The sequence below is a fragment of the Atlantibacter sp. MEI4A-1023 genome, assembly GCF_056155425.1.
Genome location: NZ_CM149568.1, coordinates 3849170 through 3905506, shown reverse-complemented (window position 1 = coordinate 3905506; position 56337 = coordinate 3849170). Strand labels below are relative to the sequence as shown.

Sequence of the window (56337 nt, the reverse complement as noted above, 5' to 3'; positions counted from 1 at the left end):
CTGGCCCCAGTATTGGGCTGCCTGTTTCGGCCCCGCGCCGTTCTTGCCGATGTCCCGTGAGGAAATGGATCAACTTGGCTGGGATAACTGCGACATCATTCTGGTTACCGGGGATGCCTACGTCGACCACCCGAGCTTTGGTATGGCGATTTGCGGGCGCATGCTGGAAGCCCAGGGCTTTCGCGTCGGCATCATCGCCCAGCCGGACTGGAACACCAAAGACGACTTTATGCGTCTGGGCAAACCGAACTTGTTCTTCGGCGTGACCGCAGGCAACATGGACTCGATGATCAACCGTTACACCGCTGACCGTAAGCTGCGCCATGACGATGCCTATACGCCGGATAACGTGGCGGGTAAACGTCCTGACCGCGCGACTCTCGTCTACACCCAACGCTGTAAAGAAGCGTGGAAAGACGTGCCGGTGATCCTCGGCGGCATCGAAGCCAGCCTGCGCCGTACCGCGCATTATGATTACTGGTCCGATACCGTGCGCCGTTCGGTGCTGGTGGATTCCAAAGCCGACATGCTGATTTTCGGCAACGGCGAGCGCCCGCTGGTGGAAGTGGCACACCGCCTGGCACAGGGTGAACCGGTGGGCCAGATCCGCGATGTACGTAACACGGCGATTATGGTGAAAGAGGCGCTGCCGGGCTGGAGCGGGGTGGATTCCCGTATCATTGATATGCCAGGCAAAATCGACCCGATCCCGCATCCTTACGGCGACGATCTGCCATGTGCGGATAACAAACCTGTCGAACCGAAGAAAGCCGAAGCGAAAGCCGTAGTGGTTCAGCCGCCGCGTCCCAAGCCGTGGGAAAAAACCTATGTGCTGCTGCCGTCGTTTGAAAAAGTCAAAGGCGACAAAGTGCTTTACGCACATGCATCGCGTATTTTGCACCACGAAACTAACCCAGGCTGCGCGCGTGCATTGATGCAAAAACACGGCGAGCGTTACATCTGGGTCAACCCGCCGGCGATACCTTTGTCGACCGAAGAGATGGACAGCGTATTTGCGCTACCGTACAAACGCGTGCCACACCCCGCGTACGGCAACAGCCGTATTCCGGCGTATGAGATGATTCGTTTCTCGATCAATATTATGCGCGGCTGCTTTGGCGGCTGCTCATTCTGCTCAATTACCGAGCACGAAGGCCGCATTATTCAGAGCCGTTCTGAAGACTCTATCGTTAACGAAATCGAAGCGATTCGCGACACGGTTCCCGGCTTTACCGGCGTGATCTCGGATTTGGGTGGGCCAACCGCCAATATGTACATGCTGCGCTGCAAGTCGCCGCGCGCTGAGCAAACCTGCCGTCGCCTGTCGTGCGTTTATCCGGACATTTGTCAGCACATGGATACCAACCACCAGCCGACCATCGATCTGTATCGCCGTGCGCGCGATCTGAAAGGCATCAAGAAGATCCTGATCGCCTCCGGTGTGCGTTACGACATCGCGGTGGAAGACCCGCGTTATATCAAAGAACTGGCGACGCACCACGTTGGCGGCTATCTGAAGATTGCACCGGAGCACACCGAAGAAGGCCCACTGTCGAAAATGATGAAGCCGGGCATGGGCAGCTACGATCGTTTTAAAGAGTTGTTCGATACCTACTCTAAGCAAGCCGGTAAAGAGCAGTACCTGATCCCCTACTTTATCTCCGCCCACCCCGGTACGCGCGATGAAGACATGGTGAACCTGGCGCTGTGGCTGAAACAGCGCCGCTTCCGTCTGGATCAGGTGCAGAACTTCTATCCGTCACCGCTCGCTAACTCGACCACCATGTATTACACCGGCAAAAACCCGCTGAGTAAGATTGGTTACAAGAGTGAAGATGTGGTGGTGCCGAAAGGGGATAAACAACGCCGCCTGCATAAAGCGCTGCTGCGTTATCACGACCCTGCCAACTGGCCGCTGATCCGTCAGGCGCTGGAGGCGATGGGTAAAAAGCACCTGATTGGCTCACGCCGCGATTGCCTGGTGCCCGCGCCGACGCTGGATGAAATGCGCGAAGCGCGCCGCCAGAATCGCCATACGCGTCCGGCATTAACCAAACATACGCCAGTAGAACATCAGCGTCAGACGCCCGCTGCGGGTCCACGTCGCAGTGGGAAAACGCCCGGAAAAGCGCCGTTAAAAGCGCGTCAGCGCTAATAAAAAAGGGGGAATGATTTCCCCCTTTTTTGTGCCTCAATGGGCTCAATACAGCCCCAACACCTTCCACCACGCCAGGCCAACGCTCATAAAAATGGCCTGGTTCACCAGGCTGACCACAAACCCGGTGCGCCACCACACGCCTGTCGGCACATAGCCGGCGCCGAACAGGATCGGGCCGCGCGCGTGGGTGTACTGGGTTAATGAGCAATACAGACTGCTGCTGAACGCCAGCATAAAGGCCAGCGGGACGATCGGCAGGCCGATATGGCTACCGACGCCCAGGAACACGGCATACAGCGCGGCGATTTGCGCGTTGCCGCTGGCGAAGAAGTAGTGGGTATAGAAATAGGCGGCGTTAAGCAGTAAAAGCACCACCACCCAACTGGTACCCTGCAACGAGCTTGCCAGGCTTTCGCCAATCACGTTGCCAAACCAGCTGGTAAAGCCGAGTTTCTTAAGCTGGTTAGCCATCATCAGCAGGGCCGCAAACCAAATCAGGGTGTCCCATGCGCCTTTCTCGCTTTTGACGTCTTCCCAGGATAACACGCCGCTTAACAGCAGCACCGACAGCCCCACAAAAGAGGCGGTAGTGGGGTCAACGCCCAGGGTATCGCCGAAAATCCACAGTACCAACAGCAGCACGATGGTTCCCAGCATCAGCCATTCACCTTTAGCGATCGGCCCCATTTTCTCCAGTTCGCTCATCGCCAGTTTTGGCGCATCGGGCGTGTGCGTGATGGTCGGGCGTACCAGCACATATACCAGCAGCGGCACCACGATCAGCGATACCAGGCAGGGCAGCAGGGCAGCCAAAAACCAGCCGCCCCAGGTGATGGTCACGCCCGCATTGGCCGCCAGTTTCACCGCCAGCAGGTTGCCGGTGTAACCGGTCATAAACAGCGCGGCGGTGACGTCATTGACGTTACCAATGCAGGCAATCAGGAAGGTGCCAATCTGGCTGCGCGATTCATCTTCCGGTCTGGAATCGAAGCTGCGGGAAAGCGCATCGGCAATAGGGTAGATCACGCCGCCGCAGCGCGCGGTGTTGCTGGGCATCGCTGGCGAAAGAATCAAATCGGCACATGCCAGGCCCCACGCCAGCCCAAGCGTGCGTTTACCCAGTAAGCGGATCATCTGGAGCGCAATACGCCGCCCAAGGCCGGTTTTGATAAACCCGCGGGCAATCATAAACGCCACGACGATCAGCCAGATCAGCGAGCTGTTAAGTTCACTCAACGCCGTGGTGATGGCATCGCTGGCTTTTACATCGCCCGCCGCACGGACCAGGGCAAACACAGTAATGCCGATAATCCCTACCGCGCCAATAGGCAGCACGTTCGCCACGATGCAGACGATGGTCGTGACGAAGATAACCGCGCTGTGCCAGGCGGGGAGGGTTAATCCGCTGGGCGGTGTTAATTGCCATAACAGCGCCGCCGGTATCAGAATCAGAATCAGTTTGAGCCAGTTAACGGCTCTTGAAGGAGACGTACCCACGATGAAATCCTTATCAAAAAATTATTGGAAATAGTGAATCATTCGAATTGTGAATAATTCATTGATAGATAAGAATTTTATCGGTGTGGCGAAAGGGGCTTACTGTTTAAGCGCAGAAATGAGGATTAAAAAATTCTGAAAAAAAAACCGGCGCCGGGCGCCGGGTTGATAAAGATTATCCGCCGAACTGGTCCGGGTCCGGCCCCAGCCGTTTACCCTGATCGAGTTTAGCGATATCGCCGAGTTCGTCTTTATCAAGACGGAAGTCCCAGACGTCAAAGTTTTCTACGATACGTGAAGGCGTGACCGATTTCGGGATCACCACCAGGCCGGAATCCAGATGCCAGCGGATCACGATCTGTGCCGGAGTTTTGCCATATTTATCCGCCAGTTCGCGGATCACTTTCTGGTCAAATACCCCTTCGCCGCCCTGAGCCAGCGGGCTCCAGGATTCAGTCTGGATCTTGTGCGTGGCGTTCCAGGCATGGAGCTGGCGCTGTTGCAGCAGAGGATGCAACTCGATCTGGTTGATCACCGGCGTGACGCCCGTTTCATCAATCAGCCGTTGCAGGTGGTTAATCTGGAAGTTGCACACCCCGATACTTTTGGCGAGCCCCTGTTTTTGCAGCTCAATCATCCCTTTCCAGGCATCAACAAAGTGATCGATAGCCGGGACCGGCCAGTGCATCAAATAGAGATCGACATGATCGAGCTTAAGCTTCTCAAGACTTTCTTCCAGGGCCTGCTGGGGGCGCTGCTGATCGTCGTTCCAGAGTTTGGTGGTGATAAACAATTCATCACGCGGGATGCCCGCGCTTTGAAGAGCTTGTCCCACGCCCTGTTCGTTTTTGTATGCCGCAGCGGTATCAATGGAGCGATACCCCACCTCAAGCGCTTTATGAATGGCGGGAACCACTTCGTCATTCCCTGCTTTCCATACGCCAAGGCCGAGCTGTGGCATAACATTACCGTCCTGAAGCTTAATTACGGTCGGATTTGCCATAAATTCCTCCTTTTGGAATACCCCGCAAGGTGCTGCGGGGTAAGTCGAGTGACTTAATTCTGGACGAAAAAGCCGAAAACGAAAGGTCGTGCGGTAAAAAGCTTAGCGTGCGGCTTCGTAAATTTTACGGCTCACATCCAGGGTAATGTCTTTGTGTTCGCCGAGTTTGGTCATGCCGTGTTCTTCCAGTTTCACCAGCAAACCGGGGATGGAGCTGCCGTCGAGACCGTAGCCGGAAAGGGTGGTCGGCACGCCCATTTGCTCGAAGAAATGGCGGGTTGCGGCGATGGCGGCATCAATACGCGCGTCTTCGCTGCCTTCGGTGATATTCCAGACGCGCTCCGCGTACTGAAGCAGCTTGGCGCGTTTTTCATTGCGCTTGATGTTCAGCAGCGATGGCAGCACTACCGCCAGGGTCTGCGCATGGTCGAGGCCGTGCATCGCAGTTAGTTCGTGGCCCAGCATATGGGTCGCCCAGTCCTGCGGCACGCCTGCGCCGATCAGACCGTTCAGCGCCATGGTCGCCGCCCACATCACGTTGGCGCGCACGTCATAGTTTTCCGGTTCTGACAGCGCTTTCGGGCCATCTTCCACCAGGGTCAGCAAAATGCCTTCCGCGAAACGGTCCTGCACTTTGGCGTTAACCGGGTAAGTGATGTACTGCTCAACGGTATGAACGAAGGCATCCACCACGCCGTTCGCTACCTGGCGCGGCGGCAGGGTGTAGGTATAAACCGGATCGAGAACCGCGAAAACCGGCTGTACGAACGGGGAATGGAACGCCTGTTTGTCACCGGTAGTACGGCGGGAAATCACCGCGCCTTTGTTGGATTCAGAACCGGTTGCCGGCAGGGTTAATACCGAGCCCATCGGGATGGCGCGGGTGATTTTGCTACCGGAAGTTTGCAGGATTTCCCACGGGTCGACGCCGTCCGGGTAGTGCGCGGCGGCGGCAATAAACTTGGTGCCATCCAGCACGGAACCGCCGCCGACGGCCAGCAGGAACGTCACATTCTCTTTACGGGCTACTTCAACCGCTTTCATCAGCGTTTCGTAGGACGGGTTCGGCTCAATGCCGCCGAACTCCAGCACGTCCAGGCCTTTCAGTGCGTCATACACTTGGTCCAGCACGCCGGTTTTCTTGACGCTGCCGCCGCCGTAAGTGATCAATACGCGGCTGCCTTCCGGGATTTGCGCCCGCAACTGGGCGATAGAATTTTTACCAAACAGGATTCGGGTAGGGGTATGCAGATCGAAATTATTCATGGGAACTCCCGTTAAGTGGGTGAACAGAGGGCCACAGCGTGGCGATGGGATATATTGTGGGCGTGGCTGCCGGTATGCTCAATGCTCATTTCTGCCGGAGTCTTGCCTGTTTCTCCAGAACGCTGGAGGATCCGCAATTTTTTGCGCACAATGTGAAGCGTGAATAATGGTCACTGTGTAGCGAATCATGAACCGTCAGCAAATCTGCCAGCACCTGGCAAAAAAAGTTAACATCCTGAAAAATAATGAAGATGAAATTAGCGTCTTGCTGCCGGAGATCCGCTTGCTGTACGGCACCCAGCCGCACCCGCGCACGCCGGTAATGTACCAGCCAGGCATCATATTTCTCTTTTCCGGGAATAAGACCGGTTATCTTAACGATCGGGTGTTTCGCTATGATGCGAACGAATACCTGCTGCTGACCGTCCCGTTGCCGTTTGAATGCGAAACCTTCGCCACGCCGGAAACGCCGCTGGCGGGCATCCGCATCAACGTGGATGTGCAACAACTGCAAACCCTGCTGATGGATATCGGCGAAGACGACGCGTTTCGCCCGGCGCAGTGCGCCAGCGGCATCAACTCCGCCGTGCTGTCTGATGAGATCCTCTGCGCCATTGAGCGGCTGATTGACGTACTGGATAAGCCGTTGGACGCGCGGATCCTCGGCAAATCAATTATTCGCGAGATCCTGTACCACGTACTGATGGGGCCGCGCGGCGGGGCGCTGCTGGCGCTGGTCAGCCGCCAGACGCATTTCAGCCTGATTAGCCGCGTGCTGAAGCGCATTGAAAACCAGTACACCGAGAACCTGACCGTGGACCAGCTGGCGCTGGACGCCAATATGAGCGTGTCGGCGTTTCACCATAACTTTAAATCGGTGACCAGCACATCGCCGTTGCAGTACATCAAAACATTCCGTCTGCATAAGGCCAGAATGTTGATTGTTCATGACGGGATGAAAGCCAGCGCGGCGGCGATGCGTGTCGGTTATGAGAGCGCATCGCAGTTTAGCCGGGAGTTTAAGCGCTATTTCGGCGTGACGCCGGGAGAGGACGCGGCGCGGATGCGCACCTTGCAGGGAATGTAGTCACCCCGCCTTGCAGCGAGGTGACATATCAGGCGAATTTCTTCTTCAGCACTACCGTCAGCGCGCCGATAAAGCCCGCCACCAGCAGCACGATAGGCAGCACCATCAGGAAAGTCATCACCTGGTCTTCATGGCGCTTCACGAACGGGATCATGCTGAGCGCATAGCCGAAGCTGGTCACCACGCCGACCCACAAAAACGCGCTGAGCCAGTTAAAGAACTGGAAGCGGCGGTTAGACAGGCCGGAAATACCCGCCATAGTCGGCAGCAGGGTGCGGATAAACGCGAGGAAGCGCCCTGCCAGCAGCGCCAGCAGGCCGTGCTGATCGAACATGCAGGTGGCGCGCTGGTGATATTTTTGCGGCAACTGCTTCAGCCAGCCTTTTACCGTTCGGGTATTGCCGAGCCAGCGGCCCTGCACGTAGCTCAGCCAACAGCCGAGGCTGGCTGCGGATGTCAAAATCACCATCGTCGGGACAAAATCCATCACGCCTTTCGCCACCAGCGCCCCTGCCAGCAGTAATAAACTATCGCCGGGTAAAAATGAGGCGGGTAACAGCCCATTTTCCAGAAACAGCGTGGCGAACATGACGCCGTAAACAATGCCGACCACATGCGGATCTGCCAGCGCGGCGAAATCATGCTGCCAGAGCGCGGAAACAATATTCTGAATAACAACCATGGGTAATCCTGACGAACAGCGTGTATAGGGTTATTGTAATCGCAAAACGCCCCGAGCGGTTTGATCCGGGGCCCAATAAATACAGACTATTCTGTCCTTATCGCTGTCCAGCGCTGGCAACTTCAGGCTATGCGCCCGAAACCGGCTTCCAGATCGGCAATCAAATCTTCGACATTCTCAAGGCCAATATGAACGCGAACCAGCGTACCGTCGAAATCGACACGGCTATCCGGGCGGATGGCGGCGATCTCTTCAGGTTGGTTGGCAAGAATAAGCGATTCGAAGCCGCCCCAGGAATAGGCCATCCCGAAATAATTAAAATTATCGAGATACGCCGCAAACTCAGTCTCGTTAAGGCGTTTTTTCAGGATAAAAGAGAATAAACCGCTGCTGCCGAGAAAATCGCGCTTCCAGAACTCGTGGCCTTTACTGCCGGGCAGCGCCGGGTGATTCACGCGTGCCACTTGGGGATGCGCCGCCAGCCATTCAGCGACTTTTAAACTGCTTTCATGGTGCTGACGCAAACGTACCGCCAGGGTACGTAAACCACGGCTGGTCATATAAGCGGTATCGGCATCCAGCATCTGGCCCATCAAATAGGCGTTTTCGCGCAGTTGCGCCCAGCAGCGTTCATTGGCGACCGCCGTGCCCACCATGCCGTCGGAATGGCCGATCAGGTATTTGGTGCCCGCCTGAATAGAAATATCAATGCCGAAATCCAGCGCTTTAAACAGCACGCCCGCCGCCCAGGTGTTATCGATCATAATGATCGCCTCAGGCGCGACGCGGCGTACCGCAGCGACAATCGCCGGAACATCGTGCACTTCCATGGTGATAGAGCCGGGTGACTCCAGAAACACGACTTTGGTGTTCGGCTGGATATGCCCTGCGATACCCGCGCCGATCAGCGGGTCGAACCAACTGGTGGTCACGCCAAGTTTGGCGAGAATTTTGGTACAGAAATCCTGCGTCGGTTCATAGGCGGTGTGGGTCACCAGCACATGATCGCCTTGTTCGACAAACGCCAGAATGGTATTCGCCACCGCCGCTGCGCCGCAGGGGAACAGGGCGCAACCCGCGCCGCCTTCCAGTTCGCACATCGCTTCCTGAAGCGAGAAGTGGGTTAGCGTGCCACGCCGCCCGTAAAACAGCTCGCCGGACGCACGCCCGGCAGTCGCCGCTTTTTTGGCGGCCACGCTGTCAAACACCAGTGATGACGCGCGTTGGATCACGCTATTCACTGAGCCCTGGGTATAACGTTTGCTGCGTCCGGCATTCACCAGCGCGGTTTCGATGTGCGGTTTTGTCATCTCGGCGAAATCCTGTTTATACGTCTGGATGTCCATACGTTACCACGGTTAATGGTCAGGTCTTCTTCAACGAAGGTTAAAAAGTTAAAAAATATTCGGCTGACTCGATTTACTGCGTAAGCGCAAGGAAAATTGCGGCTTTTTCCGACACTATGCAAATACTAATGAGAACTACTATCAATTCGGCGATGTTTTGATATTATTAGCGACAGTTTTGTGATTTTTGTCCTGGAGATACAGAGTGGGTAATGAGTTGATGCAGACGGATCTCTCCGTCTGGGGTATGTATCAGCACGCTGATATCGTGGTAAAGATGGTGATGATTGGCCTGATTCTGGCCTCCGTCGTGACCTGGGCGATCTTCTTTAGCAAAAGCGCTGAACTGCTGAGCCAGAAGCGCCGTCTTAAGCGCGAGCAGCAGCTATTGGCTAAAGCCCGTTCCCTGAACGACGCCAGCGAAATTTCCGCCTCCTTCCATGGCAAAAGTCTCAGCACCGCGTTGATTAACGAAGCCCAGAATGAGCTTGAGCTCTCCGAAGGCAGCGAGGACAACGAAGGGATTAAAGAGCGTACCGGTTTCCGCCTTGAGCGCCGTGTTGCGGCGATTGGCCGCCATATGGGCCGCGGCAACGGTTATCTCGCCACTATCGGCGCGATCTCCCCGTTCGTGGGCCTGTTCGGCACCGTGTGGGGCATCATGAACAGCTTTATCGGTATCGCCCAGACCCAAACCACTAACCTCGCGGTTGTCGCGCCAGGTATCGCAGAAGCGCTGCTGGCGACGGCGATTGGCCTGGTGGCGGCGATCCCGGCGGTCGTTATCTACAATATTTTTGCGCGTATGATCGGCAGCTATAAAGCGACGCTGGGCGATGTCGCTGCGCAGGTTCTGTTGCTGCAAAGCCGCGATCTGGATTTGAATGCTTCTTCCGCGCGCCCGGTGCGTACCGCTCAGAAATTACGTGTAGGTTAATGCCCTATGGCAATGCGTCTTAACGAGAATCTCGACGACAACGGCGAAATGCATGAAATCAACGTGACGCCGTTTATCGACGTGATGTTGGTTCTGCTGATTATCTTTATGGTGGCCGCGCCGCTGGCGACGGTTGACGTCAAAGTGAACTTGCCGGCCTCTACCAGCCAGCCGCAGCCGCGTCCGGAAAAACCGATTTACGTGTCGGTGAAAGCGGACAAATCGATGTTCCTCGGCAATGAGCCGATTACTGAGGAAACGATGATCGCGCAGCTGGACGCGCTGACGGAAGGCAAGAAAGACACCACGGTGTTCTTCCGCGCGGACAAAACCGTTGATTACGAAACCATGATGAAAGTGATGGATACCCTGCATCAGGCGGGCTATCTGAAGATTGGTTTAGTCGGCCAGGAAACCGCGAAAGCGAAGTAATTTCCGGGCGTTAAAAAAGGCGTGGTAAAGACCACGCCTTTTTGTTGCCTGCGATTTACCCTAAATGCTCGCCCCCGGTTACGCCATGCACTTCCGCCGTCACGTAGCTGGATTCCTGGCTCGCCAGATAAACATAAATTGGTGCCAGTTCGGCAGGTTGGCCTGCACGTTTCATCGGCGTTTGTTTACCGAATTCCGGCAGTTTCTCCTGCGGCTGCCCGCCGCAAATCTGTAACGCCGTCCAGATGGGACCTGGCGCCACGCAATTCACGCGGATCCCTTTCTCGGCAATCTGCTTCGCCAGACCGCGCGTGAAGTTGAGTATTGCGGCCTTGGTAGAGGCATAGTCCAGTAAATGCGGGCTCGGCTGATACGCCTGAATCGACGACGTTGTGATAATGCTGGCACCGGGTTTCAGGTGCGGTAGCGCCTGCTGGGTGATCCAGAACAGCGCGAACACGTTGACCGCATAGGTTTTAGTGAACTGTTCACTGGTGATCTCCGCGATATCCTGCACGGCGACCTGTTTACCGGCCACCAGCGCCAGAATGTCCAGCCCGCCGAGTTCCTGCACCGCCTGGTCCACCAGGCTGCGGGCAAATTGCTCATCGCTCAAATCCCCCGGGATCAGCACGGCTTTACGGCCGGCTTCTTCGATAAGCTTTTTCACCGCTTCGGCATCTTCCTGCTCGGCAGGCAGATAGTTCAACACCACATCAGCGCCTTCACGCGCGTAAGCGATGGCCGCCGCGCGCCCGATCCCCGAGTCGCCGCCGGTAACCAGCGCTTTACGATCCTTAAGGCGGCCCGAACCGACATAGCTTTGCTCGCCGCAGTCGGGGACCGGATCCATCTTCGCCTGGATACCCGGAACAGGCTGCAACTGCTTCGGGTATTCTCCGGTGTAGTACTGGGTGGTTGGGTCCTGAACCTGGGATTGATCGTTAGCCATAAGGGATCTCCATCAGTTAAAAATTCCCTTTAAGGATAGTGTCCGGGCGTGAGTTTTCAGGCGGATTCAGGATATTCCTGAATAAAAATCCCTTCTAATGCGCTTTTTACGGCTTCGTTTGAAAGCCATGCGCGAAGGACTTATTGTTAAAATTCAGTGGATTATCTTGATATTAGAAACGGGCTGGCCGGTTAGCTGTCGGCGGGAGGAGGAGAGGCTGTCGTGTCGGGGTCGGCAGGCGTGAGCGCTTCAGGAGGCAGTGTCGCCACGGTTATCGTTTTGTACTGTTTCTCAGCCAGCTTGCGGCTCATCAGCAGCGTGGCGGCTTCTTGCGCTTTTACCTGCTGGTACTGGGCTTCTATCTGCGCTTCCAGCTCGTTTTTCAGCGTTGGATTTTTAGTCATTATGGCGCAAAGCACGGCCCCGTAGATCTCTTCTTTAACCTTAAGCGCGTAAATTTCCCGGCGGTTTTGCCACTTCAACTGCACCAGCGCAGCGGGAATAGCCACTTCCTGGGTGTAATACGCAATATCGTCATTGCGAATATCAATCAGCGCCTGTCTGTTCTGACTTAATATAAATTTTTGTTCTTCCTGCTTATCCAAAGTAAAATATTTTTCGGTTTCCTGTTTTTCCATTGTTTATTTATCTCCTAATTGATAAAAAACAGGCGCTGTTGATTCGCGGGTAATAAGATTAAGCCAAATTTTTTTACCCTGCTCGTTTATCAACGTTGTTTGCTCATGAATTAATTGGCTGATCTCTTCGGGGCTTATTTTCTGTTGTTCGAGAAGCGTATTAAGCACTTGCGCATAACTATCAATTTTAGCCGCACAGAACAGGCGCTCTTTTATGTGGCGGTCGCGCTCCTCAAGTAAAGCATGACTCCGTTGCCCCGCCAGTGAAGTCCGGCTTAAAATATCTTTCTCGTGCTCTCTGATATCGGGTATTCCTTGAGTGAAATTTTCATCTGCGCTGTCAGGTTGCGGTGGGTTAGCAGGCGTAGAAATAACGTAACGCGCCGCCACGAGATAATCGGGCAACATGATATAATTTCCTTATACTTCAGTTTGTTACGGTTATGGCTTTGATGTATTGCGTTGACGATACCATGTGCTAATTTTAAAATCAAAAAAATGGGTTCGGTGCATGAACACTGTTGTTTATTTAATTCTTACCGTATTACTGCTGATGGTCGGCATATTGATATTAATGCGCCAGGAAGGTGACAATAAATCGCCAGTGGTTGAACCTAATGCGCGCGGGCCCGCCACCAAAGAGCAGGGCGAAGATCATTTTTCCGCGCTGCTTAATTCCATTACGCCGGTGTGGTATTGGCGCGTAAATCATGAATACATGGACTTTATCAATGCCACCGTAAAGCGGATGCGTTTTGACGAACTGAACGCCACGCCGGGTTTATTTGAGGCGCAACGGCGCTGTAGCGATCTCAATTCCGCCGTTTATAAATATTACGAGAATATAAAAAAACGCTGCCTTAACGGGGAATTAGTGCTGCTGTCTGACATTGAAGTGCTCAATATGCGCCACTGTTTCCATGAGTTCAGCCTGGAAGCCTATCCGGCGCTGGTGGCGCTGGTCTGGCCGGAGTTTGCGCGCCCGGAAATCAACCCTGCCGATGTTTAACAACTTGCTTGCAATCAGCATCTGGCTGTTGCAAGCGGTTAACATTTCTGCGTTATACTGATTTCCCTTTCGTCATTTTGCAGGACCTTATGGAACGCTTTTTTGAGAACGCCATGTATGCCTCTCGCTGGCTGCTGGCGCCCGTCTACTTTGGTTTGTCTTTGGGGCTGCTGGCCCTGACGTTAAAATTTTTCCAGGAGATGTACCACGTTCTTCCGAACATTTATCAGATAGCAGAAGCCGATCTGATCCTGGTGCTGCTGTCGCTGGTGGATATGACGCTGGTCGGTGGTTTACTGGTAATGGTGATGTTTTCCGGCTACGAAAATTTTGTTTCGCAGCTCGATATCGACGAGCATAAAGAGAAGCTCAACTGGCTGGGGAAAATGGATGCCAGCTCGCTGAAAAACAAAGTCGCCGCGTCGATTGTCGCTATCTCGTCTATCCACCTGCTGCGGGTGTTTATGGATGCGCGTAACGTGCCGGATAATAAGCTGATGTGGTACGTGATCATCCATCTGACGTTTGTTCTCTCCGCGTTTGTGATGGGGTATCTCGATAAGCTTACCCGCCACGACCACAAATAATCCTTCGCCACGGCCAGCCCGTGGCGAAATTCTGTGCAAACCCGCCGTGTTGTGCTTCGCTTAAATGACGTTTGTCTGCAACACGCCGGAGCCCGTTATGACGCGTTTAACCGCCAAAGACTTCCCACAGCAACTGCTCGACTACTACGACTATTACGCCCACGGCAAAATCACCAAGCGCGAATTCCTGCACCTGGCGGCTAAATACACCGTCGGCGGGATGACCGCGCTGGCGCTGTTCGAACTGCTCAAACCCAACTATGCGCTGGCGGAACAGGTACTGTTTACCGACCCGGATATCCTGCCGGAGTACATCACCTATCCTTCTCCAAACGGCCACGGCGATGTGCGCGGCTATCTGGTCAAACCCGCAAAAGCCACCGGCAAAGTGCCTGCTGTGGTGGTAGTGCATGAGAATCGTGGCTTAAACCCCTATATTGAAGACGTGGCGCGGCGGGTAGCGAAAGCCGGGTATATCGCGCTGGCGCCGGACGGGTTGAGTTCTGTCGGCGGCTATCCGGGTAATGATGATGAAGGACGCGAACTTCAGCAGAAGGTCGACCCGACAAAGCTAATGAATGATTTCTTCGCTGCCATTGAGTTTTTAATGCATCACAAAGACGCCACCGGCAAAGTGGGGATGACGGGCTTTTGTTACGGCGGCGGAGTATCTAACGCGGCGGCGGTGGCGTACCCGGAGCTGGCGGCCGCAGTGCCGTTTTATGGCCGCCAGCCGCCTGCGGAAGACGCAATAAAAGTGAACGCGCCGTTGCTGCTGCATTTTGCGGAACTGGATACGCGCATTAACGAGGGCTGGCCAGCCTGGGAAGCCGCGCTTAAAAAAGCCGGGAAAACCTACGAGGCGCATATTTATCCCGGCGTGAACCACGGCTTTCATAACGATTCCACACCCCGCTATGACAAAGCCGCCGCCGAACTTGCCTGGCAGCGCACGCTGGCGTGGTTTGAAAAATACCTGCACTAATTGGTACCAGGCATCCGGAAGTCATTATCCGGGTGCCAAATCGCCAGGCTCATCACAATTTACCGCCTGGGAATTTGCGCCTGGGGTTAGGGATAATTAATCTGCCAGGGCAAAGGGACTTTTATTAAATTCATCCGTTCGCCGCAAAAAACGCTATTCATAAAGAGGTAGAAAATATATTCACTCATTAAAGATATAGTAATTACAACATACTTAACTTTTTAATTCGTGGGGATTTTTTTAATTACAATGGGTTAGATGGTTTTTCCTGATGCGCTGACCCGGCGGGCTTTGTTGTTCTCAAGAATTATTTTACTTTGCCGTTAATCATGTATAAGGGGCGGGTGATAATAAAACCGTCAATGGATAAGAATATATTTTGTATTCAAGCGCCAAACGCCCGGCTCCTGTTTTTAAAGTAAATTGCGATGCGGAATGGCTGCATCTCATCCTTAATATTGTCAGGTAAGGACAAGGAAATAATGAAGAAAGTTGCACTTGCTGCTGCTATTTCGTTGGCGCTGGGGCTCTCCAGCCTGGAAGCAAACGCTTTAGAAAGCCATCTGGTTTATAACCCTCAGGGCGTCGCGGTCTTTGAAGCGCGTTTCTTTGATACCACTGACGGGCCGTTCATGCCGGGCGACGACGACGACGAGGATAATGTGGATGAGGACGGTAATGTTTTACCGATGGTCTCCACCTGGAACATGAATTCGCTGCAAAAAGCGAAAATCCTTAATGCGCTCGACTACTGGGCCGCAATAATCACCCCGCAGGCTGGACAGCCACCCGCCATCGTCAATGTAGGAACCTTTGAGAGGGTGAATGCCGCTGGAGTGAGCGAAATGGTCTCAGAGACAACACCGTTAAGCCTGACAAAACTTCAGGCATTATTAACCGGGCAGCCCACCGGTGAAATGGTCTATGGCTCCCACGCCCAGTTCGTTCTGGGGAAAATGGCTTTTGATAATCTGCCGTATGTGCCTTCCCAGTTGCCCCGCTCATCTGACGTCGATCTGACCGGCATCGCCCTTCATGAACTGGCCCATGGTCTCGGTATTGACAGCAAAACTGACGACGCAGGCGAAGATTCTTACCAGCCTTATTTCCTTGATTCGTTTGGCACCTGGTCCGAGCATCTGCGTGACGACAACGGAAACCCGGCCCGGCCGGGACAGATCATACTGTGTACAGGATGTGATAACGAATACGCTTCTGATGCTTTTGATGTGCGTCTCGATCAGGGTTACTTCACCGGCGACCACGTGAACGAGGTGCTGGCTGGCGCGATGCGCGGCCTGCCGGTCAAAACGCTGGGTGTGGATGGCTCTGTTGATGACGACTACATGAGCCACTCAGAACTCAAAAACAGCCTGATGAGCCACCAGGACTACCGCAACTACACCACCTTTATGGAAGCGGAACTGGCGATGCTTCAGGACATGGGATACCCGATCGATCGCCGCAATTTCTTTGGTTTCTCGGTGTATGGCGACGGGCAGACGCTGGTGAACCAGAACGGTTACTCGCTGCGCAATGCCCAAGGTACCGGCTACATTGCAGGCGCTTATAACACCGCACCGTTGGGGCTGGGCCTGCATATCTACGGCAGCAATAACCAGATTTCCCAGGCAGCAGACCTTCTGACGGCGGGCGCAGGCGGCGCGGGGGTACGTGTGGATGGTGAGGGCAACACCCTGACGGTATTGCCGGGCACCCGTATTTATGCCGATGGCCTGAACGGCCAGGGCGTGATGTTTACCTACGGGAAAGACCATAATTTTATCCAGCGTGGCGATATTCAGGCGCTGGGCGAAAACGGCGTCGCCGCCCGGTTTGACTTCGGCAATAACCTGCTTGGCAATATTGCCGAATACCGGGGCTCTTATATCCGCACAGTCCAGATAAATTATGATGATGGTACTTCTGAGATCGTTGATGAACCGCTCCCGGAACTCGAAGGCGCGCTGGTAGACAACGTTGACATTACCGGGCGTCTCGCCGGTAATCTGGCGGCGATATCTATCTCCCCCAACGCGCTGGTCAACAACATCAATGTCATGACCGGCGCGCAGCTACAGGGCGATATCCTCTCGGAATACGACCAGCAGGACGACGACGGCAATCAGCGCCTGACGCAATTGACCTTCGGCCTGTTGGCTGACGATCGGGGCCGTGCCACCGACCAGGCCGACGATGATTTCCAGATGCGTTACGATGACGACATCTCGGGCATCAACAACCTGGCGTTAAACGCGGCGGGCGGCATCACGTCACTTAACGGCAACTACAGCGTCTACAGCGTAGACGTGTTTGAGGACGCCACCTTAGCCGGTAATGGCCAGTACACCCTGAATACCGACGGAGTGTTTAATAACGACGGTATCGTCTCGCCGGGTAACTCCATCGGACAAATCGTCATCAACGGCGATTTCCAGCAGGGGCCGACCGGACAATTGCTCATGGAAGTGGACGGTGCAGGCAATCACGATACGTTAATCGTGAACGGTAATGCCGCGCTGGACGGGCAACTGACCCTGGCACCACAGCCGGACTGGTATGCCGCCGACTGGCAGCTCAGTTCGACACAATTGCTGCAATCCGCCTCTTACAGCGGGGACTTCAGCGATGTGAACAGCCTGCTGTTCTCGCCAACCCTGGCGCTGGAAGCTACGCCACAAGGCGAGGGCGTTTACCAACTGGCTATCCGCCGCGCGGACAACGCGTATAGCCAATACGGACAGGATGATAACGCCCGCCGCGTCGGTGATGCCCTGGGGCAAATCGTGACAAATGCAGGCACCGATATGCAGCCGATGTTCACCGCGCTGGACTTCTCCTCTGAAGACGGCAGCGATATCGCCAGGGCGTTAAGCCAGCTGTCTCCGGCTGGCTACAGCGCCATGTTCGCCAGCTCGCTGAAACGGGAACACCAGATTGCCGATATGATCGGCGCGCGCCAGTTCGCGACGGCTCCGTCGCAACGGGCGGAAGATGAATGGCGCAGCTTTGCGGTGCCGTTCGGTGGCGGCGCGTGGCAGAACCGTCAGAATAACCACGTCGGTTATGACGCCACCCGCTACGGCATTCTGTTTGGCGCAGAAAAACAGAGCGCGGCGGCACCCAACTGGATCGTAGGGTTCCACGGTGCGGTGAGTGGGCAGACGGTAAAAGTGAAAGCGCCTGAAAACGGCACCGGCAAAACCACAGCGTTTGATGTGGGGATGCAGGCGCGCTACGCCGTCGATCCGCAGGTGGGCGTCTGGCTGTTCGGTAATGGCCGCGTGGGCGTAGAAGACGGGAAAATGGATCGCAGCATCAGCTTCCTGGATTACTCGTCGCGCAACCACGCCGACTGGACCGGCTATAACGGTTCACTGGCGGCAGGCGGCGGTTACAACTGGGCACTCAGCGATACCCTGTCTGCCGGTCCGCTGGCGGCGCTGAACTACACCCTGCTGTCCCGTGAAGACTTCACCGAAAGCGGCAGCGAAGGCAGCCGGCTGCATCTGGATTCGAAAACCTTCCATTCGCTGCAATCGCGTATCGGGGTAGGGGCGAACTGGGATATGCCGCTGTCGGCGGGGGGCGCGGTAAAAGCCAACCTGCAACTGACCTGGGATCATGAGCTGCTGGATACCGATCTGGTGCAGGACGCCAGCTTCGCAGGCTACCAGAGCGTCGGCTTCACCACCAAAAACCAGGTGGTCGGGCGTGATGGCATGGGCGTTCAGGCGGGCATGAGCTATGCGATCAATAAAGACGTCGAGATCGGCGCCAGCGTCAACAGCGACCTGTTCCGTACCGGCTATGACTCCGTAGCGGGAAACCTGTCAGCGACCTGGCGTTTCTGATCGATAACTGAGTGAGTAAGGTGCCTGCCGGACGCAGGTGCCTTTTTTACTTACTTGCCTTCCAGCGCGTCGAAATCCGATGCGTCATGGCGTTCCGGCAATTGCTCTGACGCATCGCCCCAGGTGCGGTTGACCTTACGGCCCCGCTGTACCGCCGGACGGGCATTCACGTCCTGCACCCAGCGCTGGAAGTTTTTATACGAAGCGACATCAAGGAATTCCGCCGCGTCATACATGCCGCCCAGCCCCAGCGCGCCGTACCATGGCCAGATGGCGATATCGGCGATGGTGTATTCATCCCCCGCGATATAGCGATGGTCGGCCAACTGGCGATCCAGCACATCAAGCTGACGCTTGGTTTCCATGGCGAAACGGTTGATGGCGTATTCGATTTTCTCCGGCGCGTAATGAAAGAAGTGCCCGAAGCCGCCGCCGAGATACGGGGCAGAGCCTTGCAGCCAGAACAGCCAGTTCAACGTTTCGGTACGCCTGGCACGGTCTTTCGGCAGGAAATGGCCGAATTTCTCTGCCAGGTAAAGCAGGATCGCGCCGGATTCAAACACGCGCACCGGCGGGTTAACGCTGTGATCCATCAGCGCGGGGATTTTCGAGTTCGGGTTGACGTCCACGAAGCCGCTGGAGAACTGGTCGCCTTCGCCGATGCGGATCAGGTGGGCGTCATACTCCGCGCCGCTTTCGCCCAGCGCCAACAGCTCTTCCAGCAGGATAGTGACCTTCTGGCCGTTGGGCGTGCCCAGCGAATAAAGCTGAAGCGGATGTTTACCTACCGGAAGGGTGCGCTCGTGGGTCGGGCCGGCGATCGGGCGGTTGATGCTGCCCCAGGTGCCGCCTTGTTTTTCCCAGGTCCAGACTTTTGGAGGTTGCCAGGATTGATCGGACATAATTTTCGCTGCCTCTGTTTTGAGAGAGTGTTCTTAGAGAATGTGCTGAGAGATTTAGCGAAGATAGCCGACCTGGCGGCCAATGTGTAGCAAGCCGTGCGCTTAAACGGCGGGAGTATGATACATTTCCCGCGCTTATAAATGACCACAACACATAACAACGGGTATGCAGTACATTACTAAACGATTTCGCTGGCTTCTGCTCGTTGTCCCGTTACTCAGCGGCTGCGGCACGCTTTCGCAGATGTCTTCCCCGGCAGGTACTCAGGAACTGCTGACCCATGAATCGCTGGATGGCGACGTGGATAGCGTGGTGCGCCATTATATGGCGCAAAAAGCGGTTTCCGGGATGACGGTGGCGGTGATCCATAACCACGGCGAGCCGCAGTATTACAGTTGGGGCGTCACTGATGAGACCCATCGCTACCCGGTAAAGCCAGATACCCTGTTTGCCCTCGGCTCGCTCAGTAAAGGGGTGACGGCGGAAGTGGTGACTTGCCTGGTGAACGAAGGGCGGCTCAGCTGGGATGACAAACTGGCGACGCTGTTGCCGCCGGGCACGCCGCTCAGCGGGGATGCGCAAAATATCACCCTGCTGGAACTGGTCACCCATACTTCCGGGTTGCCGCGCCAGAATATGGATCTGCCGATGCTGAAAAAATTCATCGGTTATTTAGGCAGTGGCGAAAACTTTTATGGCGAGCTGGATAGCGATAACGTTGTGCATTATTTAGCGGGCTGGCAGGCACCGCAAAGCAAAGTGCCGGAATATTCCAACCTCGGCTACGCGTTAATCGGCTATATCCTGAAATATAAAACCGGCGACGATATTCAGACGCTGGCGTCGCGCTATATTTTTCAGCCATTAAATATGGCCAGCACCAGCTTTACCCCGGAACAATTAAAAGGCTTTCCGCAACGCGCGCTGGGCCATGCCGGGGATCAGCCGAAATTTATTCGGCGCGGTCAGTTAACCCCGGACTGGCACTTTGATAACAATATGGTGGCGGCGGCGAGCTTATACAGCAATGCTGAAGACCTGATCGCCTATGCCCGCTACCACGTGTCGAAAACCGATAACAGCGTGCTGGATGTGGTCTTCGCCGAAGTCAGCAATATCTATTTCCACCGCCCTGAAGGATCGCAGGAAATCGCCTGGGCCACCGACTTTATTGGCCGGGAAAAAATTACCTATCAGGTGGGCTATATTGGCGGCTACTCCAGCTTTATCGGCTTCGATAAAGAAAAAGGCAATGCGGTAGTGGTACTGCAAAATGCCTTTAACTGGAGCAACTATATTGGCATGACGCTGTTGCTGGATATGGCGAAAAACGATCGCCAGATCTCCGGCAACCGTTTCGCGAATAATTAAGCTTCTTTACGCCCCAACCAGCGCTCTTTCAGCAGCGAGCCGGCAATCCCGATATCCAGAATGGGCGACGGCGGCAGGAAATTAGCCTCGCCCAACGACCGCATATCTGCAATCAGCGGGTTGTCCTGTTTGAGCATCACATCCGCCAGCAGGCTACCCGCCACCGTCTGTTTAGAGACCCCTGCGCCATTGCAGCCGCCTGCGGTACAAACAAACGGATTCAGCGCTCCCCACACCGGCGCGCCGTTGCGCGTGACGCTGATGGTGCCGGACCAGGTATGCTCCAGATTCACCTCGCGCAGCGTCGGGTAAACCTTGTTAAATAAGCGACGGTGCAGTTGGGTGGCGTGCCAGGTTTGCTCCACGCCGACCTGGCCTTTCAGGGCAGGCGTCACGTGCTGGCGGATCAGGAAGCGGCGATCGGTGGTGAAGCGGAACGTCGCCCCCGCGATGGCATTCACTGGCGTCAGCCCCCAGCTTTGCATCGGCGGCAGCGTCGCCAGCTGTTCATCGGTCAACGGCTCGGTGATGCTGGCGAAGGTCGCCATCGACGCCTGGCGAGTCATGCCGGGCAATAATGCGGAAGAGAGCGCGTTGGTCGCCAGCATCACTTTCGGGGTTTTAATGACGCCATGCGGGGTGACGACTTCCGCCACGTTGGTGTAGCGAATGCCCAACACCGGTGTGTTATCGAAACTCTGCACGTTATCCGGCAGGCAGTGGGTCAGCCCGGAAATGAGCTGTGCCGGGTTCACCAGCACGCAGCTCGGGGTATAAATTCCTTTGCTGTAAAACCGGGTGCCGAGTTTTTCATACAGCGCATCGCTTTCTAACGCCTGATACGGCTCCTGCATTAAATCGAGATGGCTGGCGTACTCGTTTAAAATACGATCGTTGCCGCGCTCCACCTGGCAGTGGTATTTCCCGGCATTTTCCCAGTCGCAGGCAATGCCGTGATGATCAATCAGACGTTCTAATTGACGAATGCCTTCCTGGAGCAGGTTACGATAAGCGTTAGCCTTTTTTAATTCGGCGGTGGAACTGCCGATATTATGCGGCAGGCCGATCACGAAACCGGAATTGCGCGCCGATGAGCTTTCCCGCGCGCTATGGGCATCGACGATGACAATATTCAGGCCGGGGTTAATTTCCGCCAGGCGGCGGGCGAACGCCACCCCTGCGAACCCCGCGCCGACGACAACCCAGTCGGCGGTCATATCGCCATTTAGCGTAGGATGCGGGGCGAAATGCTGCTCGCCTTCCGGCCAGCCCACCTGGTTGTGATTAAACGGTATTGATGCGTAGCGCACGGCCCTGAGTCCTTTTAGGAAAGAAACCAATTTTATAAAGTAAAGATTGCTATTCACGCCAGTGATAATCTGAGGGTTATTGATTTCAGACAAGTACAATCAGGAGAGGGCATGAGCCTGTCGATTATGTTGCAGGGAACCGCCTCGGACGTTGGGAAAAGTACCCTGGTGGCCGGGCTGTGCCGCATTTTTTCCCAGGAGGGTTATCGCACCGCGCCGTTTAAATCGCAAAATATGGCGCTGAACTCCGGCATCACGCCCGATGGCAAAGAGATGGGCCGTGCTCAGGTGTTCCAGGCTGAAGCCGCGGGGATCGCCCCCGACGTGCGCATGAACCCAATTCTGCTGAAGCCTACCAGCGACCGCAAAGCGCAAATTGTGTTAATGGGCAAAGTTGCCAGCGACATGGACGCCGTGAGCTATCACGACTACAAACCGACACTGCGCGAGACGGTGCGCGAGGTCTACCACAGCCTGGCCGCTGAGCATGACGTAATGGTGCTGGAAGGGGCGGGCAGCCCGGCGGAAATCAATCTGCGCGACCGCGATATCGTCAATATGGGCATGGCGGAGCTGGCGCAATGCCCGGTGATTTTAGTGGCGGATATCGACCGGGGCGGGGTGTTCGCCGCTATCTACGGCACCCTGGCGCTGCTTCAGGAACACGAGCGCTGGCGGGTAAAGGGCGTGATCATCAATAAATTTCGCGGCGACGTGGCGCTGCTGACTTCCGGGCTGGAGCAAATCGAAGCCCTGACCGGCGTGCCAGTGATTGGCGTGATGCCGTGGCTGGACGTCAGCCTGGAAGATGAAGACGGCGTGGCGCTCCAGCGCGGTAAATATCGTGATGTCACCGAGCGCCCGCTGGAGATCGCCTTGATCCAGCTACCGCATATTTCCAACTTCACCGATTTTAATCCGCTGGCGGCCCAGCCCGATGTGCGGGTGCGCTATGTCACCTCTGCCCATCAACTGACTGACGCCGATCTGCTGTTGCTTCCCGGCAGTAAAAATACCCTCGGCGATTTACAGTGGCTGCGGGAAAGCGGGCTGGCAGAAGCGCTGCTGGCGCGGCATCGGGCGGGAACGCCGGTCATGGGCATCTGCGGCGGCTACCAGATGCTCGGCAGGACGATTATTGATGAGGTCGAATCGGGGCTTGGCGAGCGTGAAGGGCTGGGCTTGCTGGACGTAGTTACTCGGTTCGCCCCGGAAAAGGTCACTACGTTGGTAAGCGGCGCGACGGCGGATACCTTCAGCGGCGTGTTACAACGGTGCGGTCAACTGCCGGTAACTGGCTATGAGATCCATATGGGCGAAACCACGCGCGGCGAGGGCGTCCAGCCGATGTTAACCTTCATCGATCGCGTTGACGGGGCCGTTAGCCGGGATGGGCTGGTGGCGGGGTGCTATCTGCACGGGCTGTTTGATAACGGCGGCTTTACCCGCGCGCTGCTGGACACCCTGCGTCAGCGCAAAGGCCTTGAGCCGTGGGACGGCGACGTGCTGGATTACGCGGCCCATAAAGCCCAGCAGTTCGATTTGCTGGCGCAACAGATGCGCGAACATATTGATATTGCGCGCATTTACCAGATTATGCGCGAGCACAAGGAGCCTTGCTGATGATCCTGATTACCGGTGGGGCGCGCAGCGGCAAAAGCCGCCACGGCGAGCGGCTCGTGCAGGGGATGGCGGATCGCGTGCTGTATATCGCCACTTCGATGATTTTTGATGACGAGATGGCTGATCGAATTAAACATCACCAGCTCAGCCGTCCGGCCCACTGGCGCACCGTAGAAGCGTGGCGCGATCTCCCCGCCATCATCACCCCGGACAACGACCCGCAGGAAGCCATCTTGCTGGAGTGCATCACCACGCTTATCAGCAACCTGCTGTTTGATGTTGTCGGCGATACGCCGGAAGAACGCTGGGATTACGTGGCGATTGAGGCGCATATCGACGCGCAGATTGCACAGTTGCTGGCGGCCTGCGCGGCGTGCCCGTCTCCGGTGGTGTTAGTCACCAATGAAGTGGGCATGGGGATCGTGCCGGAAAACCGTTTAGCGCGTCATTTCCGCGATATTGCCGGGCGCGTCAATCAGCGGCTGGCGGAGCAGGCGGAACAGGTGTGGCTGGTGGTGTCGGGAATTGGCGTGAAGATTAAAGGATAAGGCGATGGGCTTTGGGCCCATCGCCGGGTCTGACTTAGAACGTTTTGCGTAAGCGCAGGCTGAAGTTGTGCGCCTGATAATCTTCACCCGCTTGCAGATCGTAACGCGCATCCAGGCTCAGCGAGTTCACATCATACAGGGTGCTGCCAATAGCCACGCCTGCCATATCTTCAACCGGGGCCGCACCTTTGGTGATAAAGCTGGTTTCACCAATGCTGTCTGCGGCGTAGGTCGCGGTATTGCTCATCTGCTTGTTATCGTACTGGTGGATCCAGGACAGTTGAACAAACGGCGTCAGGTTACCCAGACCGGTTTCAAACGTCTTGTCCAGACGCGCGCCGATATCGCTCACCACGGACTGGTTGTGGGAAGAATCCACGTCCAGCGCCATGCCGTTGCCGCCGGTTTCCGAATAGCCATCAATATGCTGATAGCTGTAAGAGAGGCCCGCCAGCGGCGTCAGCGTGACGTCTGCGCCCAGCGCGAACGGATAACCAAACTCACCCTGTACCGTCACAGACTGGCCGTTGAACTTGCCGCGCGCGTGGCCGGAGAAGCCGGTGAAATCAACGTGGCGCGAGGTGTCGTAGTTCTGGCGGTTAACCCCTGCGGACAGGTTCATAAACCACGGTTCGCCAGTGTAACTGGCGTAGCCGATCAGGCCGTAGTTATCTGCCGTTGAGGTGTTGCCGTTCAGGTTGTCTTTACCGTGAACCGAGGTGTTGCTGTAGTTCACTGCCGCACCCAGACGCCATGCGTCATCCAGCGCACGGTCGGCGCCGATCAGCAGGCCGCCGAATTTCGCGCTGTAGCCGCTGATTTGGTCAGTGCTGTCACGGCGCACATAGCCGCCGAACGGCTGCGCCCACATCAGCCAGTCGCTGTAAGCATCACCGGTAGAGACGCCGCTCATGCCTGCGGTTTGCGGGTTGCGCAGGTTATCCATATGGTTGCCAATCACCGAGTAGGCCGAGGCCGTGGCGGTTTGCGTCGCCTGGCCGGCGCTGATGCTCTGGCCCGGAGACAGGCGCTCGCCCACGCGGTTAGCTTCCAGGGTGTTATCAATCGCCAGCGAGGCGTTGTACAGCTCCAGCAACTGCGGAGAAATACCGGAGTAGCTGCTCAGGCCGCTCAGCGCGGAGGTCGCGTTTTGCGTGGTGGCGTAGCCAGGCTGCGGCTGCGCCGGGGTTTCCGGTTCGGCTGGCGTGACTGGCGCTTGTGGGATAACCGGGGCGTCTGGGGTGACAGGCGCTTCAGGCGTTACGGGGACTTCAGGCGTCACCGGAACTTCAGGCGTCACCGGCACTTCCGGGATAACCGGTACTTCAGGCTCAACCGGCGCGTCTGTCAGGCTGACAACCAGCGCGCTGCGCGAACCGTCGAGCAGGGTTTTACCCGAGACGGCGCCTTCGTAACCCGATACTTTATATTTCAGCTGGTTGGCGTTGTACTGGGTGCCGCTGGCATCCGCATCAATCACCACATAGCGCTGGCCGCGCGCAAAGGCATAGCTATTTTCTTTTTGTACCAGGTTAACGCGCGAGCCCGCATCAACCACTGCCGAGCCGGTCACGTTCAGACGCCCATAGCCGCTGTCCTGGCTGCCGCCGTTAGCGATGGCGCCGTCGGCTACGCCGATAATCAGCGTGGCATCGCGCTTCTGGTGATAGTTGCCGTTGATGGCGATTGGGTTATTGATCTGGATTTTCGCCGCGTTGTTAAACACGGTGCCGCCGGTGATGACATTGTCATTCAGCAGAACAGAACCAGAATTAAAGTTGATGTCGCCGCCCGCGCTCAGCGTGCCGATCGTGTCTTCAATGATAGGGCCAGGACCTATAGCGAAAATGCCAAAAATCGGCATTTGGGTTGCGCCAGAGAACTTACCCTGAGCCCCGCTGCCACCCGTAATATTCAGCGGCGCATTACCCCGCACATAAATATCACCAATGATTTCACCCTCGTTATGAAGGTTATTCATGACGCCGGTAGAATCAATCGCAATATAACCGCTGCTGATCTTGCCATAGTTATTCAGTGCGGAAATCGTTCCAGAATTACGAATTGCCGTTGAATCATTGCCATCGAAATAGTTATAGCTGTTGATTGAACCGGTATTATTGAGGGTATTGATCGTTCCCTTATTAATAATTGTACTGTTATTAATCAGAGCGGAGTTCACTTCGGAAGAAATAATCCCAATGGGATAACTTTCCATACTGCCGTCATTTTGCAGCAGGTCAATAACGCCATTATTTTGCAGGGCAGTATTCCCGCTAATACGGCCATTGGTCATATTGGTGAGCGTACCCACGTTGCCACGGTTGAAAATCGCGGCGCTGTTAACGACAACAGGGTTGTTCATGTCGTAAGAGACGCTGGCGTTAATGGAACCGCTATTGATAATGTTATCGGTCTGGCTGTCCGCACCGAGATATAAGCCGTTATAGGCAGATAAATTGGCGTTGTTCTGAGCGTTGATGAAGTTCGTGTTTTCCAGGGTGCCGATATATCCTTCGTTCTGGATACCGTGACCATCCAGGCTGTAGATCCAGCCCTGATTGGTGAACAGATCGACGCGCCCCTGTGAACCCACCGTGACCGCTGAGCCTGATGAGGGTTGAACCCGGCCTTGTGCTGTGACAGTAAAATCAGGGTATGTGGTATTAATCGTGACGTTTCCGTAATACGGCTCGTCAATAATATTTCCCAGGTCGGCGTACGCGGCTGGCGCAAAGAGCCCTGGCGCAGCCGTCAATGCCACCAGCATAGCGCCACGCTGGCTAACGTTATTTTTTTTCATAATGTCCGTTGCGATGTCTAATTGTTTTAGATAAAAGCAGGTTTAAATAATTCAGGAGTAATCCGATTTTATTTATCGGCAGAATATCGATTTACATGACAAGATCAATCACAATTTCTTAACTGTCCTACCGCCAAAATATGACTTAAATTAAATTTTGAAATAATATTTCACTTAGTCAGGATGCCGTTATGCCGCTGCGTTTGTTAACGCCACGTTATTATTTATTGATAAGCCTGATGTTTTTATCGGCTGGCTGCGTAAACAGCGACAGCCGTGACCGTGCGGCGCTGCTCGTAAAAAAAACTGGTCTGAACACCAGAGATTTACACACCGCAAGCTTCAAACTGCGAGCCTGGCAGCGCATTAATGACCCTGCGCAGCCGGTGCGGGTGTATATCGAAGGCGATGGTTTCGCGTGGGTGAGCCGCACACGTCCATCCGACGATCCTACGCCACGCCAGCCCACCGGATTAATGCTGGCGGCGGCAGATGCTTCAGCCAATGTGTTATATCTGGCACGGCCCTGTCAGTTTATCGGTCCGCCGCTTCCGGCAAACTGTCGCGCGACGTGGTGGACCGACAGTCGTTTCTCGCCGAGGGTAGTGCAGGCGATGGACGACGCGCTGAGCCAGGCACTGCAACCCTGGCCCGGCATGCCAATAGAGTTAGTCGGTTATTCCGGCGGCGGGGCCGTTGCGGCGCTGATTGCCGCACGGCGCAACGATGTGCGCTCGCTACGCACCGTGGCGGGTAACCTGGATGTGGCTTACGTCAACGCCGTGCATAACGTCTCTGCGATGCCCGACGCGCTTAGCGCCCTGGACGTGGCGCGGCAATTGGCGAATCTGCCGCAGATCCATTTTACCGGCAGCGATGACACCACCGTCCCGCCTGAGGTGGCGAGGCGTTTTCAGCAGGCGGCAGGGGGGCATTGTGTGCATATTGAAGACGTGAAGGGGATGGCGCACGGTTCAGACTGGGCGGCAGTCTGGCCGTCGCTTTTGCAGCAACAGCCAGACTGCCGTTGATATCAGACGAACATTTTTAATCGCTCCAGCCCGGCGGCGAGGTCGGCTTTTAAATCGTCCATATCTTCCAGGCCGATTTGCAGACGCAGCGCTCTACCGCCGGGCTGCCATGTGGTCACCGTGCGGTATTCCGCGCAGTTAAACGGAATAATCAGGCTCTCGAAACCGCCCCAGGAGTAGCCCATCGCGAAGATCGACATATTATCCAGCATGTGATCGACGCTGGCTTTGCTGTATTCCGGTTGCAGGATGACAGAGAACAGCCCGGACGAGCCGGTAAAATCGCGCTTCCAGATCTCATGGCCTGGACAGTCCGGGAATGCCGGATGCAGTACTTTCAGCACTTCCGGGCGGGATTGTAGCCACTGCGCCATCTCCAGCCCGCGTTTTTCCGCCTCTTTCAGCCGCAGATACATCGTGCGCATCCCGCGTAGCGCCAGGAAACAGTCTTCCGCGCCGGGTAGCATCGCCATCAAATCGTAGGTTTTCCGCAGTTCCGGCCACCAGGCCTCGTTAGCGGAGACCATGCCCATCAGCAGATCGGAATGGCCGCCGAGGTATTTGGTCCCGGCTTCTACCGATAAATCGCAGCCGTGCTCGTGGGCGCGGAAAAATACCGGCGTCGCCCAGGTATTATCGATAATAGTGGCGATACCGCGCGCTTTGGCCTGCGCCGTCATGGCGGGCACGTCCTGGATCTCAAAGCTCTGCGAACCGGGAGATTCCAGGAATAGCGTGGTGGTATTGGGGCGGAACAGCGCCTCAATTCCCGCGCCGATCAGCGGATCGTAGTACTCGGTTTCAATGCCCATTTTCGCCAGCAAACCCGCACAGAACAGGCGTGTGGGTTTATACACGCTGTCCGGCATCAGCAGATGATCGCCCGCTTTCAAGGTGGTAAGCAGCGCCAGGGCGATAGCGCCGAGGCCGGAAGGGGAGAGCACGGTACCCGCCGCGCCCGCCAGCTCGCTCCACGCGTTCTCCAGATTGGCGATGGTGGGCGTACCCATAGTGCCGTAGTTAAACTCAGCGCGATTGTTTTCAATATCGCTGACGGTGGGGAAAATCACCGTCGAACCGCGATACACCGGGCTGTTCACGAAACCTTTTTGCTGCGCCGGGTTTCTGCCAATTTGCGTAATCCGCGTGCCGATAGTGAAATTTGAAGGGGATTCTTTACTCATCAGGTACCTCTTTAACCAGCGTTATTCGAAAAACTTAAAGAAGGGGGACAGACATAGCAAGATGCCAAAAAAGGTGATGAACCAAACGCCCGGACCTTTAAACTGATGCAGCGTTTTAACTTTATAAACTAAATAACAGGGAATTAAGCAGGAGACTAACCCGAATAATGGACTGCCGAGCTGCATAAAAAATAGAATCGAAAAGCGGGTGGAAATCCATGCCCACAGCCCGAGCACCACGCCAGCGTGAATCGCCAGGTTCAGCGTTTTGTGATTGATTTTCTCTTCAGGAATAAAGCGGCTGATAATATTCACCACAATCCCTTTAATGGCTTCCTGAAAGCCCAGGTAAATACCGAGGAATGCCGTTAATATCGCGAAGATATTTAATAGTGCGCTCATCACTTTCACGACAGCGCCGGGGATGACCTGGGCGGCAATCGCCAGCGCGGAGATATTCTGTTCGAATGCAGAGACGGCCTGGTCATGGCTAATGGCGAAAGTAAACGAGAAAGCGAAGAATAAAACTGCCACCGCCAGGATGATATACGCCACCCGGTTAGCGCGGATCGCGCGGTACGTGGCGATGCGGCGGTCCGGCTCAACTTTGCGATAAGCGATATTCATCGGGCTGAGGATCTGGACAAACAGAATTGAAAAAAGGGTAAACGGCAGCGTTAAAAACACATCGCGTAAAAAAGAACCCAACGGTGGAAACGCACTGATATTATTGAAATTCCAGTGTGGAACCATCACAAGGCCCAGCGCCACGATAATACCGAACTTCACGCAGACCATCGGCCCGGAGACCTTAAACAGCAACCGTTCGCCCTGTGACGCGATACTGACCAGCGCCACCAGAATCACCAGCCCGTACCAGACAGAATCCGACAGTAATCCGTCTGTTAATCCAAACGTCTGTATATAGGAGGCGCTATCGAAGGTGACCGCCAGCGAGTAGGAAAACATGCCGTGCAGCAGCATTAAAAAATAGGCGATGCCCAGCCAGAATCCCCAGTTTTTACCCAAATACTGAGTAATGACGTTGGAGTAATCTTCGCAGTTTTCACTTTCCGAGAGGGTTTTTAAATATAAGCTTTGCAATAAATAGATGGCGGGATAAGCAATAATTACCGAGGCGATAAATACCCAAATCCCTTTTATGCCGATTTGCACCGGCATAAAGACAATGCCGGAACCGATCGCCATGCCAATACATAATACGACCCATCCGGCATCATATTTAGTAAAAGGAATCGATTGATGAAGCTTTTCAGAGCGGGGTACGGAGTGAGAAATGTCATTCATAATAGTTTCCTGTCGCAATTTATTAAAATAATGGTGACGCATGACTGCAACGGCGGTGATAGTTATTATTGAGTTCATTCATTTTCTGACTGCAATATCATGGTACGTAACGATTAGCGAAACGGAAAGGCGTCGGTAGTGCTAAGTATCAACAAGACTTGTGCGTAAAACGCAAAAGTTGATGGGTATCGCTGTTTGAGTAACAGCGCAATATGCTGTGGAACAGGCATTGCCAGGGTGAGGGAGAGAGATGAGTAAGATTTTTATGCCATTTAAAGCAAAAATTGACAACCATGCGATATTTCGCCAGTTGGAAATCTTTATTAAGGTGGTTGAATGCAACAGTTTCTCCGTCGCCGCGCAAAAACTGAGCCTGACGCCATCCTCTGTGAGCCGTAGTATTTCGCAACTGGAAGAAAGTCTTGGCGTCGTGCTGCTAAAAAGGACCACCCGCACTTTTATCCTCACCGAGCCGGGTAAATATTTGTTGATCCGCGCGCAACGGCTGTTGGGCGATCTCGATGATTCCCTGATTAACACTTCCAGCTTTCATCAGCATCCACAGGGCCAGCTCAGGATCACCTGTTCCATCGCGTTTGGCGTATCACATCTGATGCGGCTTTACAGCGAGTACCGGGAGTCGTACCCGGATGTGCGGCTGTCGGTCGATCTCAACGATCAGAACGTCAATCTCAACGAAGAGAATTTCGATATTGCTTTGCGCATTACCGCACGGCCGCCGAATAATTTCGCCCTGCGGGAAATATGCAAAATCAACTGGGTGTACTGCGGCAGCAAAACCTATTTCGAACGGCGCGGTATCCCGCAATCGCTGGCCGATCTCGAACAGCATGACTGCTTAATTAACCCGAATGTCTCGGATAACTGGTATTACATCGACGAGCATCACCAGCCCAGGGCGTTAAAGGTAAATAACATTATTGAGGTGAACAGCACGCTGGGGCTACTGAATGCCGCGTTGCATCATCAGGGGATTGTCAGCCTGCCGACCTATCTTCTGGGTGATTATATCGCCCGTGGCGAACTGGTCCCGGTGCTGCTGGACCATGAAGTCAAAGAGCATGAATACAACCTGTATGCGCTGTACCATCCCGGCTATCACCAGGACCCCAAGATTCGCAGTTTTATCGATTTTATGGTGGAAAAGATCACCGCCACGCCGGAGTGGGATCAATGGCTGGAGGCATAAACTGCTCCAGTAAAATAAAACCCGCCAGGCGGCGGGTTGTCACTACAGCTTTTCAATTTGCCGCGAATGCCACGGGCCGAGAATAAACACGGTGATCATCGAACCCAGCAGAGCACACAGCATATCGGATTGCGTATCCCACGGATCGCCCTGCGTGCCTAAAAACTCATCTGCGCCCTGGCCGAGGATCAGCGCCACCCACCACTCTATCAACTCATAGAATGCGCTGATTGCCAGTGCAATACAGCACACCAGGAAACCCAGCATTTTGCGCCCGTTGATAAAGCCGCCGCGAATCAACACTTCCCGCGCCGCCAGCGCCGGGACTAAGCCCTGAAACAGGTGGCCGAGTTTGTCGTAGGGGTTACGGCTGAGGTTCAGCCACTCCTGCACCTCAAACCCGAGGGGAACTTTGGCATACGAGTACATCCCGCCGACGATCAAAATAATCGCGTGGAAGAAAATCAGTACATAAAGTAGAGGCGTCAGCGGGTAGCGCCGGGCGGTTGCCCACAGGATCGGCACCACGATCAGAACCGGGAGGACTTCCATCATCCAGGTGAGTTTGCTGGCGGAAGCGATGCCAGTGACGATAAGCAATACGGCCAGCAGCAGCACGCCGATGGGCAGGTAAACAGGACGGGCAGAGTTCATTAGCGATCCTTCACTCAGGGAAAGGGCATACTATCCGGCTGAAAGCGAAGAAAAACAACGTTGAAAATAGCAGGGGAAAAGGCGCGACATTGCTGTCGCGCCTGTAACTCAGGGGCGGTTAAGGATCTCAGTGGGGATAGGCTCGCCATGATATTTCTGGTAAATGGCGTTCAATTTTCCATTTTTGAGGTTAGCGGCAATCCATTCGTCGAGTTTTGCTTTCAGCTCTGGTTCATTCTTTTTCAGGCCAATGGCTAAATCAAACACGGTTAGCGTCATTTTCGGTTCAAACGCCAGTTTAGGGTTTTGCTTCTTAATCTGATTAACCAGCGTGGCTGATGTTGCGACGGCGTATGCCTGCCCGCTCACGGCAGCCGTGACCATGGTGGCATCGTCATCGTAACGTTGAATGGTTACGCCATTTTTTACGGCGTCTTTGGTCAACATCGAATCCTGTGTTGTGCCCCGTGTTACCGTAATGGCATGCCCTTTCAGGTCGGCCCAGTCGCTGATTTTGGTGGCCGCCGGCGCGCCAATTACAGAGCGCAAGCCTGCATAGGCGCGGCTAAAATCAATCACCTGCGCACGTTGCGGCGTAACGGAGAGCGTGGATATCACGATATCCGCCTTGCCCGTTTGCAGGTTAGGAATACGCGTCGCGCCGGTGGTTTCGATAAATTTCAGTTTCAGCCCCCAGTCTTTCGCTAACAGCTCGGCGGTTTCAACATCGGAGCCAACCGGTTTCATCGACGCATCCAGCATCCCGGAGGGGGGAATGGAGAGATCGGTTGCAACGCGTATCTCGCCCCGTTTTTGAATCTCCTCTAAGGCATTTGCCGAGGCGGGAAGCGTAACGACGGCGGACAGCAGGGTGGCGAGCATGATGATTTTTTTTGCAGGGCTCATTATTATTCTCCTTCTTGGGGATATTGTAGGGTTGAGTAACTCACAAATCGTTGGAAATAAATTCCTGCAACGCCGCTGTGGCGGGCGTTTTCAGGATCTCGACCGTGCCGCTTTCATGGACGGTTCCCTGGTGCATAAAAATAATTTTATCGGCGACCTTACGGGCGAAATTCATTTCGTGGGTCACCATAATCATGGTCATGCCGCTTCCCGCCAGGCGCTCAATCACGCGCAGCACTTCGCCGGTGAGTTTGGGATCTAATGCCGATGTCACTTCATCAAACAGCATCACTTTCGGTTTCATCGCCAGCGAACGCGCGATGGCCGCGCGCTGCTGCTGCCCGCCGGAAAGCTGTTCTGGATAGCTGTCGGCTTTATCCGCCAGGCCGACTTGTTCCAGCACCGAAAGCGCCAGCCGTCTGGCTTCTGCCTTCGCCATTTTTTTGACCGATACCGGGCCGAGCGTGATGTTTTGCTCAATCGTCAGATGGGGAAACAGGTTGTAGCTCTGGAACACAATCCCGACGTCCTGGCGCAGTTTGCGCAGGTCGACGTGGGGATCTTCAACTTTGTGGCCGCAGACCTCAATGCTGCCGCTGTTAATGGTTTCCAGCCGATCAATACAGCGCAGTGCCGTACTTTTGCCTGAACCGCTGGCGCCAATCAGTGCCACGACCTGTCCCTGATTCACTGAAAAAGAGACGTCTTTCAGTACCGGGTTATTGCCAAAGCTTTTTTGTACATTTCTCAGGGTAATGATGGACATAGTATTAACCTTCAGCACTTAATTGATTCGTGGGCTAACTGTTTCCAGAGCCTTAGCTTTCTTCTCTGGCGCGCCCCGCTCAAGCCGGCGGCTTAACACGGACACGGGAAAACAGAGGCAAAAATAGATCGTTGCCACAGTGAGATAGATAATAAATGGCTCAAAGATAGAGTTGTTGATCAGTTGTCCGGCGCGCGCCAGCTCGACAAACCCCACCACGGACGCCAGCGACGTGTTTTTGATGATCTGAACTGAAAACCCTACCGTAGGCGGCGTAGCAAGTTTGATGGCCTGCGGGAGGATGACTTTAAACATGCGCTGCACACGGGACAGCGCCAGGCACTCAGCCGCTTCCCATTGCGCGCGGGGAACCGCCTGGATACAACCCCGCCAGATCTCACCGAGGTAGGCGCTGGCGTAAATCGTCAGCGACACGCCTGCGGCCAGCAGCGGGGAGATCGAATAGCCCAACTGCGGCAATCCGAAATAGACCATAAACATGATAATCAGCAGCGGCGTGCCCTGAATTAACTGCACCCAGGACGCCACCACAACACGGACTATCCGCACCGGTGCAATGCGGCCCAGCGCAATCAGGAAGCCCACCAGACCACCACCGCCGAAGGCCATCAGCGACAGGATTGCGGTCCAGAGGGTGCCTTCCAGCAGAAACTGAATATGCGCGAAGTTAAGGGAAATATTCATCGTCATTACTCCCTAAATCATGGTGCCAAGCCGGCGACGGCGAGGGAAAATGGCAAGGCCAAACAACCAGAACACCAGGCGCATCAACAGCGAGATGGCGATGTAAATGCCCGCCACAATCACGAACGTTTCAAACGGGCGGTAGGTTTCTGACTGAATAAAGTTGGCGGTCGCGGTCAGTTCTTCGGTGGAGATCTGCGAGGTCACCGAGGAGGCCAGCATCAGTAAAATAAACTGGCTGGTCAGCGACGGGTAAACGCGCTCGATCGCGGGGCGGAGCGCCACGTGCCAGTACTGCTGCCATTTGGTTAACCCGAGGGTTTCTGCGGCTTCCCATTGCCCTTTATGCACCGACTCAAATCCGGCGCGCATGATTTCTGCGGTATAGGCACCCACGTTAATCGTCAGCGCAATGACCGAGACGGTGAACGCGGTAAACGAAAACCCCAGGCTGGAAAGGCCAAAGTAAACCAGAAAGATCTGCACCAGAAACGGCGTGTTGCGAATGGATTCGACATAAATTGCCGCGATTCTCGCAAACACTTTGGAGTGAGAGCGTCGGGCCACGGCACAGAGCGTGCCGATAAGAAAACCCGTCACCGTCGTCACGATGGCCAGTTGGGCGGTTAATGTCGCACCGTCCAGTAATAGCTGCCATTGTGAAAGTATTGCTGTGAAATCGAGCATCATGACTTTCGCCCCGGTTAATTGGTTTTTGCGTTCTGCTGGCCGGTCAACCGGTCATAGACTTTGAAAAGTGCCTGGTTGCCGTTGGCTCCTTCACCGTATGCCTGCGCATTCTGGTATTGGGTGGCAACCAGGGCCGTGGCAGGGAGGGGGACCGGATGTTTCTGTGCCGCTTCTAAAACCAGACGCAGATCTTTCATCATTAAATCAATGCGAAAACCAGCGGAGTCGTCGCCTTCGATCATGGCGGGGCCCAGTTTGTCGAGCATCCACGATGCGGCGGATCCACCCAGCAGCACTTCACGCATTTGCGGCAAATTGATATCCCAGGCGCGAGCCAGCGCTAACGCTTCGCAAATCGCCTGAATATTGATGCCGCAAATCAGTTGGTTACACAGCTTCACGGTTTGCCCGGCACCGGATGCGCCCACGTGATTTAACGTGGTGCCCATGGCGCGCAGATAGGGCGTTGCCTGCTCAAAGCCGCGGGCTTCACCGCCTGCCATGATGGTCAGAGTGCCGTTTTTAGCGCCAATCGGCCCGCCGGAGACCGGCGCATCCAGCATGGTCACGCCCGCAGCCGCCAGCTCCTGGCTCAGCTTGCGTGTGGCTTCCGGCGCGATGGTGCTCATATCGACATACAGTTTTCCGCGTGGCGGGACAGCTAACAGCCCCTGCGGACCACGCACGATATCTTCAACCTGCGGGGTGTCCGGCAGCATGGAAATGACGATATCCGCATCGCTGACCGCAGAGGGGATATCATTAACGATTTCAACACCGGACTGGCGCAACGCATCGCCCGCGCCGCTGACAATATCAAACGCGCGCACGGTATAGCCCGCCTGAGCGAGATTGCGCGCCATCTCGCGCCCCATCACGCCTAAGCCAAGAAAGCCAACGATGCCGGAAGTAGCAGTCTTCATCAGGAGTCTCCTTGCTGATTAGTTATGTTGCTCAAGCTGCGCCAGCTTCTCGACGCGGCGGATGAAGTCGGCATCCTGAACAAAGGTTGCCTGCAAAAAGGCGTCAATCAGATCGCGCGCCAGCCAGGGGCCAACGATCTGCGCACCGATACACAACACATTGACGTCATCGTGCTCCACGGACTGATGGGCTGAATGCACGTCATGCCCCACCGCAGCGCGGATGCCTTTGATTTTGTTGGCGGCAATCACCGCGCCCACGCCGGTACCGCATACCAGAATTCCGCGCAGGCCATTGCTTTCGCGGACTTTGCTACACACCGCGAACGCAATATCGGGAAAATCCACAGGCTCAGGGTTATAACTGCCCACATCGTCAATCTGATGGCCCGCTTGCTCCAGCCACTGGATGAGTTCCTGCTTGAGGTGAAATCCTGCGTGGTCACTGCCAATTACGATCTGCATCTGCGTTTCCTTATTAAGGGGGTTAGTCAGCAAAAGGTTGAGAACCCACCATGCGAATGGTGGCGCGACGACGAAAATCGGCGCCAATTTCAAAATGGCGGCTCAGTAAGTCATCGGCTTTGTCTTCGTCTCGTTCGACGATGGCGGCAAAAATGGCGCGGTGGTGATCGATGAGGAACGCTTCAATGCCTTCCACCTGAATAATTTGTTCACGTCTGTCGAGGTGGGAGCGCTGCATCAGCACGCCGATCGACTGATAAATGTTGATAAGCGTTGGCGAGCCCGATGCGTTGACGATGGTTTCATGAAAACGAAAGTCGGCTCGTCCGCCTAATTCCGGTTCATGGATGGTATCGCTGATGTCGCGCAGGCAGGCGGCCAGACGATCGTAATCACTTTGCGTTGCCCGGCGGCAGGCGAGGCGCACAGCCTGGCGTTCAATGGCGATTCGCGCCTGCATCACGTCATCCACCACATTCGGCTGGTGGGCCAGCACGAAGGTAAAGAATTCACCGAAAACCGACACATCAGGTTTTGTCACCACCGTGCCGATGCCGTGACGGATCTCGACGGCACCAATCATCGCCAGGGCTCTTAGCGCTTCCCGCAATACCGGGCGGCTGACGCCTAATCTGGCAGAGAGCTCGCGCTCAGGTAGCAAACTGTCGCCCGCGCGCAACGCCCCGCTTAACAACTGCTCGCGTAAAAATTTAACGACGCGGTCATGACCGCTGCTGCTTTCCGTCTTTTCGCGTTTGATATCCATATGATTTTACCGGTGGTATTAAGTGGTAATACCAATGGTAGATATGTTAATAAATTATTAATGTGATGTTGATCGATAATTAACCTGGTGGTTTTGTGAGCGGGATTGCAATTATCGATTTGACTGGCTGCGGGAGGGAGATCTTCAGGATCGTGAGATCAGCTTTGTAAGCTGTCGTGAATGCCAGCGGCCAAGAATGAACACCGAGAACATCGAACCCAGCAGGGCGCACAGCATATCGGCCTGGGTGTCCCATTCATCGCCCTGGGTGCCGAGGAAATCATCCGCGTCCTTGCCGAGGATCAGCGCCACCCACCACTCGATCAGTTCATAAAAGGCGCTGATGGCAAACGTGACGCAGCACACTAAAAAGCCCAGCATCTTAGCGCCGAGCCGATAGCCGCCGCGTAGCAAAACTTCCCGCGCCGACAGCGACACCACCAGCCCCTGGAGGACGTGACCGATACGGTCATAGGGATTGCGATCGACGCCCAGCCAATCCTGAAGATAAAAACCGACGGGAACGCGGGCGTAGGAATACATCCCGCCAACGATAAGAGAAACGCAGCCGATAAAAATGAGTGAATAGAGCAAGGGTGTGAGCGGGTAGCGTTTTGCGGTTATCCAGAGGATTGGCGCGATGATAAAAAGCGGCATGACTTCGAGCAGCCAGGTGAGTTTGCGCTCGGTGTGGAAGGCGGTGAAAATCATCAGCAATGCCAGCAGCATGATACCTGCGGTGAGAAAAAGCGGACGGGGGGATTTCATCAGCGTTCCTTTATGGTGGTGAAAGTAGGGTTTAGTTGAAAAGGGGGGAAGTGCAAGGTGGGGGGATTTGCGAGATGTATTCTGGATTCGTAAGATACTGCGCCAGCCCTGGTTTAAACCCCTTGCTGTGAGTTTCGGGTAGCAGTATCGTTCACCCGCACCTGCAAAATCAGGTGCCGGGATTGACCTCCTGAAATACTGTTACAGGCGACATGTGACGCGCCAGCGTCGTTGTTATGTCGTGCGCACGGCTACACCTCTATGGCGGGCCGGGCGGGGGCGTCGCGAGACGCGCCGGTTTCCTGTAACGCCGGTAAGGTCAACCCCGCCTGGTTCCGCCACCCGTGAGATTGACCTCTCCAGTGGCGGAAATATCAAACGTTACAGGAGGCTGCCCTTATGGCTACTATCTCTACCCAGACTCAACTATCATCTGAAAAAACCGCGAAAACCCAACGTCGCTACACTGTCGGCTATATGCCTAATCGGGGTGATACCAGCACACCAGCGCTGCATCTGAGCGGAAAATGGTTAAGAGACGCAGGATTTGATACTGGAATGAATGTCACCGTTAAAATTGCTGACGATTGCATTGTATTGATTCTTGATACCAATGAAACGCAGGCGTTGCGTGAAGAGCTAACACTGGCAAAGGCGGCAGTGAAAGAGATGAAGCAGAGGGTATTAAGTTCGCTTTGAAAATATTATTAAAATACAAAGCAAAAACCCGCCTTGTGGGCGGGTTCTTTAAATAGTGGTGCCCGGACTCGGAATCGAACCAAGGACACGGGGATTTTCAATCCCCTGCTCTACCGACTGAGCTATCCGGGCAACGGGGCGCATTAAACCCGATTCACCGTACCGCGTCAACGAAATTTCCGTGGATTCTGTTCAGATGCGCATTATGCCGCCAGGTTGACGACAATCCCATCACTTTACCCACCGAAGAAGTGCATCCACAGGGCTGATATCGGCATGCTGATCACCAGCGCAGGCAGCATATTCACCACCGGGAACATCTTGATGCCGCAAATCCGCAGCCCGGTTGCCAGTAGCAGCACGCCGCCAACGGCGGTGAAATCGGCCATCATGGCGGGCGTAGTAAGCGGCAGGATAATCGCCGCGCACCAGGCGAGGGTTAACTGGATCGCCATCAATGGAAACGCGATAAACGCCACCGCCACGCCGAGCGTGGTGGCGAAAATCATCGCGGTAAAGAAATCGAGAAACGATTTGGCGATCAGGATAGTCGGGTCGCCAGTCATGCCTTCCTGCATCGCGCCAAACACCCCGGTGCCGCTGGCGCAAAACAGAATCAGGATGGCGACGAAGTTCTGAATAAACGCGTCGTGACCACCGTTTTTACCGCCTTTGTCCAGCAGCGAACGCGCTTTGCCTGCGGCGGCGTTAATGCCGCGCTCCATATAGCACAGCTCGCCGATAATGGTGCCGAGCAGGGTGGAGAGCACCATCACCGGCAGGTTGGCGCATTTAACGATCAGCAGCACGCCAATGCCGAGGGAAGCCAGACCAAATATCGATGGCATTGTCACCCGCAGCCGCTCCGGTAATTTTGAACCCAGCAATGCGCCTAATAATCCGCCAATCAGTACGGCGGCACCATTGATAAAAGGACCAGTAACCATGTGTTCTCCCGAGGCGTCTTTTTACCGCCAGACGCGCTAAAAAACCGTATTCTTATTGATGTTACGAATGCGTTTTCATGCGATTAATATGCGTTTTAATGCCTTATGGTTCGTCAAGGTTGCCCCGCTATGCAGGGTATTGCCTGATAGTATCAATAATTTACCTGAATAATCTTTGCCGAATTATGCAGTTTATCGATTGCACCTTGCACGGGCCGGGCAAAGCTGCCATGATTGCGCGAATTTTCCGCTGCCCTGACACGAGGCTTGTATGATGAGGTCGTTTTCCACGCCTGTCACTTACAGACTGCGTTCTGCCATGCAGCCGCTTGCCCGTGCTCTCAGTCCGTTATTGCCTACACTCACCATGCGGTGAGGCCAACGCACGCTCACTCCAGGACATCAGTAAGACCAGATACATTCTGTTTTTACTGATGTCAGGCGGTCGGAGCTGTTTCCAGTTTCACCAAAGACGCCATACCGGGATGAACTCCCTGTGCTTGCCTGTTGGCACTTACTCCCTTTAAGGCTTTTGTTGCTTATGAAATCGTTAAAAATCGCAGCCAGTCACGACATTGCCTGTGCGCTCTCCACCCACCGCGAGGTGGTCACGCTGGATAATACTGACTTTACCGATGTCGCCGCCGTGGTGCTGATCGTTGCCGATACCCGCAGCGGCATTCTGGCGTTGCTGAAACGCACCGGATTTAATCTGCCGGTGTTCGTGCTGAGTGAAACCCCGCTGGAGCTGGACGCGATTACCGGCGTGATTGACGGCAAGGCACAGTCCTTTCTCGAACTGGAAGCCGCTGCCACGCGCTATGAAGAAAACCTGCTGCCGCCGTTTTTCGATACTCTTTATCAGTACGTCGAAATGCAAAACAGCACCTTTGCCTGTCCTGGGCATCAGCACGGTGAATTTTTCAAAAAGCATCCGGCAGGGCGTCAGTTTTACGATTTCTTCGGCGAGAACGTGTTCCGCGCCGATATGTGCAACGCCGATGTGAAGCTGGGCGATTTGCTGATCCACGAAGGCTCGGCCAAACACGCGCAGAAGTTTGCCGCTAAGGTGTTTAACGCCGATAAAACCTATTTCGTGCTCAACGGCACCTCCGCCGCCAACAAAGTGGTGACCAACGCGCTGCTGACCCGTGGCGACCTGGTACTGTTCGACCGCAACAACCATAAATCCAACCATCACGGCGCGTTGATCCAGGCGGGCGCAACGCCGGTGTACCTGGAAGCGGCGCGCAATCCGTTCGGCTTTATTGGCGGGATTGATGAGCACTGCTTCGACGAGGCGTATCTGCGCGAGTTAATCCGCGAAGCCGCGCCGGAGCGTGCCGATGAGCCCCGTCCGTTCCGTCTGGCGGTGATCCAGCTTGGCACCTACGATGGCACCATTTACAACGCCCGCCAGGTGATCGACAAAATCGGCCATCTGTGCGACTACATCCTGTTTGACTCCGCCTGGGTGGGCTACGAGCAGTTTATCCCGATGATGGCCGACTGCTCGCCGCTGCTGCTGGAGCTGAACGCAAACGATCCGGGGATTTTTGTCACCCAGTCGGTGCACAAACAGCAGGCCGGTTTTTCTCAGACCTCGCAAATCCACAAAAAGGATAACCACGTGCGTGGTCAGGCGCGGTTTTGCCCGCACAAGCGCCTGAATAACGCGTTTATGCTGCATGCCTCAACCAGTCCGTTTTATCCGTTATTTGCCGCGCTGGACGTCAACGCCAAGATCCACGAGGGCGAGAGCGGTCGCCGCCTGTGGGCCGAATGCGTGGAACTGGGTATCGAAGCGCGTAAAGCCATTCTCAGCCAGTGCTCGATGATCACCCCTTTTGTGCCGCCGAAGGTGGACGGTAAACCCTGGCAGGAGCATCCCACATCGCTTATCGCCAGTGAACGCCGCTTCTTCAGCTTTATTCCCGGCGAACGCTGGCATGGTTTTGACGGCTATGCCGATGAGCAATATTTTGTCGATCCCTGCAAACTGCTACTCACCACGCCGGGTATCGACGCGCAAACCGGCGAGTATGCCGAATTCGGCGTACCGGCGACCATTCTGGCGAACTACCTGCGCGAAAACGGCCTGGTGCCGGAGAAAGCCGACCTCAACTCGATCCTGTTCCTGCTGACCCCTGCGGAAAGCCCGGAGAAAATGGCGCATCTGGTGGCGCTGCTGGCCCAGTTCGAGCGCCACATCGAGCAGGATTCGCCGCTCTCGGACGTGCTGCCGACCCTCTGGCAAAAATACGCCGTGCGCTATAAAGGCTATACGTTGCGCCAACTGTGCCAGGAGATGCACGACCTGTACGTCAGCTTTAACGTCAAAGACCTGCAAAAAGCAATGTTCCGCAAAGCTGAACTGCCGCAGGTAGTGATGAACCCGCAGGACGCCAACCGCGAGTTTATCCGTGGCAACGTCGAGCTGGTGCGCATTAGCGAAGCCGCCGGGCGCATCGCGGCGGAAGGAGCATTGCCATACCCGCCGGGCGTGCTGTGCGTAGTGCCGGGCGAGGTGTGGGGCGGGGCGGTGCAGCGCTACTTCCTGGCGCTGGAAGAGGGCGTGAATTTGCTGCCGGGCTTCTCGCCGGAGCTACAGGGCGTGTACAGCGAAACCGATGCCGACGGGATCAGGCGGCTGTATGGATACGTGCTGAAAGGCTAAAAAAATGCCGACCCTGTGGTCGGCATTTTTACTTTAATAAGCGCGATCAGGCGCTGTGTGGAACGCTCGCAACGGGCGCTTTCACATGTTTGTATTTGAACAGCGCCACGAACGCGAAGGCCAGAACCAGTGAGTAGCCCGCGAAAATCAGCCACACGGTTTGCCAGTCGGTAATGCCGTTCAGGGTGTAATGCTCAACCACTTTGCCGCTTACCACGCCGCCGAGGATACAGCCGAAGCCGTTGGTCATCATCAGGAACATGCCCTGGGCGCTGGCGCGGATAGCCGGTTTCACTTCCTGCTCAACAAACATCGAACCGGAAACGTTGAAGAAGTCGAAGGCGCAGCCGTAGACGATCATCGACAGAACCAGCAGCACGGTGCCCATTGGTGATGGATCGCCATAGGCGAACAGGCCGAAGCGCAGCATCCAGGCGATGATACTGATCAGCATCACTTTCTTGATGCCGTAACGGCTTAGGAAGAACGGAATAGTCAGGATGAACACGGTTTCGGAAATCTGCGAAATCGACATCAGCACCGAGGCGTGTTGCACGATAAAGCTGCCAGAGAACAGCGGATCCTGATCGAAACTGTGCAGGAAGGTGTTACCAAACATATTGGTAATTTGCAGTTCCGCGCCCAGCAGCATGGAGAAGATAAAGAAAATCGCCATACGCTTGTTTTTCAGCAGCGCAAACGCATCGAGGCCCAGCATGGTAGACCAGCTCTGGTTTTTCTGCTGGTTGGATACCGGCACGTGCGGCAGGGTCAGGGTAAACAGCACCAGCACCAGAGACAGCGCAGCGCCGATGTACAGCTGCATATGGCTCAGTTCGAAGCCGGAGAAGCTCACCGCCCACATCGCCATAATAAAGCCGATGGTGCCCCAGATACGGATAGGCGGGAAGTCGGTGACGATATCGCGCCCGGCCTGCTGCAAACGGTAGTAAGAGATGGTGTTAACCAGACCCAGTGTTGGCATATAGGCCAGCGAGTTAATGAGGATCACCACAAACATCCCGGTTGGCGTGGTGACGTTCGCCGCCATAAACAGCGTCGCGGCGCCGACCAGATGACAGAACGCATACACCCATTTGGCGCTGATCCACTTATCCGCCACGATCCCCAGCAGCGTCGGCATAAATACCGCCGCGATCCCGAGTGAGCTATACACTGCGCCGATGGACGCGCCATCGAACTTCAGGGTGACGAACATGTAGGAACCCAGCGTTGTCAGCCAGCTTCCCCACAAGCAGAACTGCAGAAACGAGAGCACTTTCAGCTGCAGCTTATAATTCATGTTATTTTCCTCACACGAGAAACCAAGATTATGTTGAATTAAAAACATTGAAGGTTGTGAATTGTGCGGATTTTAGCACTGCCATCCCTATGCTTTTTGTTATCTACGACATAATTCTGCAAAAAACTCCGCCTTGCAGATGCGAAATGTGATGTGAGTGGTGGTTTCAAATGAAGAAATGCCACTTCAGGCCAAACGCGGCACAAAAAAATATCCCTCACATGAATGTGAGGGATATAACATTTAACAGGAATTACTTACGGCGATAGCTTTTTTGTGCCGTGTCTACTTTATACAGATAACGGCGTGATTCGGCGGACGGATGGCGTGTGGTCAGGGTTTCATACACATCGCCCGGCTGCATGCTGTTAATAATGCTGGCCGCCTTAATTTTGTCGTTTGAGAACACCCGCAGCACGCTGCCCGCGCCGCCGTTATAAGCGGTAATTACCGCATAACGGCGCGAGGTGGGGTTCTCAATCCCGCCGAGATAGACATTGTTCAATATCGCCAGGTAAGCCGTGCCGGTATCGATATTGCTTTGTGGATCGAACAGGTAGCTACGGCTTGGCGTGCCTGATTTACCCTGCGAGCGGAACACATCTTTGCCCGCGGTATGCTGTACCACCTGCATCAGGCCCAGCGCGTCGGAACGGCTGACTGCATACGGGTTAAAGGAAGATTCAGTCTGCATAATCGCCAGGATCAGCGACTCATCCACACCATATTTACGCGAGGCCTGGCGCACCATTCCCACGTATTTATGGGCACGCTTATCAAGGTGGTTCGGCACCAGGTTAATGGTGATGCTGTAGATAACGCGCAGGCCGTTGCTGCGGCTCTTCATGCGGGTTTGCAGCAGGTAATCGGCAAAGCGCGCCGCACGCCACTGCCAGCGGATAGGCTCGCCGGTGTTGTCCACCACCTGCCCATACAGGAACGGCTGTTTGGAGATTGGAATGTCGTTCACATCCGAATAGAGATCGATAGACCCCGGATCGTCGCCCATCAGTAAAGTGGTGATGATCGCCTGGCGCAGCCGCGCGGCAGGATCGGTGCCGGCAATGGTTTCAACCGTGATGGTGCCTTGATCAAAGTTGATATGGCTGCGGGTCTGGTAGCCGTCGGTATACTTCACGTAGTCCTTCGGCCCGGCAATCAGGACTTCATTAAATCCCCAGATGTTCTCAATATTATGGGCGAACTGCCCCATCAGGATGTCAAAACCGTTGGTATCTTTTTCCAGTTCCGGATTATACGTTTCCGATTTTTTACTGGAACACGAGATGAGTAACGGCGCAATCAAAGCCAGCGCGAGTAATTTTTTCATCATTAAGGGAGTGCGTTGTGTTATTGATGTTGTGTTGTCAAAAAAGGGCCAAAGGCCCTTATTGTTGTTCTGGCGGCGTATAGCCTTCGATGTGAACGTCTTTCCCTTCAAACAGGAAGTTAACCATTTCCTGCTCCAGCAGCTTGCGGTGCTCGGGGTTCATCATGTTGAGTTTCTTTTCGTTAATCAGCATGGTTTGCTTGGTTTGCCACAGCTTCCACGCCTCTTTGGAAATCTCGTTATAGATGCGCTTGCCCAAATCGCCCGGATAGAGTTGGAAATCCTGGCCTTCGGCGTCGCGCTGCAGGTAGGTACAAAAAATCGTTCTGCTCATAGTTAGTCCTCACTATCATGGCGAAGGGGTTGAGTTACAACCGGCTCCGCGTGTAATTGTTGCAACAAACGCTCAACCGGGGCGGCAAGCCCAACGGATGGCGGCTGTGCCAGGTTATACCAGAGTGCGCTCTCTTCCTCCACGCAAGACGCCTGCGAGGACACAGAAAGCCACATGGGTACGATATCCAGATGGAAGTGGCTGAAAGTATGGCGAAACGCGTTAAGTTGCGTCAGATTATCGGCCTTAATGTTACGTTTCGCCAGCCAGTCGCGCAGACTCTCTTCGCTGTCAAACTGCGGGAAACAATACAGCCCGCCCCATAACCCCACCGGCGGGCGCTGGGTCAGGCGCACGGTGTTGTTCTGCTGCATCAGCAGAAAATAGCCGACCTTTTCCGGCAGCACCTGCTTCGGTTTTTTACCCGGATAACGGGCCCAGGTTTGCGTGGCGTACGCCACGCAGCCGAGCTGTAACGGGCACAGTTCGCACTTCGGGCGCGAGCGGGTACACACCATCGCGCCTAAATCCATCATCGCCTGGTTAAAGCGCTCCACGCCTTGTGCAGGGGTAACGGCTTCACTCAGCGACCAAAGTTTTTTCTCTACCTCTTTCTTACCCGGCCAGCCTTCTACGGCGTAGCAGCGCGCCAGCACCCGTTTTACGTTGCCATCAAGGATAGGAAAGTGTTGACCGAGCGACAGCGACAAAATTGCGCCTGCGGTGGAACGGCCCACGCCGGGTAGCGCGGCCACTTCATCAAAGGTCTGCGGGAACGTGCCGCCGTACTGTTCGGCGACCCTTTTCGCCGCTTTATGTAGATTGCGGGCGCGGGCGTAATAACCGAGCCCGGTCCACAGGTGCAGCACTTCATCCAGCGGCGCGTTCGCCAGGTCGGTAACGGTGGGAAAGCGCGCCATAAAGCGGGTAAAATAAGGAATAACCGTGGCGACTTGCGTCTGTTGCAGCATCACTTCGGACAGCCATACTTTGTAAGGCGTTTTTTCGATCTGCCAGGGGAGGGTTTTACGCCCATATTTGTCGTACCAGTCGAGCACCTGGCGAGAAAATTGCTGCGCTTGCATCATGAACGCGTGGCATCCGGCTTAGAGTTTCAGGGCCCAGATTGCAGCACAGAGCGAAAAGGCTGTAAACCGGAACTTTCCTGTGCTTGCATCCCATGACTATCTTTGGATAATGCCGGTTTGCTTTTCCATTCACTGACACAGATAGAAACCATGAATAACGACGTCATTTCACCGGAATTTGATGAAAGCGGCCGCCCGCTGCGCCGTATCCGCAGCTTTGTCCGCCGTCAGGGGCGCCTGACCAAAGGGCAACAGCACGCGCTGGATAACTACTGGCCGGTGATGGGCGTTGAGTTCACTCCCGCGCCGCTCGATTTTACCGCGCTGTTTGGTCGCACCGCGCCGGTCACTCTGGAAATCGGCTTTGGCATGGGGGCCTCGCTGGTGGCGATGGCAAAAGCCAACCCGCACCAGGATTTCTTAGGGATTGAAGTGCATTCGCCGGGCGTAGGCGCCTGCCTGAGCCTGGCCCATGAAGAGGGCGTGGAAAACCTGCGCGTGATGTGCCATGACGCGGTTGAAGTGCTGCAAACCATGATCCCGGATAACGCCCTTAATATGGTGCAGTTGTTCTTCCCGGATCCGTGGCACAAAGCGCGCCATAACAAGCGCCGCATCGTCCAGGCCCCGTTTGCGGAGCTGGTGAAGAGCAAATTAACGCTCGGCGGCGTGTTCCATATGGCGACCGACTGGGAACCTTATGCCGAACATATGCTCGAAGTGATGTCGTCTGTTGAAGGTTATAAGAACCAGTCTGAAAACAACGACTACGTACCGCGCCCGGAATCGCGTCCGGTAACCAAATTTGAACAGCGTGGCCATCGTCTTGGTCACGGCGTATGGGACTTAATGTTCGAGAGGGTGAAATAATGGCAAAGAACCGCAGCCGTCGTTTACGTAAAAAGATGCATATCGATGAGTTTCAGGAGTTGGGATTCTCGGTAGCCTGGCGTTTCCCGGAAGGCACCAGCGAAGAAGTCGTGGATAAAACCGTTGATGACCTGATCAATGAAGTGATCGAGCCGAATGGTCTGGCCTTTGACGGCAGTGGTTATCTTGCCTGGGAAGGTCTGGTCTGCAAGCAGGAAATCGGTAAGTGTACCGAAGAAGATCAGGCGCTGGTGCGCAAATGGCTTGAAGATCGCAAGCTCGAAGAGATCCGCTTAAGCGATCTGTTCGATGTGTGGTGGGATTGATTACACTGACTAACGGGCCGGTTTGGCCCGTTTTGCTTTATAGGGAGTCGATATGATGCGTAAAGCGCTTCTGGGCGCATTGCTGGTAACGGCGATGCAGGCTCAGGCCGAATACAAATGCAGCGTCACGCCGCGTGACGATGTCGTGCTCAGTCCGCAAACCGTGCAGGTGGTTGGCGAAAACGGCAACCTGGTGATTGGCCCTGACGGTAGCGTACAGTTTAACGGCCAGCAGAAAAACCTGACCGCCGCGCAGCGTCAGCAGGCGTTGAACTATCAAAAAGCCTTACGGACCGATCTGCCGTGGATCCAGCAGGGCGCATTAAGCCGCGTTGAAAAAGGGCGGGTGGCGCTGGACCGGGTGATCACCCAGGAAGTCGGCGCGAGCAGCAATATGCGCACTCGCCTGACCAGCCTTGATGCCCAGCTTAAAGCGCAGATGAACCGCATTATCGAACAGCGCAGCGACGGGCTGACGTTCCACTATAAAGCCATTGAGCAAGTGAGGGCCGACGGTCAACAACTGGTGAACCAGGCGATGGGCGGCATTCTGCAGGACAGCATTAACGAGATGGGTGCCAAAGCGGTGCTGAAAGGCGGCGGCAACCCGTTGCAGGGCGTGCTGGGTAGCCTGGGCGGATTACAAACGGCGATCCAGAACGAATGGAAAACCCAGGAGCAGGATTTCCAGCAGTTCGGCCGTGATGTTTGCCAGCGCGTGATTTCACTGGAAGATCAGCGTACTAAGCTGGTTTCCACCCTGAAATAAAGCGGAAGTGCCATGAAAAAGTTACAGATTGCCGTGGGCATTATCCGTAACGCTGATAACGCGATTTTTATTACCCGTCGCGCGGCTGATGCCCATATGGCTAACAAATGGGAGTTTCCCGGCGGTAAGATTGAAGCGAACGAAACTCCGGAGCAGGCGCTGATCCGCGAACTTCAGGAAGAAGTGGGGATTAACGCTCAACAACCGTCGCTGTATGAAACCCTGGAATATACCTTCCCGGACCGGCACATCACCTTGTGGTTTTATCTGGTCGAAGCGTGGCAGGGAGAACCCTGGGGTAAAGAGGGGCAGCCTGGAGAATGGGTTGCAGCGAGCACGCTGGACGCGGCGGCGTTCCCACCTGCCAATGAGCCAGTGGTGGCACGGCTCATTGCGGATGCGAACGCGCGTTAACGTGCCCAGACGATAAAAAAATCGGGGTGGTATTGCTGAATACCACCCCGTTTTTTTATTCGCGATCCAGCTCGCTCCAGTCGTCGCTGTCGTTTAAATCGCTCTGGCTGGGGATACGTTTTTCCTCTGCCGCCCATTCACCTAAATCAATCAGCTGACAGCGTTTCGAGCAAAACGGGCGAAACGGGCTGGATTCATTCCAGATAACCGGTTTGCCGCAGGTGGGGCAATTTACCGTAGTGGTTTCCGTCATTTTGCCTCCTTAGCAACAGGCCAGTTCAAAATCCAGACGCTCAGGCACGCGGCCATTTTCGCTGTCAATCGGCATAAAGCGGATGGCAAAACGGCTTTTATGCCCGGAAATCTGCGGATACAGTTCGTCGCTCATGTTCAGCGTCAGGCGCAGCAAATCCGCGTCGTCGCCGTTATCCTGGAAGAAGCCGTTCAGACTGGTTTGCTTACGGAACGGCGCGGAATGGCGAATAAGATCGAGCACCTTTTCCAGCGCGAAACGCAGCGGGTCGAGACTGCTGAACCAGCGGTTAACCTGGGCGTCGCGCGCTTCCTGGGGCATATGCAGCCAGAAATGCAGGCTCGGTAAATCAAAACTACAGCAACCTCCGGGGATGCTGAGACGCTGGCGCACCAGGCCGATCAGGCGGTCTTCACGCAGCGCCTGGCCCAGACGGGGCGCGGCCATCAGCGTGACGCTGTGTTCTTTAAGTTCCTTACGCAACGCATGGATGCGATCGTTATCGACGCCCGGCACTTCGGCCCAGTTTTGTAATTTGCGTTGTTGGCGTTCCAGTTCTTTAAGCATTTCGGTGCGGACATCGCCGCGCTCAAACACATCCATTAATTCGCCCATATTGCGGAAAAAATGCAGTGCTGAAGCATGATCGGTCACGGTCAGGCGTGACATCACCTGCTGAATAAGAAATTCGATACGCAGCCAGGTGCGCATTTTTTCATTCAGCGGATGTTCGAAGAGAATGTGGTTGTGCATTACTGATTTTCCTGTTGCACGGCTTGTGCGGCCAACTGCATATAACGTTGATGCAAGCGCTTCACCTCGGCATCAACGGCGTCTGGCCTGCCGCTATTGTCTATTACATCATCGGCGACGGCTAAGCGCGCTTCCCGGCTTACCTGGGCGGCGATGATTTGCTCGGCATGTATACGTGACACATTATCACGTTGCATAGTGCGTATTATCTGAGTTTCAGGATCGACATCGACAACCAGCACCCGGTCGGCTTTTTTATGCAGTTGATTTTCCACTAACAGCGGAACCACCCACAGCACGTAGTTGGATGTGGCGCGCGCCATTTCATCCTGGGTTTCCTGATGGATCAGGGGGTGCAATAACGCATTGAGCCAGGCTTTTTCCTGCGGGTTGGCGAAAATGCGCTCGCGCAGTTCCCGGCGATTCAGCGTGCCGTCGGGCAGCAGCATGGCCGGGCCAAAACGTTGGACGATGGCTTTTAACGCGGGTTTTTCTGGTTCAACGACATTTCGGGCGATGATATCGGCATCAATAACGGTAATTCCCAGTTGCGCGAACTTGTTGGCTACGGTGGTTTTCCCACTTCCGATGCCGCCCGTTATCGCTACTGTGTAAACCATAAACCAATCCCGATTGTCGTGTTCTGATGTGATCGCCAGTCTTTTCATGGCCTTGCAAAGGCCCGCGAAACAGGAAAAATTTTCCGTATTCGCAAGACGGTGATTTCTGCCTGGCGGCAGGTAAATTTATAGGATTGTAGCGTAAAAAAGAGCGTTTTCGCAGTCTTGCGGAGCCACAATTAGTGCGTATGATAGCGTCACTGGAGTTGGTAGTTGTACCGCCGCTTATATTTACGCGTTCATCGCCATTTACCAGGAATTCGCTCATGCGTATTGAAGAAGATCTGAAGTTAGGTTTCAAAGACGTTCTTATCCGCCCTAAACGTTCCACCCTCAAAAGCCGTTCCGATGTCGAACTGGCTCGTGAATTTACCTTCAAGCACTCTGGTATCCAATGGTCTGGCGTACCTGTTATTGCCGCAAACATGGACACGGTTGGCACCTTCGGCATGGCGAAAGCCCTGGCGGGGTTCGATATTCTGACGGCGGTGCATAAGCATTACTCCGTAGAAGAGTGGCAAGCGTTTATCGATAGCGTGGATGCTAACGTTCTTAAGCACGCCATCGTCTCTACCGGCACCTCTGAGGCTGATTTCGAAAAAACCAAACAGATCCTGGCGCTTAACCCGGGCCTGAATTTTATTTGCATCGATGTCGCGAACGGCTATTCCGAACACTTCGTACAGTTTGTCACCAAAGCGCGTGAAGCGTGGCCGAATAAAGTGATCATCGCGGGTAACGTGGTGACTGGCGAAATGTGCGAAGAACTGATCCTCTCCGGTGCGGATATCGTTAAAGTCGGTATCGGCCCAGGCTCCGTGTGCACTACCCGCGTGAAAACCGGTGTGGGTTATCCGCAGCTTTCCGCTGTGATTGAATGCGCTGACGCGGCACACGGTCTTGGCGGCCAGATCATCAGCGACGGCGGCTGCACCACACCGGGCGATGTTGCCAAAGCTTTCGGCGGCGGCGCGGACTTTGTTATGCTCGGCGGTATGCTGGCCGGTCACGATGAGAGCGGTGGCACTGTGGTTGAAGAGAACGGCGAAAAATTCATGCTGTTCTATGGCATGAGCTCGGAATCTGCCATGAACCGCCACGTTGGCGGCGTTGCCAAATACCGTGCCGCTGAAGGCAAAACCGTGAAGCTGCCGCTGCGTGGCCCGGTCGAATACACCGCGCTAGATATCCTGGGCGGTCTGCGTTCAGCCTGCACCTACGTGGGTGCCTCTCGTCTGAAAGAGCTGACCAAGCGCACCACCTTTATCCGCGTTCAGGAGCAAGAGAACCGCGTATTCAATAGCCTGTAATTTTGGGCTTGCTGTAGCGAAGAGCAGAAGGGTGACCTTCTGCTTTTTTTTATACGGCTAATTCGCCCCGCTCATGGCGTCCCCCATCTGAAAGACCGGCAGATACATTGCGATCACCAGCGTCCCGACGATCAGCCCAATTACCACCATCATCAGCGGTTCCAGCGTGGACGACAGCGAATCGGCGCGCTCGTGGGTTTGCCCGGTATGCCAGTGCGCCAGCCGCGCCAGGATTAAATCCATCGATCCGGTTTCCTCGGCGGTGTAAATCAGTTGCCGACACAGCGGCGTAAAGCCTTTTTCCTCTTCCAGCGTTTTCCAGAACGGCACGCCGTCGCCTATTTTTTGCATAATGCGCGCCAGCATTTGCCGCCAGAACGGGGAGGTGAGCGTTTGCATTACCGCCTCAAGCCCCTGTAATAACGGTAAACCCGCCTGCTGGGTCATGGCGAGGATGGTATAGATCTGGCTCAGCCGCTGGCCGCGAACCAGCTCACCCACCAGCGGAAGCCGCAGCAGGAGGTTTTGTTCCTGCCATTGCCAGTTCGGGTTGCGTCGGCACCTGAGAATGACCGCGATAAGCGCGCCTGCGGCCAGCGCCAGCCAGTGTCCACTGCCGGTAATAAAGGCCGAAAACGCCATCACGCCCTGGGTTAACGCCGGTAGCGGGGCGTTAAAGGCGCGATAGATCGCCGCGAATTCCGGCAGCACGAACCCCGCCATGCCGATAGTGACCAGCAGCGCCATCACAAAGATAACGCCCGGATAGCGCAGCGCTTTGACAACCTTTTTCCGTAGCGCCTGCTGTTCCTCCTGCTGAACCGCCAGCCGTAGGCAGCATTCGTCGAGCTTGCCGGTGATCTCCCCGGTGCGGATCAGCGCGATAAACAATGGCGGAAACACCCTCGGCCATGCCTTAAGCGCATCGGAAAACGGCACGCCCTCGGTTACCTGTTGGGCCAGTGCCTGTAACAGCGCCCGCCACTGCAGGCGGGAATGCTGCTCCGCCAGCATCGATAACCCCTGGGGTAGGGCAATCCCGGCCTGCAACAGCGTAGCTAACTGGCGAATAAAGTGAATTTTATAGGTCAGGTTCCAGTACTGGCGTGAGACAGTCTGGCGCTTCACCTTCAGAGGCCAGATATTGCGATCGTATAAGTGTTGCAGGGCCGTGGTGCGCTCCGCCCCCCAAACTAAACCGCTGCATGGCGCGCCTTGATCGTCCAGGCCGCTCCACTGCCATAACCGGCGTTCACTCATGGGGCATCCCCAGAACCCGATAAACCTCCTGTAATGTGGTTAAGCCCTGGTCCACCGCCTGTAAGCCGTGCTCGAACAGCGTTACCATGCCCAGCTCGCGTGCCTGCTGTTCAATCTGCTGCGCCGATGCGCCATCGACGATTGCCTGGCGCAACCCAGGCTCCAGCGTCAGCACTTCGAACAGCGCCACGCGTCCGTAAAAGCCGGAATAGCACTGCGCGCAGCCTTTCGCTTCCCATGCGTAAAGCGGGTTTGACCAGAATGCGGCGGGCAGCGCGACGGGTTGTGCTAAACGTACCCGGCAATGCGGGCACAAACGGCGCACCAGCCGCTGGGCAATAATGATTTCTAACGCCGATGCCAGCATCCAGCGGGCGATACCCATTTGCTCCAGCCGTGTAATCGTCTCCACGGTGGAGTTGGTATGCAGGGTCGATAACACCAGATGGCCAGTCTGTGCGGCTTTGATGGCGATTTCTGCGGTTTCGCCATCGCGGATTTCTCCGACCATCACTACATCCGGGTCCTGGCGCAGCAGGGCGCGCAGGATGTTCTGGAAGTTAAGCCCCGCTTTAATGTTTACCTGGGTTTGGTTCAGGCCGGACAGCGGGATTTCGATGGGGTCTTCAACGCTGCACAGATTACTCTCCGGGCTATTTAACGCCCCCAGCGCGCTGTACAGGGTAATGGTCTTGCCGCTCCCCGTCGGGCCCGTTACCAGAATCAACCCCTGCGGCGCGCTGATGGCCCGGTAAAAATCAGCCTGCTGAACCGGCAACATGCCCAGCGTCTCTACCGCGAGCGGGCGATCGTTTTGCTCCAGCAGCCGCAGTACCGCTTTTTCACCGCTCCGGCAGGGCAGGGTCGAAAGGCGAAATGAAACCGATTTTCCCTGAAGCGGCAGCGAAAATTGCCCGTCCTGCGGTAGCCTGCGTTCGGCAATATCCAGTTCGCCCAGCACTTTCAGGCGCGCCATCACCGCCAGCGCCAGCTCCGCCGTCAACGTGGCAAAAGCATGCAGTACGCCATCAACGCGTAGCCGCACTCGCCAGTGGGCGTCGCCGGGCTCAATATGAATATCCGAGGCACGCCGTTTTAACGCATGCAGCAGGGCTTCATCAAGCCAGGCGACGGCGGAGGTGTTGTCATCAGGCAGCGCGGGCTGCGTCTGGTGCTGATGTTTTTCCAGCTGTTCGGCGCTCCAGCACTCAATTTTGATTTGCCGCTGTGTGGCAAAGCGCAGCGCATCCAGCAGCTCTATGCTCGGCCCTTCGCTGAGGGCGATGCGCACCTCTGCGTCAGTGACATCCAGGAGCTGCGCATGATGGCGCTTGCACAGCGCCACCAGAAATTCCTGATCCATGATGCGCCCTTACTCAGCATTGAATCGGAAGGTGTCTTCGCAGGCTTGTTTCAGCGCGCCATCGCTGCCGCTGTCGCAGATGCGCTGCCAGCCAGTTACGCCTTCGCTGTTGCTCCAGGCGGGCGTGAGCGTGACGGTTAACCCGTTGAGGCTTTCCTGGCCAGTCAGCGTGACTTTGCCTGCCGCGATGCTCATAGCCGAAACGTAGCGTGTGGTTTTTGGCGAGGGGATGCCTTTGCTACTGGCGTCGCAACTGCCGATGCCGCCGCTTTCAATGGCGCACAGTTCTACGGCGGTGCGGTACGGCACAAAGGTTTGCAGCATATCCGTCAGCGCGGCTTTGCGCAGGTAGTTCTGGTAGGCGGGAATACCGATGGCGCTCAGAATGGCGATTATGCCAATGACCACCATAAGTTCGATCAGGGTGAAACCGTGTTGTCTGTTCATCATTCGCTCCTTGATGTGGGGATGCCACTTTCTCAGAGCACGAGAGCGGAAACGAGCGGGAAATGACCACTTTTGACGCTGCTTTCCAGGCTATTTCAGCCGTTGCAGGGGAAAGACATTTTGCAGGAATACAGATCGCAAATGTGGATAGCGCCGGAGGCGAACCTCCGGCTATTTATCAGCGAAAACGCATAGACAGGTCGAGCGCCTGAACGTGTTTGGTCAACGCGCCGACGGAAATAAAGTCCACGCCGGTTTCCGCGAAGGTGCGCAGCGTCTCTTTAGTGACGTTGCCGGAAACCTCCAGACGCGCCTGGCCGTTGGTGCGTTTAACCGCTTCGCGCATATCGTCAACGGTGAAGTTATCCAGCATCACGATGTCCGCGCCCGCTTTCAGGGCATCATCCAGTTCATCCAGCGATTCCACTTCCACTTCCACCGGGACATCCGGGTGGAGCCAGAAAGCTTTTTCCACGGCGTTGCGCACCGATCCTGACGCGATAATGTGGTTTTCTTTAATCAGAAACGCGTCGCTCAGGCCGAGGCGATGATTATTGCCGCCGCCGCACAGCACCGCGTATTTCAGCGCGGTACGCAGGCCAGGAAGGGTTTTACGGGTGTCCAGCAGTTGGGTTTTGGTGCCGTCGAGCAGATCGACATAGCTGCGCACCAGGCTGGCGACGCCGGAAAGGGTTTGCACGAAATTAAGCGCGGTACGCTCGCCGGTCAGCAGGATGCGCGACGGGCCTTTCAGTTCAAACAACGGCTGGTTGGGCACCAGGCTGTCGCCGTCATTGACGTGCCAGAGGACCTCCACGTCGCCGCCCAACTGGATAAATACCTCTTCAACCCAACGCTTGCCGCAAAACACCCCGGCTTCACGGGTAATCACTACCGCGTGGGATTGCTGGTCTGCTGGCAGCAATTGCGCCGTAATATCGTTGTTGGTGTCAACTTCACCGCCCAGGTCTTCACGCAGCGCGGCGGCGATAATTTGCGGGATATCGTGATTGATGCGATCGAGCAGCGCGTCACGTCGGTGATCGGGATTATAACGGCGAGGCGACATCATAAAACTCCAAATTGGTGGCTAATCCTGAGAGGTAAACATGCTACTCTGAAGCGTGTTTCTGCACCATAGAAAGGAGGTCGCCGCATGCAGGTTAACGGGGGCTGGCTACAGGGAGTGAGGCATCTGTGCTCGCCT

General features: G+C 55.2%; 55 protein-coding genes and 1 tRNA gene (2 of these 56 only partly in view). 21 read left to right on the top strand and 35 right to left on the bottom strand.

Annotation, left to right across the window (positions count from 1 at the left end):
* Positions 1–2155, top strand: partial view of a YgiQ family radical SAM protein gene (locus tag ACVV26_RS18500; RefSeq protein WP_474798662.1) — the 3' portion only. The gene continues 44 nt to the left of window position 1, outside the view; the window shows 2155 of its 2199 coding nt (coding positions 45–2199); its start codon lies beyond the left edge, outside the window; its stop codon occupies positions 2153–2155.
* Positions 2156–2200: 45 nt separating this feature from the next.
* On the opposite strand, the gene ACVV26_RS18495 is transcribed toward ACVV26_RS18500, so the two are convergent.
* The 3 genes from ACVV26_RS18495 to yqhD all read right to left on the bottom strand — a co-directional run bounded on the left by ACVV26_RS18495 (position 2201) and on the right by yqhD (position 5924).
* Positions 2201–3655, bottom strand: coding sequence for a DASS family sodium-coupled anion symporter (locus ACVV26_RS18495; RefSeq protein ID WP_474798659.1), 1455 nt, complete (start codon positions 3653–3655; stop codon positions 2201–2203).
* Between the two features lie 175 nt (positions 3656–3830).
* The gene (dkgA, locus tag ACVV26_RS18490; protein WP_474798657.1) at positions 3831–4658 is read right to left on the bottom strand and encodes a 2,5-didehydrogluconate reductase DkgA; all 828 of its coding nucleotides are present in this window, start codon (positions 4656–4658) and stop codon (positions 3831–3833) included.
* 102 nt (positions 4659–4760) lie between these two features.
* Positions 4761–5924, bottom strand: coding sequence for an alcohol dehydrogenase (gene yqhD / locus ACVV26_RS18485; RefSeq protein ID WP_474798655.1), 1164 nt, complete (start codon positions 5922–5924; stop codon positions 4761–4763).
* A gap of 187 nt (positions 5925–6111) precedes the next feature.
* On the opposite strand from yqhD, the gene ACVV26_RS18480 reads away from it, so the two are divergent.
* Positions 6112–7011, top strand: a complete 900-nt coding sequence (locus ACVV26_RS18480; protein WP_474798653.1) for an AraC family transcriptional regulator — start codon at positions 6112–6114, stop codon at positions 7009–7011.
* A gap of 28 nt (positions 7012–7039) precedes the next feature.
* Here ACVV26_RS18480 and ACVV26_RS18475 read toward each other — a convergent pair whose 3' ends face one another.
* Together ACVV26_RS18475 and metC (ACVV26_RS18470) are read right to left on the bottom strand one after the other, a co-directional pair.
* Positions 7040–7693, bottom strand: a complete 654-nt coding sequence (locus tag ACVV26_RS18475) for a DedA family protein (RefSeq protein ID WP_312981641.1) — start codon at positions 7691–7693, stop codon at positions 7040–7042.
* A 122-nt stretch (positions 7694–7815) separates the two neighbouring features.
* Positions 7816–9003: a cystathionine beta-lyase gene (gene metC, locus ACVV26_RS18470; RefSeq protein WP_474798651.1), complete on the bottom strand. Its 1188-nt coding sequence runs from the start codon at positions 9001–9003 to the stop codon at positions 7816–7818.
* 241 nt (positions 9004–9244) lie between these two features.
* Between metC (ACVV26_RS18470) and exbB the strand changes: the two genes are divergently transcribed.
* Entirely contained in the window at positions 9245–9976 is a 732-nt protein-coding gene (gene exbB, locus ACVV26_RS18465) for a tol-pal system-associated acyl-CoA thioesterase (protein WP_474798649.1), read from the top strand.
* A 6-nt stretch (positions 9977–9982) separates the two neighbouring features.
* Entirely contained in the window at positions 9983–10408 is a 426-nt protein-coding gene (gene exbD / locus ACVV26_RS18460; protein ID WP_125293698.1) for a TonB system transport protein ExbD, read from the top strand.
* A 55-nt stretch (positions 10409–10463) separates the two neighbouring features.
* Here exbD and ACVV26_RS18455 read toward each other — a convergent pair whose 3' ends face one another.
* The 3 genes from ACVV26_RS18455 to ACVV26_RS18445 all read right to left on the bottom strand — a co-directional run bounded on the left by ACVV26_RS18455 (position 10464) and on the right by ACVV26_RS18445 (position 12406).
* On the bottom strand, positions 10464–11360 hold the full coding sequence (locus ACVV26_RS18455; protein ID WP_312981634.1) for an SDR family oxidoreductase: 897 nt from the start codon (positions 11358–11360) through the stop codon (positions 10464–10466).
* 191 nt (positions 11361–11551) lie between these two features.
* Positions 11552–11998, bottom strand: a complete 447-nt coding sequence (locus tag ACVV26_RS18450; protein ID WP_474798647.1) for a cytoplasmic protein — start codon at positions 11996–11998, stop codon at positions 11552–11554.
* Between the two features lie 3 nt (positions 11999–12001).
* Positions 12002–12406 carry a hypothetical protein gene (locus ACVV26_RS18445; RefSeq protein WP_474798645.1) on the bottom strand — a complete coding sequence of 135 codons (405 nt, stop codon included), beginning with the start codon at positions 12404–12406 and terminating at the stop codon, positions 12002–12004.
* A 103-nt stretch (positions 12407–12509) separates the two neighbouring features.
* Here ACVV26_RS18445 and ACVV26_RS18440 point away from each other — a divergent pair, with 103 nt between their 5' ends.
* The 4 genes from ACVV26_RS18440 to ACVV26_RS18425 all read left to right on the top strand — a co-directional run bounded on the left by ACVV26_RS18440 (position 12510) and on the right by ACVV26_RS18425 (position 18433).
* The gene (locus tag ACVV26_RS18440; RefSeq protein ID WP_474798643.1) at positions 12510–13007 is read left to right on the top strand and encodes an ESA_00282 family adhesion-associated protein; all 498 of its coding nucleotides are present in this window, start codon (positions 12510–12512) and stop codon (positions 13005–13007) included.
* 89 nt (positions 13008–13096) lie between these two features.
* Complete coding sequence (locus ACVV26_RS18435; RefSeq protein ID WP_312981627.1) at positions 13097–13594, top strand: TIGR00645 family protein; 498 nt, start codon at positions 13097–13099, stop codon at positions 13592–13594.
* A 97-nt stretch (positions 13595–13691) separates the two neighbouring features.
* Positions 13692–14579 carry a YghX family hydrolase gene (gene yghX / locus ACVV26_RS18430; protein ID WP_474798641.1) on the top strand — a complete coding sequence of 296 codons (888 nt, stop codon included), beginning with the start codon at positions 13692–13694 and terminating at the stop codon, positions 14577–14579.
* Between the two features lie 482 nt (positions 14580–15061).
* Positions 15062–18433, top strand: coding sequence for an autotransporter outer membrane beta-barrel domain-containing protein (locus ACVV26_RS18425; protein ID WP_474798639.1), 3372 nt, complete (start codon positions 15062–15064; stop codon positions 18431–18433).
* Positions 18434–18483: 50 nt separating this feature from the next.
* On the opposite strand, the gene yghU is transcribed toward ACVV26_RS18425, so the two are convergent.
* Positions 18484–19335: a glutathione-dependent disulfide-bond oxidoreductase gene (gene yghU / locus ACVV26_RS18420; protein WP_474798638.1), complete on the bottom strand. Its 852-nt coding sequence runs from the start codon at positions 19333–19335 to the stop codon at positions 18484–18486.
* A gap of 166 nt (positions 19336–19501) precedes the next feature.
* Between yghU and ACVV26_RS18415 the strand changes: the two genes are divergently transcribed.
* Positions 19502–20707, top strand: coding sequence for a serine hydrolase domain-containing protein (locus tag ACVV26_RS18415; RefSeq protein ID WP_474798637.1), 1206 nt, complete (start codon positions 19502–19504; stop codon positions 20705–20707).
* Here ACVV26_RS18415 and ACVV26_RS18410 read toward each other — a convergent pair.
* Complete coding sequence (locus ACVV26_RS18410) at positions 20704–22017, bottom strand: NAD(P)/FAD-dependent oxidoreductase (protein WP_474798635.1); 1314 nt, start codon at positions 22015–22017, stop codon at positions 20704–20706. The two genes, ACVV26_RS18415 and ACVV26_RS18410, sit on opposite strands and share 4 nt — an antisense overlap.
* A gap of 111 nt (positions 22018–22128) precedes the next feature.
* Here ACVV26_RS18410 and ACVV26_RS18405 point away from each other — a divergent pair, with 111 nt between their 5' ends.
* Together ACVV26_RS18405 and cobU are read left to right on the top strand one after the other, a co-directional pair.
* Positions 22129–23640 (top strand): cobyric acid synthase, encoded by a 1512-nt coding sequence (locus ACVV26_RS18405; RefSeq protein WP_474798633.1) that lies wholly within the window; start codon positions 22129–22131, stop codon positions 23638–23640.
* Entirely contained in the window at positions 23637–24188 is a 552-nt protein-coding gene (gene cobU / locus ACVV26_RS18400; RefSeq protein WP_474801912.1) for a bifunctional adenosylcobinamide kinase/adenosylcobinamide-phosphate guanylyltransferase, read from the top strand. The genes ACVV26_RS18405 and cobU overlap by 4 nt, the downstream gene beginning before the upstream one ends.
* A gap of 34 nt (positions 24189–24222) precedes the next feature.
* Here cobU and ACVV26_RS18395 read toward each other — a convergent pair whose 3' ends face one another.
* Positions 24223–26991: an autotransporter family protein gene (locus tag ACVV26_RS18395; RefSeq protein WP_474798632.1), complete on the bottom strand. Its 2769-nt coding sequence runs from the start codon at positions 26989–26991 to the stop codon at positions 24223–24225.
* Positions 26992–27182: 191 nt separating this feature from the next.
* Here ACVV26_RS18395 and ACVV26_RS18390 point away from each other — a divergent pair, with 191 nt between their 5' ends.
* Positions 27183–28022, top strand: coding sequence for an alpha/beta fold hydrolase (locus tag ACVV26_RS18390; RefSeq protein ID WP_474798631.1), 840 nt, complete (start codon positions 27183–27185; stop codon positions 28020–28022).
* A gap of 2 nt (positions 28023–28024) precedes the next feature.
* Here the strand turns inward: ACVV26_RS18390 and metC (ACVV26_RS18385) are convergent, their stop codons facing one another.
* Together metC (ACVV26_RS18385) and ACVV26_RS18380 are read right to left on the bottom strand one after the other, a co-directional pair.
* Positions 28025–29206, bottom strand: a complete 1182-nt coding sequence (gene metC, locus ACVV26_RS18385) for a cystathionine beta-lyase (protein ID WP_474798629.1) — start codon at positions 29204–29206, stop codon at positions 28025–28027.
* Positions 29207–29227: 21 nt separating this feature from the next.
* Positions 29228–30514, bottom strand: coding sequence for an amino acid permease (locus ACVV26_RS18380; protein ID WP_474798628.1), 1287 nt, complete (start codon positions 30512–30514; stop codon positions 29228–29230).
* Between the two features lie 250 nt (positions 30515–30764).
* Here ACVV26_RS18380 and ACVV26_RS18375 point away from each other — a divergent pair, with 250 nt between their 5' ends.
* Positions 30765–31724 carry a LysR family transcriptional regulator gene (locus ACVV26_RS18375; protein WP_312981610.1) on the top strand — a complete coding sequence of 320 codons (960 nt, stop codon included), beginning with the start codon at positions 30765–30767 and terminating at the stop codon, positions 31722–31724.
* Between the two features lie 42 nt (positions 31725–31766).
* Here the strand turns inward: ACVV26_RS18375 and ACVV26_RS18370 are convergent, their stop codons facing one another.
* The 9 genes from ACVV26_RS18370 to ACVV26_RS18330 all read right to left on the bottom strand — a co-directional run bounded on the left by ACVV26_RS18370 (position 31767) and on the right by ACVV26_RS18330 (position 38367).
* Positions 31767–32378, bottom strand: a complete 612-nt coding sequence (locus ACVV26_RS18370) for a DUF2238 domain-containing protein (RefSeq protein ID WP_474798627.1) — start codon at positions 32376–32378, stop codon at positions 31767–31769.
* A 108-nt stretch (positions 32379–32486) separates the two neighbouring features.
* Positions 32487–33284, bottom strand: a complete 798-nt coding sequence (locus ACVV26_RS18365) for a transporter substrate-binding domain-containing protein (RefSeq protein ID WP_474798625.1) — start codon at positions 33282–33284, stop codon at positions 32487–32489.
* A 40-nt stretch (positions 33285–33324) separates the two neighbouring features.
* Positions 33325–34050 carry an amino acid ABC transporter ATP-binding protein gene (locus ACVV26_RS18360; protein ID WP_312981606.1) on the bottom strand — a complete coding sequence of 242 codons (726 nt, stop codon included), beginning with the start codon at positions 34048–34050 and terminating at the stop codon, positions 33325–33327.
* 18 nt (positions 34051–34068) lie between these two features.
* A complete protein-coding gene (locus ACVV26_RS18355) occupies positions 34069–34755 on the bottom strand; it encodes an amino acid ABC transporter permease (protein ID WP_312981603.1) in 687 nt (228 codons plus the stop codon).
* A gap of 12 nt (positions 34756–34767) precedes the next feature.
* The gene (locus tag ACVV26_RS18350; RefSeq protein ID WP_312981600.1) at positions 34768–35445 is read right to left on the bottom strand and encodes an amino acid ABC transporter permease; all 678 of its coding nucleotides are present in this window, start codon (positions 35443–35445) and stop codon (positions 34768–34770) included.
* 14 nt (positions 35446–35459) lie between these two features.
* Positions 35460–36368, bottom strand: a complete 909-nt coding sequence (locus ACVV26_RS18345; RefSeq protein WP_474798624.1) for an NAD(P)-dependent oxidoreductase — start codon at positions 36366–36368, stop codon at positions 35460–35462.
* Between the two features lie 18 nt (positions 36369–36386).
* A complete protein-coding gene (rpiB, locus tag ACVV26_RS18340; RefSeq protein WP_474798623.1) occupies positions 36387–36833 on the bottom strand; it encodes a ribose 5-phosphate isomerase B in 447 nt (148 codons plus the stop codon).
* Positions 36834–36855: 22 nt separating this feature from the next.
* Positions 36856–37599, bottom strand: a complete 744-nt coding sequence (locus ACVV26_RS18335; RefSeq protein ID WP_312981594.1) for a FadR/GntR family transcriptional regulator — start codon at positions 37597–37599, stop codon at positions 36856–36858.
* 144 nt (positions 37600–37743) lie between these two features.
* Complete coding sequence (locus ACVV26_RS18330) at positions 37744–38367, bottom strand: DUF2238 domain-containing protein (RefSeq protein WP_474798622.1); 624 nt, start codon at positions 38365–38367, stop codon at positions 37744–37746.
* Positions 38368–38766: 399 nt separating this feature from the next.
* On the opposite strand from ACVV26_RS18330, the gene ACVV26_RS18325 reads away from it, so the two are divergent.
* Positions 38767–39066, top strand: coding sequence for a SymE family type I addiction module toxin (locus tag ACVV26_RS18325; RefSeq protein ID WP_474798621.1), 300 nt, complete (start codon positions 38767–38769; stop codon positions 39064–39066).
* Between the two features lie 56 nt (positions 39067–39122).
* On the opposite strand, the gene ACVV26_RS18320 is transcribed toward ACVV26_RS18325, so the two are convergent.
* A tRNA-Phe gene (locus ACVV26_RS18320) sits at positions 39123–39198 on the bottom strand.
* A 104-nt stretch (positions 39199–39302) separates the two neighbouring features.
* The gene (locus ACVV26_RS18315) at positions 39303–40013 is read right to left on the bottom strand and encodes a DUF554 domain-containing protein (protein WP_474798620.1); all 711 of its coding nucleotides are present in this window, start codon (positions 40011–40013) and stop codon (positions 39303–39305) included.
* Positions 40014–40554: 541 nt separating this feature from the next.
* Between ACVV26_RS18315 and ACVV26_RS18310 the strand changes: the two genes are divergently transcribed.
* The gene (locus ACVV26_RS18310) at positions 40555–42690 is read left to right on the top strand and encodes an ornithine decarboxylase (RefSeq protein ID WP_474798619.1); all 2136 of its coding nucleotides are present in this window, start codon (positions 40555–40557) and stop codon (positions 42688–42690) included.
* 46 nt (positions 42691–42736) lie between these two features.
* Here ACVV26_RS18310 and ACVV26_RS18305 read toward each other — a convergent pair whose 3' ends face one another.
* From ACVV26_RS18305 to mutY, 4 genes are all read right to left on the bottom strand, one after another.
* The gene (locus tag ACVV26_RS18305) at positions 42737–43993 is read right to left on the bottom strand and encodes a nucleoside permease (RefSeq protein ID WP_474798617.1); all 1257 of its coding nucleotides are present in this window, start codon (positions 43991–43993) and stop codon (positions 42737–42739) included.
* A 253-nt stretch (positions 43994–44246) separates the two neighbouring features.
* The gene (mltC, locus tag ACVV26_RS18300) at positions 44247–45323 is read right to left on the bottom strand and encodes a membrane-bound lytic murein transglycosylase MltC (RefSeq protein ID WP_312981826.1); all 1077 of its coding nucleotides are present in this window, start codon (positions 45321–45323) and stop codon (positions 44247–44249) included.
* Positions 45324–45381: 58 nt separating this feature from the next.
* The gene (locus tag ACVV26_RS18295) at positions 45382–45657 is read right to left on the bottom strand and encodes an oxidative damage protection protein (RefSeq protein ID WP_002436827.1); all 276 of its coding nucleotides are present in this window, start codon (positions 45655–45657) and stop codon (positions 45382–45384) included.
* A 2-nt stretch (positions 45658–45659) separates the two neighbouring features.
* Positions 45660–46745, bottom strand: coding sequence for an A/G-specific adenine glycosylase (gene mutY, locus ACVV26_RS18290; RefSeq protein WP_474798616.1), 1086 nt, complete (start codon positions 46743–46745; stop codon positions 45660–45662).
* A gap of 150 nt (positions 46746–46895) precedes the next feature.
* Between mutY and trmB the strand changes: the two genes are divergently transcribed.
* Genes trmB through mutT form a run of 4 tightly spaced genes read left to right on the top strand, consistent with a single transcriptional unit; the run spans position 46896 to position 49124 of the window.
* Entirely contained in the window at positions 46896–47615 is a 720-nt protein-coding gene (gene trmB, locus ACVV26_RS18285) for a tRNA (guanosine(46)-N7)-methyltransferase TrmB (RefSeq protein WP_474798615.1), read from the top strand.
* Positions 47615–47941 carry a YggL family protein gene (locus tag ACVV26_RS18280; RefSeq protein WP_474798614.1) on the top strand — a complete coding sequence of 109 codons (327 nt, stop codon included), beginning with the start codon at positions 47615–47617 and terminating at the stop codon, positions 47939–47941. Before trmB ends, ACVV26_RS18280 begins: the two co-directional genes overlap by 1 nt.
* A 52-nt stretch (positions 47942–47993) precedes the next feature.
* Positions 47994–48710: a YggN family protein gene (locus ACVV26_RS18275; RefSeq protein ID WP_312981562.1), complete on the top strand. Its 717-nt coding sequence runs from the start codon at positions 47994–47996 to the stop codon at positions 48708–48710.
* Between the two features lie 12 nt (positions 48711–48722).
* A complete protein-coding gene (mutT, locus tag ACVV26_RS18270; protein ID WP_474798613.1) occupies positions 48723–49124 on the top strand; it encodes an 8-oxo-dGTP diphosphatase MutT in 402 nt (133 codons plus the stop codon).
* A 55-nt stretch (positions 49125–49179) separates the two neighbouring features.
* Here mutT and yacG read toward each other — a convergent pair whose 3' ends face one another.
* The 3 genes from yacG to coaE are packed head-to-tail and all read right to left on the bottom strand — an operon-like array spanning position 49180 to position 50750.
* A complete protein-coding gene (yacG, locus tag ACVV26_RS18265) occupies positions 49180–49377 on the bottom strand; it encodes a DNA gyrase inhibitor YacG (RefSeq protein ID WP_312981548.1) in 198 nt (65 codons plus the stop codon).
* Between the two features lie 9 nt (positions 49378–49386).
* A complete protein-coding gene (gene zapD, locus ACVV26_RS18260; RefSeq protein WP_312981546.1) occupies positions 49387–50130 on the bottom strand; it encodes a cell division protein ZapD in 744 nt (247 codons plus the stop codon).
* Positions 50130–50750: a dephospho-CoA kinase gene (coaE, locus tag ACVV26_RS18255; RefSeq protein ID WP_474798612.1), complete on the bottom strand. Its 621-nt coding sequence runs from the start codon at positions 50748–50750 to the stop codon at positions 50130–50132. Before coaE ends, zapD begins: the two co-directional genes overlap by 1 nt.
* Before the next feature lie 266 nt (positions 50751–51016).
* Here coaE and ACVV26_RS18250 point away from each other — a divergent pair, with 266 nt between their 5' ends.
* Positions 51017–52060, top strand: a complete 1044-nt coding sequence (locus ACVV26_RS18250; protein ID WP_474798611.1) for a GMP reductase — start codon at positions 51017–51019, stop codon at positions 52058–52060.
* 57 nt (positions 52061–52117) lie between these two features.
* Here the strand turns inward: ACVV26_RS18250 and hofC are convergent, their stop codons facing one another.
* From hofC to nadC, 4 genes are all read right to left on the bottom strand, one after another.
* Positions 52118–53320: a protein transport protein HofC gene (gene hofC, locus ACVV26_RS18245; protein ID WP_474798609.1), complete on the bottom strand. Its 1203-nt coding sequence runs from the start codon at positions 53318–53320 to the stop codon at positions 52118–52120.
* Positions 53313–54683 carry a type II secretion system protein GspE gene (gspE, locus tag ACVV26_RS18240; RefSeq protein WP_474798608.1) on the bottom strand — a complete coding sequence of 457 codons (1371 nt, stop codon included), beginning with the start codon at positions 54681–54683 and terminating at the stop codon, positions 53313–53315. The genes hofC and gspE overlap by 8 nt, the downstream gene beginning before the upstream one ends.
* A 9-nt stretch (positions 54684–54692) precedes the next feature.
* Positions 54693–55130: a prepilin peptidase-dependent pilin gene (gene ppdD / locus ACVV26_RS18235; RefSeq protein ID WP_474801909.1), complete on the bottom strand. Its 438-nt coding sequence runs from the start codon at positions 55128–55130 to the stop codon at positions 54693–54695.
* Positions 55131–55308: 178 nt separating this feature from the next.
* On the bottom strand, positions 55309–56199 hold the full coding sequence (gene nadC, locus ACVV26_RS18230; protein WP_474801906.1) for a carboxylating nicotinate-nucleotide diphosphorylase: 891 nt from the start codon (positions 56197–56199) through the stop codon (positions 55309–55311).
* Positions 56200–56286: 87 nt separating this feature from the next.
* Between nadC and ampD the strand changes: the two genes are divergently transcribed.
* On the top strand, positions 56287–56337 hold the 5' end (the start) of the coding sequence (ampD, locus tag ACVV26_RS18225; RefSeq protein ID WP_474798607.1) for a 1,6-anhydro-N-acetylmuramyl-L-alanine amidase AmpD. The gene runs 513 nt beyond the window's last position; the window shows 51 of its 564 coding nt (coding positions 1–51); the start codon lies at positions 56287–56289; its stop codon lies off the right edge, out of view.

Coding starts and splice junctions, on each gene's coding strand:
- dkgA (WP_474798657.1), bottom strand. CDS start 4,658: ATGGCAAATCCGACCGTAATTAAGCTTCAGGACGGTAATGTTATGCCA.
- yqhD (WP_474798655.1), bottom strand. CDS start 5,924: ATGAATAATTTCGATCTGCATACCCCTACCCGAATCCTGTTTGGTAAA.
- ACVV26_RS18480 (WP_474798653.1), top strand. CDS start 6,112: ATGAACCGTCAGCAAATCTGCCAGCACCTGGCAAAAAAAGTTAACATC.
- ACVV26_RS18475 (WP_312981641.1), bottom strand. CDS start 7,693: ATGGTTGTTATTCAGAATATTGTTTCCGCGCTCTGGCAGCATGATTTC.
- metC (WP_474798651.1), bottom strand. CDS start 9,003: ATGACAAAACCGCACATCGAAACCGCGCTGGTGAATGCCGGACGCAGC.
- exbD (WP_125293698.1), top strand. CDS start 9,983: ATGGCAATGCGTCTTAACGAGAATCTCGACGACAACGGCGAAATGCAT.
- ACVV26_RS18455 (WP_312981634.1), bottom strand. CDS start 11,360: ATGGCTAACGATCAATCCCAGGTTCAGGACCCAACCACCCAGTACTAC.
- ACVV26_RS18450 (WP_474798647.1), bottom strand. CDS start 11,998: ATGGAAAAACAGGAAACCGAAAAATATTTTACTTTGGATAAGCAGGAA.
- ACVV26_RS18445 (WP_474798645.1), bottom strand. CDS start 12,406: ATGTTGCCCGATTATCTCGTGGCGGCGCGTTACGTTATTTCTACGCCT.
- ACVV26_RS18440 (WP_474798643.1), top strand. CDS start 12,510: ATGAACACTGTTGTTTATTTAATTCTTACCGTATTACTGCTGATGGTC.
- ACVV26_RS18435 (WP_312981627.1), top strand. CDS start 13,097: ATGGAACGCTTTTTTGAGAACGCCATGTATGCCTCTCGCTGGCTGCTG.
- yghX (WP_474798641.1), top strand. CDS start 13,692: ATGACGCGTTTAACCGCCAAAGACTTCCCACAGCAACTGCTCGACTAC.
- ACVV26_RS18425 (WP_474798639.1), top strand. CDS start 15,062: ATGAAGAAAGTTGCACTTGCTGCTGCTATTTCGTTGGCGCTGGGGCTC.
- yghU (WP_474798638.1), bottom strand. CDS start 19,335: ATGTCCGATCAATCCTGGCAACCTCCAAAAGTCTGGACCTGGGAAAAA.
- ACVV26_RS18415 (WP_474798637.1), top strand. CDS start 19,502: ATGCAGTACATTACTAAACGATTTCGCTGGCTTCTGCTCGTTGTCCCG.
- ACVV26_RS18405 (WP_474798633.1), top strand. CDS start 22,129: ATGAGCCTGTCGATTATGTTGCAGGGAACCGCCTCGGACGTTGGGAAA.
- ACVV26_RS18395 (WP_474798632.1), bottom strand. CDS start 26,991: ATGAAAAAAAATAACGTTAGCCAGCGTGGCGCTATGCTGGTGGCATTG.
- ACVV26_RS18390 (WP_474798631.1), top strand. CDS start 27,183: ATGCCGCTGCGTTTGTTAACGCCACGTTATTATTTATTGATAAGCCTG.
- metC (WP_474798629.1), bottom strand. CDS start 29,206: ATGAGTAAAGAATCCCCTTCAAATTTCACTATCGGCACGCGGATTACG.
- ACVV26_RS18380 (WP_474798628.1), bottom strand. CDS start 30,514: ATGAATGACATTTCTCACTCCGTACCCCGCTCTGAAAAGCTTCATCAA.
- ACVV26_RS18375 (WP_312981610.1), top strand. CDS start 30,765: ATGAGTAAGATTTTTATGCCATTTAAAGCAAAAATTGACAACCATGCG.
- ACVV26_RS18370 (WP_474798627.1), bottom strand. CDS start 32,378: ATGAACTCTGCCCGTCCTGTTTACCTGCCCATCGGCGTGCTGCTGCTG.
- ACVV26_RS18365 (WP_474798625.1), bottom strand. CDS start 33,284: ATGAGCCCTGCAAAAAAAATCATCATGCTCGCCACCCTGCTGTCCGCC.
- ACVV26_RS18360 (WP_312981606.1), bottom strand. CDS start 34,050: ATGTCCATCATTACCCTGAGAAATGTACAAAAAAGCTTTGGCAATAAC.
- ACVV26_RS18355 (WP_312981603.1), bottom strand. CDS start 34,755: ATGAATATTTCCCTTAACTTCGCGCATATTCAGTTTCTGCTGGAAGGC.
- ACVV26_RS18350 (WP_312981600.1), bottom strand. CDS start 35,445: ATGATGCTCGATTTCACAGCAATACTTTCACAATGGCAGCTATTACTG.
- ACVV26_RS18345 (WP_474798624.1), bottom strand. CDS start 36,368: ATGAAGACTGCTACTTCCGGCATCGTTGGCTTTCTTGGCTTAGGCGTG.
- rpiB (WP_474798623.1), bottom strand. CDS start 36,833: ATGCAGATCGTAATTGGCAGTGACCACGCAGGATTTCACCTCAAGCAG.
- ACVV26_RS18335 (WP_312981594.1), bottom strand. CDS start 37,599: ATGGATATCAAACGCGAAAAGACGGAAAGCAGCAGCGGTCATGACCGC.
- ACVV26_RS18330 (WP_474798622.1), bottom strand. CDS start 38,367: ATGAAATCCCCCCGTCCGCTTTTTCTCACCGCAGGTATCATGCTGCTG.
- ACVV26_RS18325 (WP_474798621.1), top strand. CDS start 38,767: ATGGCTACTATCTCTACCCAGACTCAACTATCATCTGAAAAAACCGCG.
- ACVV26_RS18315 (WP_474798620.1), bottom strand. CDS start 40,013: ATGGTTACTGGTCCTTTTATCAATGGTGCCGCCGTACTGATTGGCGGA.
- ACVV26_RS18310 (WP_474798619.1), top strand. CDS start 40,555: ATGAAATCGTTAAAAATCGCAGCCAGTCACGACATTGCCTGTGCGCTC.
- ACVV26_RS18305 (WP_474798617.1), bottom strand. CDS start 43,993: ATGAATTATAAGCTGCAGCTGAAAGTGCTCTCGTTTCTGCAGTTCTGC.
- mltC (WP_312981826.1), bottom strand. CDS start 45,323: ATGAAAAAATTACTCGCGCTGGCTTTGATTGCGCCGTTACTCATCTCG.
- ACVV26_RS18295 (WP_002436827.1), bottom strand. CDS start 45,657: ATGAGCAGAACGATTTTTTGTACCTACCTGCAGCGCGACGCCGAAGGC.
- mutY (WP_474798616.1), bottom strand. CDS start 46,745: ATGATGCAAGCGCAGCAATTTTCTCGCCAGGTGCTCGACTGGTACGAC.
- trmB (WP_474798615.1), top strand. CDS start 46,896: ATGAATAACGACGTCATTTCACCGGAATTTGATGAAAGCGGCCGCCCG.
- ACVV26_RS18280 (WP_474798614.1), top strand. CDS start 47,615: ATGGCAAAGAACCGCAGCCGTCGTTTACGTAAAAAGATGCATATCGAT.
- ACVV26_RS18275 (WP_312981562.1), top strand. CDS start 47,994: ATGATGCGTAAAGCGCTTCTGGGCGCATTGCTGGTAACGGCGATGCAG.
- mutT (WP_474798613.1), top strand. CDS start 48,723: ATGAAAAAGTTACAGATTGCCGTGGGCATTATCCGTAACGCTGATAAC.
- yacG (WP_312981548.1), bottom strand. CDS start 49,377: ATGACGGAAACCACTACGGTAAATTGCCCCACCTGCGGCAAACCGGTT.
- zapD (WP_312981546.1), bottom strand. CDS start 50,130: ATGCACAACCACATTCTCTTCGAACATCCGCTGAATGAAAAAATGCGC.
- coaE (WP_474798612.1), bottom strand. CDS start 50,750: ATGGTTTACACAGTAGCGATAACGGGCGGCATCGGAAGTGGGAAAACC.
- ACVV26_RS18250 (WP_474798611.1), top strand. CDS start 51,017: ATGCGTATTGAAGAAGATCTGAAGTTAGGTTTCAAAGACGTTCTTATC.
- hofC (WP_474798609.1), bottom strand. CDS start 53,320: ATGAGTGAACGCCGGTTATGGCAGTGGAGCGGCCTGGACGATCAAGGC.
- gspE (WP_474798608.1), bottom strand. CDS start 54,683: ATGGATCAGGAATTTCTGGTGGCGCTGTGCAAGCGCCATCATGCGCAG.
- ppdD (WP_474801909.1), bottom strand. CDS start 55,130: ATGAACAGACAACACGGTTTCACCCTGATCGAACTTATGGTGGTCATT.
- nadC (WP_474801906.1), bottom strand. CDS start 56,199: ATGTCGCCTCGCCGTTATAATCCCGATCACCGACGTGACGCGCTGCTC.